Raw genomic sequence first — 57,671 nt, 5'->3', positions numbered from 1 at the left:
ATTTTTTTCCTTGCATGGTCTGTTGCAGCCAGGCGCCAAGTTCACTGCGCTCAGCCTCCGTCATATTCGTCAGGTTCCCGATCGGCATGGCCTTCAATTCAATGGCCTGCTTGTAGATTTGCGCCGCGTGCTGGCGGATTTGGGTTTCATTATCGAGCATCATGCCGGCCGGCGCCGTGGCAAAACCAGCTTGCGTGGGCTGGGCCGAATGGCAGGTGGCGCAGCGCTGGGCGATGATGGCATGCACGCTCTTGAACTGCGCGACAGGATCCACCGCCGGCGCGGCCGCCACGGCCACCGGTGCTTTCGGCGCGATGGCGATAGCCACGGCCAGCAGCAGTGCCACGCCGATGGCCGGATAGCGCCACTCGACTCTTCCCTTGTGGCGCAGGTTGAAGAAGTGGCGGATGAAGACGCCGGCCGCCATGATCAGTGCCAGCACCAGCCACGCGTGGTCGTTGCGGTAAGTCATCGCGTAATGGTTGCTGATCATGATGAACAGCACCGGTAACGTAAAATAATTGTTATGCACGCTGCGCTGCTTGGCCTTCAAGCCGTGCTTGGGATCGGGCAGCTTGCCGGCCGCCATGGCCTCGACCATCTTGCGCTGGCCGGGAATGATCAGCATCAGCACATTGGCCACCATGATGGTGCCAATCATGGCGCCCACGTGGATGTAGGCAGCGCGCCCGCTGAGCAAATGCGTGAGCACGTAGGCGGCGCCGACGATCAGCGCGAACACCGTCACGCCGAACCACAATTCATACTGCGCCAATTTTGACCTGCACAGCAGGTCGTACACGGTCCAGCCGATGACGAGGGTGGCGATGCCGATGCCGACGGCCTGCCCGCTGGAGATATCGGCCACGGCCTTGTCGATCATCATGGCCTGCGCATTGAAGTAATACGCGATGGTCAGCAGCGCAAAACCGGACAGCCACGTCGAATACGCTTCCCACTTGAACCAGTGCAGTTCCTTCGGCAATTCGGCGGGCGCCACCAGGTATTTTTGCGGGTTGTAGAAACCGCCGCCATGCACGGCCCACAGTTCTCCCGACACGCCCTTCTTCGCCAGCTCGGAGCCGGGCGCGGGCGGGCGGATCGAGTTGTCGAGCCAGACAAAATAAAAGGAAGCACCGATCCAGGCGATGCCCGTGATGACGTGCAGCCAGCGGACGATCAGGTTCAGCCACTCAAGGCCGTACGGGATCAGGTAGGCAAATACTTCCATAAATTTCCTCTAGTCAGACCGAACCAATATTCGTGCCAATCTACACAAGATAAACGGATTTACCGCCCATCACATGAAAAATATCGTATATTTGACATATTCAAATCGATATACAACAAAGCCGCCGCCACATGTCCAGCCTGCCGCAACACCTCGACCTGCACCTGATCCGCATCCTCTACCTGCTACTGGTGGAAAAGAATGTCTCGCGCGTGGCACTCAAACTCAATCAGCCGCAGCCTTCGATTTCCGCCTCGCTGCGCAAGCTGCGCGAACTGACGGGCGACCCGCTGCTCGTGCGCGGCGCGCGCGGCATGGTGCCGACCCAGCATGGCGAAAGCCTGCTCAATCCGGCCAAGCGCATCCTCGACCAGACGGAAAGCCTGTTCGTCAAGAAGACGCCGTTCGTGGCGCAGGAAGAGGCGCGCACCTTCCATATCGCCGCGCCCGACTACCTGGATAGCCAGTTCCTGCCCAATGTGGTGGCCCTGCTGCGCCGCGGTTCACCGAAAAGCCGCGTCGTGCTGCATAGCCTGGGGCCGGGCATCGACCATATCCGCCAACTCTCCGATGGGGGCCTGGACCTGGTGATCGCCAACTGGGACGAGCCGCCCGCCCACCTGCACATTTCGAAGCTGTTCGAAGACCCGATCATCTGCGCCATGCATGCGGAAAACGCCTATGCGCGCCGCACGGCCAGCGACGCCATGACCCTCGACGACTATCTGAGCCTGCCCCACGTGGCGCCGTCGCAGATGATGCCCGGCTACCACGGCGTGATCGACTCCTTCCTCGAACGGCAAAATCTGCAGCGCAACGTGGTGGTGGAATCGGCGTACTTCGGCCTGATCCCCTACATGCTGACGCAGACGGACCTGGTACTCACCACGGGCCGGCAATTCATGCGTTTCTATGAAAAGACCCTGCCGCTGAAAACGTATACCGTGCCTCTGAAATTCCCGCCCATGCGCTTTTACCAGTTGTGGCACCAGCGCGTGCACCAGGCGCCCGAGCACAAATGGCTGCGCGACCAGGTCAGCGCGGCCGCCAAGGCGCTGGTGCAGCGATAGCCGCTATCAGCACGCGCATATAATGGAGACAGGAACGGGGCGCTATCATCACCGCTTGCATGATCGGAAAACCATGACCACCCTTTCAGACCTGAACGCCGGCAGCCCGGCAGACTTTATCGCACGGCTGCATGGCATCTATGAACACTCGCCCTGGATCGCCCAGCGTGCGGCACCGGCCCGGCCGTTTGCCAGCCTGACGGCACTCAAGACGGTGCTGCAGCGCGTGCTGGCGCAAGCTTCGCCCGAAGAGCAGCTGGGGCTGATACGCGCTCACCCGGAGCTGGCCGGCAAGGCTGCCATCGCAGGACAGCTGACGGCGGAATCGACGCGCGAGCAGGCCAAGTCCGGTCTGAACCTGTGCAGCGCCGAGGAGTTTTCCACCCTGCAGCGCCTGAATAGCGACTACAACGCCAAGTTCGGTTTTCCCTTCATCCTGGCCGTCAAGGGCCCGACGGGCGAAGGCTTGACGCGCCAGGACATCATCGCCACGTTTGCGCGGCGCCTGAAGAACCGGCGCGCCGATGAACTGGCCGAATCGCTGCGGCAGATCAAGCGCATCGCCGAACTGCGCCTGAACGAGCTGTTCGACGTGCGCCTGGACTTCGGCCCGGCCATCATGCAGCAGGCGGAAACCTTGGCCGGCTGGAGCGACAGCGATTACAACCTGACCTGCGCCTATCTGACGCCGGCGCACCAGAAGACGGCCGCGCAGCTGGCCGACTGGATGCGGGATGCCGGCATGCAGGTGCACATCGACGCCGTCGGCAATGTCGTCGGCCGCTATCTGTCCGACGCGCCAGGCGCGAAAACCCTGATGACGGGATCCCATTACGATACGGTGCGCAACGGCGGCAAGTACGATGGCCGGCTGGGCATCGTGCTGCCGATCGCCGTCGTGCGCCACCTGCATGAGCGGGGCGAAAAGCTGCCGTTTCACTTCGAGATTGTCGGCTTCGCCGAGGAAGAAGGCGTGCGCTTCAAGAGCACGTTTTTGGGCAGCACGGCTGTCACGGGCAAGTTCGACGTCTCGCTGCTGGAGCAACTCGATGCGGATGGCGTGAGCATGCGCGACGCGCTGGCCGCCGCCGGCCACGAGGCGAGCGCCATCGGCGCCATCGCGCGCGATCCGGCCGACTTGCTCGGCTATGTGGAAGTGCATATCGAGCAGGGTCCCGTGCTGCTTGAACGCGACCTGCCGCTGGGAATCGTCACGGCGATTGCCGGCAGCTCGCGCTACCTGGTCAATCTTGGCGGCGTGGCCAGCCACGCGGGCACCACGCCCATGACCATGCGCAAGGATGCGGCCAGCGCGGCCGCCGAAATCATCCTGCTGGTGGAACAGCGCTGCAACCAGGGCGAGGCGCTGGTGGGTACCGTGGGCCAGCTGCACGTGCCCAACGGTTCCGTCAACGTGATCGCCGGCGCCTGCACCCTGTCGCTCGATATCCGCGCAGCCAGCGACACCGTGCGCCAGGCGGCCGTCGACGATATCCTTGATGGCATCGCCGCTATCTGCGCACGGCGCCAGATCGACTATCATCTGGAACTGCTGCTGTCGGCGCGTGCGGCGCCGTGCGCGCCATGGCTGATGGCGCAGCTGGCGCAAGCCGTGGAATCGGTCGGCATCGAACCGTATGCGCTGTTGTCGGGCGCCGGCCACGACGCCATGGCCATGGCCGCCATCACCGACGTAGCCATGCTGTTTACCCGCTGCGGCAATGGCGGCATCAGCCACAACCCGCTGGAAACCATGACGGCAGACGACGCCGACATCGCGGCGCGTGCGCTGCTGGCGTTTTTGCGCAGCTTCCAGCCGAAGCCCTGAGCTTACACAGCCACGGCCCGCTCCAGCATCGCGTGCAGCAGCACGTTGCAGCCCGCTTCCAGGTGCTCGGGCTTGGCGTCTTCGATTTCATTGTGGCTGATGCCGTCCTTGCACGGCACGAAGATCATGCCCGCCGGCGCCAGACGGGCCGCGTAGATGGCGTCGTGGCCGGCGCCGGAGACCACGTCCATCACCGAGTAGCCCAGCTTTTCAGTTGCGTTGCGCACGGCACCCACACAATCGGGGTGGAACGGGCATGGCGGGTAGTAGGACACTCTTTCCAGTGAAATGCCCAAGCCTGACTTCGCGCGCGTGGCGTCAATAAAAGCCGTGATCTCGCCATGCATGGTGTTGAGCAGTTCGTCGTTCACGTTGCGCAGGTCGATGCTGAATGTGACTTCGCCGGGGATCACGTTGCGGCTGTTCGGGAAGACCTGCACCATGCCCACCGTGCCGCGTCCATATGGCGGGTAGCGGTTGGCAATCGCCACCACCTCCTGCATGATGCTGGTGGCCACCTGCAGCGCATCCTTGCGCAATCCCATGGGCGTGGGACCCGCATGCGCTTCCATGCCCGTGACCACGCAGTCATACCACGACAGGCCCATCACGGCAGGCACCACGCCGATGACTTTATCGGCATCTTCCAGCACGGGGCCCTGTTCGATATGCGTTTCAAAATAGGCGCCGATGGGATGGTCGCCCGGCACCTGCTCGCCCTTGTATCCGATGCGCGCCAGCTCCTCGCCCACGGTTTTTCCTTCCGTGTCTTTCGCCGCATACGCCGTCTCCAGCGAGAAGGCGCCGCAGAACACGCCGGAACCCATCATCACGGGCACGAAGCGCGAGCCTTCCTCATTGGTCCAGAAGGCCACCTCGATGGGCGCCAGCGTCTTGATCTGTAAATCGTTCAAGGTACGCACCACTTCCAGGCCGGCCAGCACGCCGTAATTGCCATCGAACTTGCCGCCCGTGGGCTGCGTGTCGATATGGCTGCCCGTCATCACGGGCGGCAGGCTATTGTCCGTGCCGTCGCGGCGCATGAAGACGTTGCCGATCTGGTCGATCGTGATGCTCATGCCCGCTTCGCGGCCCCAGCCTACCACCAGGTCGCGGCCTTCTTTGTCGAGGTCCGTCAGGGCCAAGCGCTTGACGCCGCCCTTCGCTGTCGCGCCGATCTGCGCCAGTTCCATCAGGGCCGCCCACAGGCGCTCACCATTGATACGCAATGCATCCATCGTCAACTCCTTATGCGGTGGTGGCGGAAAACGCGGGCCGTTCGACATAGCGCCCTGCCCCTTCGACGGCCATCAGCTCGCCCTTGTGGAACACCACCTTGCCAGCGGCAATCGTGGTGCTGGGGATGCCGCGCACGGTGCGCCCTTCGAAGACGTTGAAGCCTCCCTTGGCGAACTGCGTGGCGGCGGAAATGGTGCGCGTGCCCTGCGGATCCCATAGCACGATGTCGGCATCGCTGCCCGCGGCGATGACGCCCTTGCGCGGATACATATTGAAGATTTGCGCCGCATTGGTGGAACTCACCTTGACGAATTCGGAAGGCGTCAGCATGCCGGAATTGACGCCAGCGTCCCACACCACGGCCATGCGTTCCTCGACGCCGCCGCAACCGTTCGGGATGCGCGTGAAGTCGTCCTTGCCGGCCGCCTTCTGCTCGGTGCAAAAGGTACAGTGGTCGGTGGCTGTCGTGTGCAGGTTGCCGCTTTGCAGGCCGTGCCACAAAGCTGCCTGATGGTGCTTGCCGCGAAACGGAGGGCTCATGACGTGGCCCGCCACGTAGTCGAAATCGTCGCTCTGGTAGACGCTGTCGTCGATCACCAGATGGCCCGCCAGCGCTTCGCCATACACGCGCTGACCGTTGGCGCGCGCCCGCGTGATGGCGTCGAGCGATTCCGCGCACGAGACATGCACGATGTAGACAGGCGTATTGAGGACGTTGGCAATGGCGATGGCGCGGTTGGCCGCCTCCGCTTCCACGGCCGGTGGGCGAGACAGCGGGTGCGCCTGCGGTCCGGTAATCCCCTTCTTCAGCAAGGCTTGCTGCAATTGAAAAACCAGCTCGCCGTTTTCCGCGTGCACGGTGGGCAGCGCGCCCAGCTCCAGGGAACGGGTAAAGCTTTTTACCAGTGTTTCATCGTCGGCCATGATGGCGTTTTTGTAGGCCATGAAGTGCTTGAAGCTGTTCACGCCATGCTCGCGCACGAGGATGCCCATTTCTTCATGCACCTGCTCGCTCCACCAGGTGATCGCCACGTGAAAGGTGTAGTCGCCGGCCGCCTTGGCCGACCACGCACGCCACTGGTGATACGCCTCGATCAGCGACTGCTTCGGTGCCGGAATGACGAAGTCCATGATGGTGGTGGTGCCGCCCGCCAGTCCCGCCGCCGTGCCCGTGAAAAAATCGTCGGACGTCACGGTGCCCATGAAGGGCAGATTCATGTGCGTGTGCGTGTCTATCCCGCCCGGCATCACGTACAGGCCGCCCGCGTCGATCACCGTGGCGCCAGCCGGAACCGGCAGGTTCTCGCCGACGGCGGCGATGATGTCGCCCTCGATCAGCACATCGGCGCGAAACGCGCGGTCGGCGTTGACGACGGTACCGCCACGTATCAGTGTAGTCATCTTGTCTCCTTGATTGATTACGACTGCGGCGCCTGCTGCACGTGCGCCACGGCCTTGCCCTTCATCATGACGCCGTACACGACGGCGGCGATGGCCACGCCCACGAACCAGGCGTAGGTGTAGATGGTTTTAAAGCCTTCGGCCACGCCGGGAAACGCCGCGGGAAAGGCCGCATTCAAAAAGCCGGGGATGTTCGGCAGCACGGCGATGACAAAGGCGATCAGGGCCGCCATGTTCCAGCCATTGCCATACGAGTAGACGCCGTCGTCGCGGTACAGCTGTTTGACGTCGAGCTGCGTCTTGCGCACAAAATAATAGTCGACGATGAGGATGCCGGCGATGGGTCCCAGCAGGGCCGAGTAGCCGATCAGCCACGTGAAGATATAGCCCTGCGTCGATTCGAGCACCTTCCACGGCATCATGACGATGGCGATGAAAGCCGTGATGTAGCCGCCCATCTTGTACGAAATCTGCTTCGGCGCCAGCGAGGAAAAGTCATACGCGGGGCCCACCAGGTTGGCGGCCAGGTTGACGCTGACCGTGTCGATCAGGAGGATGATCAGGGCGATCAGCACGGCGGCGCCCGTCATGCGGCTGGCCAGATCGACGGGATCCCATATGGCCTTGCCGTACATGACGACGGAGCCTGCCGTGACGATCACGGCCAGCATGGCCAGGAGGCCCATCGGCACCGGCAAGCCGATCGACTGGCCGATCACCTGGTCGCGCTGCGTCTTGGCGAAGCGCGTGAAGTCGGGGATATTCAATGCCAGGGTGGCCCAGAAACCCACCATGGCCGTCAGCGATGGCCAGAAGACGCTCCAGAACTGACCCGCTTTTTTACCGCCGGGGATGAATTGCGATGGCTGGTCCAGCAGGCTGGCCACGCCGCCGGCCTTGCTGTGCACCCAGTACAGCAGCACGAAGCAGATCAGGATTTTCAGCGGCGCCGTGTAGGTTTCGAGCTTGCGGATCGACTCCATGCCATGCAGGATGTAATAGAACTGGATGGCCCAGAAAGCCAAAAAGCACAGCAACTGGCTGCCGTTGATGCCCAGGCCCGCGATCTTCTCGCCGCCCAGTTCATGGCCCACCAGCACGCCCATCAGGGTATAGATCATCTGCCCGCCGAACCAGGTCTGAATGCCGTACCAGCCGCAGGCGACGATGGCGCGCATCAGTGCCGGCAGGCGCGCGCCCATGGTGCCGAACGAGGCGCGCGCCAGCACGGCATATGGAATGCCGTACTTGGTGCCCGCATGGCCGATCAGCAGCATCGGCAAGAGCACGATGGCGTTGGCGAGAAATACCGTGAGCACGGCCTGGTAACCGGACATGCCGCTGTCGATCAGGCTGGCCGACAGGGTGTAGGCGGGAATGCACATCACCATGCCCACCCACAGCGCGGCGAAGTGATACCAGCGCCAGGTGCGCTGCGCCGTCGTGGTGGGCGCCAGGTCTTCATTCCAGAGTTGCGTATTGCCTGAATAGTCGTGGTTCACAGGTATGCTCCATCGGTTGGGAGGGGATCGGTTTTATAGAAACGGCTCGACTTTTAAGTCAATCTAGCTTACCGCAAAGGCCAGCCGCTGTTTACAAATAAAACGCACGCAATAACCGTGCCCTATGCCGTCTCCGCCAATGCCCGTGGATTCCTGGGGTCCTGCGTCCAGTTCATGTATGGCTTGCCTGTCGTCTGCGGCACCATCGTGATGCAGCCCTGCACCGGACAGGTGATTTCGCACAGATTGCAGCCCACGCATTCCTCCTTGATCACCTCATATGTGCGCGTGCCGGCGGCGTCGATCAGCTGCGCAATCGACTGGTGCGAGGTGTCTTCGCAAGCCACGTAGCACTTGCCGCATTTGATGCAGTCGTCCTGGTTGATCTGCGCAATCACCTGGTAATTCATGTCCAGGTATTTCCAGTCCGTCGTGTTGGCCACGGCCTTGCCGGAAAAATCGCTGATGCGTTCATAGCCCTTCTCGTCCATCCAGCGCGACAGGCCATCCTTCATCTCGTCGACGATGCGAAAACCATGCAGCATGGCGGCCGTGCAGACCTGCACGCAGCCCGCGCCCAAGGCGAGGAATTCGGCCGCGTCGCGCCAGTTGCCGATGCCGCCGATGCCGGAGATGGGCAAGCCCCGCGTCTGCGGATCGCGGGCGATTTCCGCCACCATGTTCAGCGCGATCGGTTTGACGGCAGAACCGCAATAGCCGCCATGCGTGCTGGCGCCGCCGACGATGGGCAAGGCCACCATGCGGTCCAGGTCCAGCGAGGTGATGGAATTGATGGTGTTGATCAGCGAGACGGCGTCCGCGCCACCCGCCTTGGCCGCGCGCGCCGGCATGCGCACGTCCGTGATGTTGGGCGTGAGCTTGACGATGACGGGCAAGCGGCTGTGCTTCTTGCACCAGGCGGTCACCATCTGCACATACTCGGGCACCTGGCCCACGGCCGCGCCCATGCCCCGCTCGGGCATGCCGTGCGGGCAGCCGAAATTGAGCTCGATGCCGTCCGCTCCCGTCGCCTCGACCTTGGGCAGGATGTCGGCCCAGTAGTGCTCTTCGCAGGGCAGCATCAGGGAGACGATCATGGCGCGGTCGGGCCAATCCTTTTTCACCTGCGTGATCTCGCGCAGATTGATCTCAAGCGAGCGGTCGGTAATCAGTTCAATGTTGTTGAAGCCCACCACTTCGCGGTTCTTGCCATACAGGGCGGAGTAGCGCGACGAGACGTTGACGGCGGCCGGGTCTTCACCCAGGGTTTTCCACACGACGCCGCCCCAACCCGCTTCGAAGGCGCGCACCACGTTGTAGGCCTTGTCGGTCGGCGGTGCGGACGCCAGCCAGAAGGGATTCGGCGCCTTGATGCCGCAAAATTCGATGCTGAGATCAGCCATTATGCAGCCTCCACTTTATTGAACAAATCGGAATGGATCGCCAGTGCGGCCAGCTTGCCATGCTGGACGGCTTGCACCGTCAGGTCCTGCCCCGGCGCCACGCAGTCGCCGCCCGCATAGATCCCCGGCAGCACCGTGCGAAAGAGCGCATCGACGGCGATCTTGTCGCCTTCGCGCTGCAGCAGCGACGCCATCGGATCATGCAGCACATCGGTGTCGAGGCTCTGGCCAATGGCCTTGAAGATGGCGTCGGCCGCCACGTCGAACGTTTCACCCGTCCCCGCCAAACGCGTGCCCTGCATGCGCGTCTTCTCGAAACGCATGCCGGCGACCTTGCCGTCAGTATCGAGCAGCACCTGCTGCGGCTGGGCCCACGTCAGCATGCGCACCTGGTTGGCCTTGGCGATTTCCTGTTCATGGTGGGTGGCCGTCATGGCGTCGAAGCCGCGCCGGTAGACGAGGGTGACTTCCTCGGCGCCGAGCCTTTGAATCTGCACCGCCATGTCGATGGCCGTATTGCCGGCGCCAATCACGATGGCGCGTTTCGGCACGGGCAGCGCGGCCAAGTCGTCCGCCTGGCGCAGCGCGGCGATGTAATCGACGGCGGCCAGCAAGCCAGGAGCATCTTCGCCCGTCAGTCCAAGCTTGCGGCTGGCGCCCAGGCCCAGTCCCAGGAACACGGCGTCGTACTGCGCATGCAAGTCGCGCAACTGCAGGCTCTCGCCCAGCGCCTGGCGACATCGGATCTCTATGCCGCCGATGTCGAGCAGGAAGTCGATTTCCTTCTGTGCGAAATCGTCCGTCAGCTTGTACTTGGCGATGCCGTATTCATTCAGGCCACCTGCCTTGCCTTCCTTTTCAAAGATCACCACGTCGTGGCCCAGCATGGCCAGGCGATGCGCGCACGACAGGCCGGCGGGACCCGCGCCGACGATGGCAATCGTCTTGCCTGTGCTTGCAGCCCGCTGGAACGGATGGCGGGTGAAGTGCATGTGGTCGACGGCATAACGCTGCAAGAGGCCAATCTTGACGGGCTGGCCTTCCGCGTCGTGGTTGCGCACACAGACGTCTTCGCAGAGGATTTCCGTCGGGCAGACTCTGGCGCAGCTGCCGCCCAGGATATTCTGTTTCAGGATGCCGGCGGCGGCGCCGTTGATGTTCTTGTCGTGGATGTTGCGGATGAAGCTGGCCACGTCGATTTCCGACGGACAGATGCGGCTGCACGGCGCGTCGTAGCAGTACAGGCAGCGGGCGCTTTCGATGGCCGCCTGGCGCGCCGTGAGCGGCGGCGCCAGGTCCGTGAAATGGCCCGCCAATTCCTCGTTGGGCAGGGCGGGATGGGGCAAATAGTTCAAAGACTCGATCATCGCGTATTCCTCTTGTTCTGTGCGGCCGGCTTGTGATTTGAAACCCTTACTTCATCTGGGGAAAAGCAAATTCCACACCAGCGCTTGCCGTGTTCGGCCAGCGCTGCATCACGGCCTTGTGGCGCGTGTAGAACCGCACGCCTTCGGGACCATACGCGTGGTGGTCGCCGAACATGCTGCGCTTCCAGCCTCCGAAACTGTTGAAGGCCATCGGCACGGGCAAGGGGATGTTGACGCCCACCATGCCGACCTGGATCTGGCGCACGAATTCGCGCGCCACGCCGCCATCGCGCGTGTAGATGGCTACGCCGTTGCCATACTCGTTGGCGTTGATCAGTTCCACCGCATGCACCACGTCAGGACACCGGAGCACGCACAGCACGGGGCCGAAAATCTCTTCCTTGTAGATGCTCATGTCGCGCGTGACGTGGTCGAACAAGGTGCCGCCGACAAAGAAGCCGTTCTCGCGTCCCGCCACCACGTGGTTGCGGCCATCGACCACCAACGTCGCGCCCTGCTCCACGCCGGAGGCGATGAGTTTTTCGATGCGCTGCTTGGCGGCCAGCGACACGACCGGTCCCATTTCCGCACCATCTTCCATGCCGTCGCGCACTTTCAGTGCGGCCGTGCGCGTTGCCAGTGCGTCGATCAATTTGTCGCCCGCGTCGCCCACAGCCACCACAACGGAGATGGCCATGCAGCGCTCTCCTGCCGAACCGTAGGCCGCGCCTATCAGCGCATCGACCGTCATGTCCATGTCCGCGTCGGGCATTACCACCATGTGGTTCTTCGCGCCGCCCAGCGCTTGCACGCGCTTGCCGCTGGCGCCGCCGCGCGCATAGATGTATTCCGCGATTGGCGTCGAGCCGACAAAGCTGATCGCCTGCACGACGGGGTGGTCGAGCAAGGCGTCGACCGTGACCTTGTCGCCTTGTACCACGTTGAATACGCCGTCGGGCAAGCCCGCTTCTTTCAGCAGTTTCGCGTGCAGCAGGGAGGCCGATGGATCACGCTCGGACGGCTTTAATACAAAGGTATTGCCGCAGGCAATCGCGACGGGGAACATCCACATCGGCACCATCACGGGGAAATTGAATGGCGTGATGCCGGCCACCACACCGAGCGCCTGACGCATGGACCAGGCGTCGATGCCGCGCGAAATCTGGTCCGTGAATTCACCCTTCAGCAGTTGCGGAATACCGACGGCAAACTCCACCATCTCAATGCCGCGCGCCACCTCGCCCTGGGCATCGGCAAAGGTCTTGCCATGCTCGCGCGTGAGCATGGCGGCAAAGTCGTCCGTGTGCTGCTGGCATAGCTGCAGGTAGCGGAACAGGACACGGGCACGCGTCAGGGGCGGCGTGGCCGACCAGGAGGGAAAGGCGGCGGCGGCCGCCTGCACGGCCGCGTCCACGTCTTCCACGGTGCCCAGCGCCACCCGGGCCACGGGCTCGCCCAGGGCGGGGTTGTAGACGTCGCCGTAGCGGCCGCTCCGGGTATCGACCTTGGCGCCGTTGATAAAGTGGGTAATCGTATCGAGATCGTTCATGGTGTTCCTTAGTCGAGATTTTTTAATACCTTGGCCAGCTTGCCAAACAGCTCGTCGACATGCTGTTTTTCCAGCACCAGCGGCGGCGACAGGGCGATGATGTCGCCCGTCGTGCGTATCAGCACGCCGTCGGCGAAGGCTTGCTTGAAGGCGTTGAAGGCACGCGTGCCCGGTTTGCCGACGATGGGATCGAGTTCAATACCGGCGATCAGGCCGATGCTGCGCAGGTCGATCACGTGCGGCAACCCCTTGAGCGAATGCACGGCGTCGCTCCAATACGCCTGCATCGTTTTAGCGTGACCGAGAATGTCCTGTTCCTCGAACACTTGCAGGGTCGCCAGCGAAGCGGCGCACGCGAGCGGGTGGCCGGAATACGTGTAGCCGTGGAACAGTTCAATGCCGGGCGGCGCATCCATGAAAGCGTCGTGGATATACTTTTTGCTGAACACGGCGCCCATCGGCACCATGCCGTTAGTCAGGCCCTTGGCCGTCGTCATCATATCCGGCTCGACGTCGAAATAGTCGGCTGCAAATGGCGTCGTCATGCGGCCGAAACCCGTGATGACTTCATCGAAGATGAGCAGGATGCCGTGCTTGGTGCACAGCTCGCGCAAGCGTTTCAGATAGCCTTTCGGCGGTATCAGCACGCCCGTGGAACCGGCCACCGGTTCGACGATGACGGCGGCAATCGTCGAGGCGTCGTGCAGGGCGACGATGCGTTCCAGTTCATCGGCCAGGTGGGTGCCGTATTCGGGCTCACCCACCGTGTAGGCGTTCTTGTCCAGGTTGTGCGTGTGCGGCAGGTGGTCCACGCCGGGCAGCAGGGGGCCGAAGGTCTTGCGGTTGCCGCCGATGCCGCCCACGGAAATGCCGCCGAACCCCACGCCGTGGTAGCCGCGTTCGCGGCCGATCAGGCGTGTGCGCGCGCCCTCGCCGCGCGCCCGATGGTAGGCCAGCGCGATCTTCAACGCCGTGTCGACGGCTTCGGAACCGGAATTGGTGTAGAAGACGTGGCCAAATTTATGCCCCGTGTAGTCCATCAGTTTTTCCGCCAGCTCGAAGGCGGCCGGATGGCCCATCTGGAAGGTGGGAGCGAAATCGAGCTGGCCCACCATCTCGCGGATGGCGCCGACGATTTTCGGCTGCGCATGACCGCACGGCACGCACCACAGGCCGGCCGTACCATCGAGGATGGCATTGCCATCGACGTCCTTGTAATACATGCCTTCGGCCGACACCAGCAAGCGCGGGTTGGCCTTGAAATCACGGTTGTTCGTAAACGGCATCCAGAATGCCGACATCGATTCCGGCCTTGTTTCGTTCATGACCTTCTCCTTGGGATGGGGGCTGGCGCGGGGCCAGGATCGTTTTTGACGAAGCGTAAAATAATTTACCAGTTGGCAAAAAGCTGATGTAATAATAGACAGGCCACCTCCAATGGCACAGATACACAAACGGCAAAGTACCCCAACCGTACAGGTCGAAAAACCACTACAGTTTTGTGCAAGGCAGCATAAGGAGCCACCGGTGACGCAGAACGTAAAGCAAGACGAGGGCGAAGGTAACGCCAGTGGCTGGCCCGTGCTGGACATCGACCGCCAGAAAAAGGGCGGCCTCGTCGAGCAGATCGTCATCGCCATCAGCGTCATGGTGGGCAGCCGCGCCCTGCGCATCGGCACGCGCATGCCGTCCGTGCGCCAGTTCGCCCGCTGCAATGGCGTGTCGACGTTTACCGTCGTCGAATCGTACGATCGCCTGGTCAACCTCGGCTTGCTGTCGTCGCGCCGCGGCTCCGGCTATTTTGTCGCGCGCCACGATATCGCCGCCTCGCCGCAGGCCGCCGTACACGCGAGTCCCACCGCCATCGATGCCCTCACGCCGGACCTGTATTCGGGCGTGTCCGACGCCCTGCCCGTGGGCGCCGGGTGGCTGCCGCCCGAGATGTATGGCGAAGCGACCGTGCTCGATGCCGTGCGTCAGGCCATGCGCATTCCCGCCAGCCGGCTGCGCGGCTATGGCCATCCTCTCGGCTTTCCCTCGCTGCGCCAGCACCTGGCCGCCAGCCTGTCGGAAGAGCTGTTCCAGGTGGAGCCGGACCAGGTCTTGCTGACGCACGGCGCCACGCATGCTTTCGATCTGATCCTGCGCAGCCTGACCAAGCCGGGCGACACGGTGCTGGTGGAAGACCCCGGCTACAGCAATTTGCAGTCGCTGATCCGCCACCACGGCTGCATCCCCGTGGGCATTGCGCGCGGCGAGGCGGGCCTCGACCTCGATGCGCTGGCCAGCGAGGCCGCGCGCACGCAACCCAAGCTGATGTTCGTCAACACGGTGCTGCAAAATCCGCTTGGCACATCCTTGAGCCAGGCGCAGACGCACCGCCTGCTGGCACTGGCCGAGCAATTCGATTTCTGGCTGGTGGAAGACGATATCTATCGCGAACTGGCGGCGCGCGGCGATGCATCGCTGGCGGCCATGGACGGCTTGCGCCGCGTGATCCGCGTCGGCAGTTTTTCCAAGACCCTGTCTCCCGTGCTGCGCGTGGGGTCGATTTGCGCCTCGCCGTCGCTGGTGGCTGAACTGGTGCGCGTGAAAATGCTGGCGGGACTGACGACGTCGGAAATCAACGAGCGCGCCGTCTACCACGCCATCTCCGCGCGGCCCTACAAGCGCATGGTCGAACGGCTGGTGGCGCAGCTCGACGCGGCCCGCGAACGCAGCATCGATTGCCTGGCGCAGGCAGGCATGGCGCCCGTGGCACGTCCGCGTGGCGGCATGTTCGTCAGCGCCGGCTGGCCCGACGTGCAGACGCCGGAGTGGAATGGCAAGATCATCGCCGACATGGCCTTGAAGGCGGGCATCCTGCTGTCGCCGAACGAATTTTTCATGCTGCGCGCGCCCGAGACGGTGTGGTTCCGCTTCAACGTGGCCTACACCGATACCCCCGTGCTGCAGGCATTCCTGCAATCGATACGCCCACGCTAAAGAATCCGCCATGGCCAGCGACAAATCCCCTGCCCTTCCCGTGAAAAATGCCGGCGGCCGGCGCCTGCAGAACCGCGATCGCCTGGAGGCGGACATTCTCGAGCAAGCCGTGCGCGCATTCGCGGAAAGCGGCTATGAGGGCGCGTCGATCGCCACCATCGCCGAGCGGGCCGGCCTGTCGAAGCAGAACCTGATGTACTACTTCCCGTCCAAGCAGTTGCTGTACCAGCGCGTGCTCGACGATGTGCTCGACGACTGGCTGGCGCGCATGGACATGCTGGCCAATGAACACGACGAGCCGCGCGACGTGCTGCGCGCGTATATCGGCGCCAAACTGCGTTTTTCGCGCGAACAGCCGTGGGCCTCGCGCGTGTATGCGCTGGAAGTGATCAATGGCGCGCCCCTGTACGGCGCGCAGATACGAGAAAGAGTCGTGCCCTTGCTGCGCAAGGATATCGCCGTCTTCGAAGCCTGGATCGCCGCCGGCAGGATCGCGCCCGTCAACGCCACGCACCTGATGTTCGCCATCTGGGCCATGACGCAATCGTATGCGGATTTTTCGGCGCAGATGGCCCTGGTGCTGGAGCGCAAGCAGCTCACGCGCAAGGATTACGAGGACGCCGAAATCCTGCTCACGCACATGGTACAGGCGGCTATTGCCCTGCCCGGCGCGTGATGAAATTTCCAATGAACAATCTGGCAGTGATAGCATGGCGCGCTGGAGCGTTTGCATTGGCGGCGCGATACCCACAGGATAAGGAACAGGCATGAAACAATGGTCATCGGCGCGCACGGCGTCATTGCTGGGCAAAGCTGCCTGCGCGGCGCTGCTGGCAGTGGCGTGCGCGGCACAGGCGCAGACAGTCGGCATGATAGCGAATCAGCCGCTGAGCGAAACCTGGCTCAACGCGGGCTTTTATTCGTATCACTTTCAGCGCGACAAAAACTTGAACGACAGCAATCCGGGCCTGGGCGCCGAATACCGCTTTTCCACGGTCGCCTCGGTCACGGCTGGCCGCTTCTACAATAGCGACCGCGCCTACTCGAACTACCTGGGCGTGTACTACCAGCCCATCAAGGTGGGCCCGCTGCGCGTCGGCGCCGTCGTTGGCGGCTTCAGCGGCTATCCGAAGATGCGCGACGGCGGCTGGTTCCCGGCTCTGGTGCCCACCATCAGCTATGAGTACCAGCGCGTGGGCGTGAATATCGCCATCGTGCCGTCCTACAAGGACCGCCTGTATGGCGCCCTCAGTTTCCAGCTGAAACTCAAGGTCTTCGAATAGCCGTTTGTCACTGCCTGTCGCCGTTCGGTCCGCCATTCCTGCCATTCGTCGCATACGTGATGTCTGGCAGCAAGGTTTTGCCTATAGTGGATTCATCGCCAGCTTGCATACGCAGCGGCACCCACACGACAGGAGAACGGCATGAAAGACCTCAATTCGGCACCGGGCAGCACTTCCTTCAGCGCTTTCTGGAACGAACTGTGCGCATACACGCGCCAGGGCCTGGCCGCCCTGCGCGCCATGTCCTGGCCCATGCTGCTGGCGTGCTGCCTGGGCCTGGCGTTCCTGATCACCATCTTGCCGCTGGCCATCATGCTGTTTGCCCTCGTCATGCTGCTCAGATGGGCAAGCAACAGCGACGACATGGGCACGGATACGGACACGAAGGCAGCGAATTCCTCGCAGTCGCCGCAATAAAAATTTGCGTCGCGGCAAGAGTGCAAGGATTGTTCTATGGCACTATGGACGGGAGCGGCACTGACGGGCATCAAACCCATCCCGATGGATGGGTTTGATACGGAACGCTGCGCAGTATCCATGATCGAAGCTACTCCCCCACAGCCATAGGAGTTTTCTGATGACCACGACAGCAAAAGCTACAGCAGCGACAACCATTCCCTGCCTGCGCTACCGCGACGCGCCCGCCGCCATCGAATGGCTGTGCAAGGCACTCGGCTTTGAAAAACAATTGATCGTGCCTGACGGCAACGGCGGCGTCGCCCATGCGCAATTGAGCTTTGGCAATGGCATGGTCATGGTGGCGCCAGCCCTCGACAGCGACTATGGTCGCCTGATGAAACTGCCCGGCGACGTCGGCGGCGCGAACACGCAGAACTGCTACCTGGTCGTCAATGACGCCGACGCCGTCTACCGCAGCGCGCGCGAAGCCGGCGCCGAAATCGTGCTCGACATCAAGGACGAAGATTACGGCGGACGGGGCTTTACCTGCCGCGACCCGGAAGGCCATATCTGGAGCCTGGGCACCTACGATCCATGGTAAAACGGAGAACAATGATTATCAGTACCCTCGCCGCCGCCAGCCTTGCGCTGATCGGCGGTTTCCTGTCCGCTCCCGTCCTCGTCGACGAGCACCTCAATCGTGTCCACCCGCCGTCCGGCAAGGCGTCGTCGGCAGCCACCGTGGCCCTGCACCAGAGCCTGTGGATCGCGGACCTGCACGCCGACAGCCTGCTGTGGCAACGCAATCTGAACCGCGACAGCCAGCGCGGGCATGTCGACTTCCCCCGCCTGCAGCGGGCCAACGTGGCGCTGCAAGCCTTTTCCGTCGTCACCAAGACGCCGCGCAAGATGAATATCGAGCGCAATGGCAGCGACACGGACAACATCACGGCCCTGGTGGTGGCACAAGGCTTGCCGCCCGCCACCTGGAACAGCCTGCTGGCGCGCGCTACCTACCAGGCCGACGAGCTGCGTCAGCAAGCAGCCAGGAGCGATGGCAAGGTGCGCGTGATCGGCAGCCGCGCCCAGCTGCGCAGCTTCATCGCCGCGCGCGAAAAAAATCCGAACCTGCTGGCCGGCTGGCTGACACTGGAAGGCGCGCATGCGCTCGAAGGCAAGCTGGACAACCTCGATACCCTGTATCAGGCCGGCTACCGCATGGCCGCGCCCACGCATTTCTTCGACACGGAACTGTCCGGCTCCCAGCACGGCCTGAAAAAAGGCGGCCTGACGCCGCTGGGCAAGCAATGGCTGCGCGCCATGGAACAGCGCAAGATGATCGTCGACCTGGCGCATGCCTCGCCGGCCACCATCGACGACGTGTTAACCCTGGCGAAACGCCCCGTGATGGTGTCGCACACGGGCGTGCGCGGCACCTGCGCCAATGGGCGCAACCTGAGCGATGCGCAATTGAAACGCATCGCCGCCCAGGGTGGCCTGGTGGGTATCGGTTTCTGGAATACGGCCGTCTGCGGCAAGGACGTGGCGTCCATCGCGCGCGCCATCAAGTACACGGTAAAACTGATCGGCGCGGAACACGTGGCATATGGCTCGGACTTCGACGGCGCCGTCACCACGGCCATCGATGCGACGGGCTTGCCTCGATTGACGCAAGCCCTGCTCGACGCGGGACTGTCGGAAGCGCAGATCCGCCGCGTGGCGGGCGAAAACGTGCGCGACTTCTTGCTGAAAAATCTGCCGGACGATGACGCCTAGCCCAGTGCGCTGATCAAGGCCTGGTCCGCCACCTGGCGCGGGCGGATGCGTATCAGCTTGCGGTACAGCGGCGGCATCGACTCGCACAGCACCAGCAGCGCGTCTTCTCCCATGGAGCGGCGCACGTACTGGAATTGCGCGGGATTATTCTCTGGCAGCGCCCCTTCCATGGTGGAGCCGTAGGCGCCCAGGGTCATGAAACTGGCGGCACTGTCGTCCGGGCCGATGGCCAGCACGAAGGTGCCGTGCTTGGGGTGGCCCAGGTAACTTTTGATCTCCTCCTGCAGCGCCGGCGCCGCATTCGCCATCAATTCAAAGCGCAGCTGCGCGTACTGGCGCGTGCACTCCATGAACGGCGTGCGGATGGCCGATTGCGACAATTTCCCCGGCATGCACAGCAGCAGGTTGCCGAAGGAATCGAGCAAGGCGGCCGCGTCGCCCTGGCCGCCATCGCGCACATCCTGCTCCATGGCCGCCTGCAGGAATGGCGCCAGGCCCGCATCGGGCGCATGCGGCTTGCAGCGGTAAGTCAACGCATCGGGATAGCGGCGGCGCAGGGCGCGCACCACGGCATGCTCGGACGGCAAGGTGACGGGATCGCGCAAGTGCACGTCGTCGCCGGCGTTCAGCAGCTGCATCACCTGCGCCGATGTCGACTCGAACACGAGCGAACACAGTGCCTGCGTCGCCTCATGGATGCTCTTGCCGATGAAAAAAGATTTGGGTGCGGCGCCGGAAGGCAGGCGCGCATACTCGGTGGCGCCGCGTACGGCCGGATAGCAAAAGCTACGGCCGGCCTGCGCCTGCAGCGGCGCAGGCAAGGCGGTAAAACTGGCGCTGCCATCGTAATTGATGCCCGCCTTGACGTCCGGCGCGGCCACCACCACGTTGAAACCGGCTGCCAGAATCGCCCCCGTGCACATGCAGCAGGGGTCGAGCGAGGTGACGATGGTCAGTTCGCCCGGCGGCGGCAAGGACGTGCCCTTGGCGCGCTCGGCGAAATACCAGTCCACCAGTTGGCGTTCGCCATGCGCGGTGGGGTCGAACACCAGGCCCTGGCGCACGACGTTGTTGTGCATCGATTGCAGCACGTTGCCGGCGCCATCGAGCAGCACGCCGCCCACGCCGAAGGTTCCCTGCGTCTTGGCTGCCATGGCTTCGGCCGCGGCAATCGCCACGGCGGCCTGGATGTCGATCGTCTTGTTCAAGCGAATCCTGTTACTTCATGTCCAGGTCGGAATTGCCGAAGCCGTGCGGCAGCAGCCAGCCGGCCGTCACTTCCATGATGTCGTTTTTCAGGTTCGTCAGGATGACCGGCAGGTCGGCTCCCCCCATCTCGAAGATCACCTGGCGGCAGGCGCCGCACGGAGATATTGGTTCGGCCGTGTCGCCCGTGACGGCCAGCTTGGCAAAGTCGCCCGGCTTGCAACCATGCGCGATGGCGCTGAAAAACGCCGTGCGCTCGGCGCAGTTGCACAGGCCATAGGCGGCATTTTCCACGTTACAGCCACGGAAGACGCGGCCATCCTTGCACAGCAGCGCCGCGCCCACCTTGAAACGCGAATAGGGCGCGTAGGCCAGTTCACGGCCGGCATTGGCTTCGGCGATCAGTTCTTGGTTGTTCATTTTTTCTGTATTACCTTTGAATTCATTACAGCCGGGGTCAGACCCTCAACACCGCTGACACATGGCTCAGCGCCATCACAAACGGGGGTCTGACCCCAGGTTTACTTTACGGACGAATGGTACGGTAAATCACCGGATTGGCCGCCAGCGCCACCGCGCTGATGGCATACGCTTGCTGGATTTCCCTGACGGCTTGCTGCGCCGCCGCTTCCGTGCGCGCGTGCACCATGCCCAGCGGCTGGCCAATGGCCACTTGCTCGCCCAGGCCCACGAGGTCCGTCAGGCCGACAGCGAAATCGATGCTGTCGGTCGGACGGCGGCGGCCACCGCCCAGGGCCACCACGGCCAGGCCGATGGCGCGGCAATCGCGCACGTTGGCAAAACCGGCTGACAGCGCGGGCGCCGGCATGATGAATGGCGCCTGTTCCAGGTGCTTGTCCGGATGTTCGACCAGGTCGGCCGGGCCGCCCAGGGCGGACACCATGCGCGAAAAGCGCTCGGCCGCTTCACCCGAGTCGAGGGCCGCCATCAATTTCAGGCGCGCCTCCTCTTCGGTGGCAGCCAGGCCGCCCAGCACCAGCATCTCGGCGCACAGCGCCAAGGTGACTTCATGCAGGCGCGCGGGACGCGAACGGCCCGTCAGGTAATCCATGGCGCCGCGTACTTCCAGTGCATTGCCCGCATACGGCGCCAGCGATTCGTTCATGTCCGTCAAAATCGCCGACGTCTGCATGCCCGCGCCATTGCCGACGGCGACGATGCTCTCGGCCAGTTCCACCGACTTGTCGTAGGTCGGCATGAAGGCGCCCGTGCCCACTTTCACATCCATCACCAGCGCATCCAGGCCGGCCGACAGTTTCTTCGACAGGATGGAGCCGGTGATCATGGCCACCGATTCCACCGTGGCGGTGACGTCGCGGATGCTGTAGAAACGCTTGTCGGCCGGCGCCAGCTGCGCCGTCTGGCCGATGATGGCCACGCCGATCTCCTGCACCACCTTGCGGAACAGTGCATTGTCCGGCACCGTGCAGTAGCCGGGAATGGCGTCGAACTTATCCAGGGTGCCGCCCGTGTGGCCCAGGCCGCGGCCCGAGATCATCGGCACGTAGCCGCCGCACGCGGCGACCATGGGGCCCAGCAGCAGGGAGACGACATCGCCCACGCCGCCCGTCGAATGCTTGTCGACGATGGGACCGGGCAGGTTCAGCGAACGCCAGTCCAGCACCTGGCCGGAATCGCGCATGGCCAGGGTGAACGCCACGCGTTCGTCCATGTTCATGTCGTTGAAATAGACAGCCATGCCCAGCGCCGCGATCTGGCCTTCGCTGACGCTGCCGTCAGTGATGCCACGTACGAAAAACTGGATTTCCTCGGCGCTCAGCACGCCCTTGTCGCGCTTCTTGCGAATGATTTCCTGGGTTAACAACATGGAATAACTCCAATCATGAGATCTGGGGTCAGTCCCTGCGGATCTGACCCCAGCTTTGTAACGCTAGTTACTTATCAGACGCCGTAAGGAATCCACACGTTTTTCACTTGCGACGCATGCGCCAGCACGGCGCGGCCACCGCTTTGCGCGGCGCTGTACCAGTCGCGGCCCTTGGCGCCGCCGACCCAGGTGCGCTTCAGGGTGCCGGCCGACAGGCGCTCGACTTCGGCACAACCTTCAGCGGAACCGTCATGGCGCCAGACGGCGTCGATGTCGGCGTGCGTGGCCAGGGTGCGCGCCAGTTCATCGGCGTTGCCGCTGATGATGTTGACGACGCCGCCTGGCAAGTCGGACGTGTCGAAGACCTGGTACAGGTCCAGCGCGGAGAGCGGATGCGCTTCCGACGGCACCACCACCACGCGGTTGCCCAGCGCGATGGCCGGCGCCACCAGCGAAATGAAGCCGAGCAATGGCGCTTCATTCGGGCAGACGATGCCGATCACGCCGACCGCTTCGTTCAGCGCCACGGTGATGCCCTTGGTTGGCGGCTGGTGCGCCAGGCCGTCGTATTTGTCGGCCCAGGCGGCGTAGTAGAACAGGCGTTCGATCGATGCCTGCACTTCCTTCTCGGGATTTTTACTGCCCGTCATGGCGGCGATGCGGGCGGCGAATTCGTCGGCGCGGGCTGCCAGATTTTCGGCGATGTAGTACAGCACTTGCGCGCGGTTGTGCGCCGTGGCGCCGGTCCAGCCGGACGCTTTATGGGCCGCTTCGACGGCGTTGCGAATATCCTTGCGGCTACCCACGCCCACCTCGGCCAGCAAGGCGCCATTCGCGCCAAATACGGGCGCGCTGTAGGCGCTGTCAGGGCGCGCCTGCTTGCCGCCGATGTACATCTTGGCCGTGCGGTCGATGGCAAACGGATCGGCTGCCGCCGGCTTCACATTGCCCTTGGCTTTCGCTTCCACCACGGGCAAGGCCGGGCGCGCATCTTCGGCCAGGGCCGTCATGTATTCCAGCATGCCTTCGCGACCGCCTTCACGGCCGAAACCCGATTCGCGGTAGCCGCCGAAGCCGCACGCGGCGTCGAACTGGTTGGCGCTGTTGATCCACACCACGCCAGCCTTGATGGCGGGAGCGATATCGAGGGCCAGGCTGATCGACTCGGTCCACACGCTGGCGGCCAGGCCGTATACCGTGTTGTTCGCCAGCTGCACCGCTTCTGGTGGCGTGCGGAAGCTCATGGCCACCAGCACGGGGCCGAAGATTTCAGCCTGTGCCACGGCGGCCGAAGTCGACGCGCCCGTGATCAGGGTCGGCGGGAACCACGAACCGTCGGCCGGCAATTCGCACGCCGGCTGCCAGACGTCGCAGCCTTCGGCACGCGCCGAATCGACCAGCGCGGCGATGCGCTGGCGCTGCACGGGGTCGACCAGCGCGCCCACGTCCATCGATTTGTCCAGCGGCGAGCCGAGGCGCAGGTTTTCCATGCGGGCGCGTACCTTGTTCAGGAAGCGCTCCTGGATCGATTCCTGCACCAGCAGGCGCGAACCGGCGCAGCATACTTGGCCCTGGTTGAACCAGATCGAATCGACCAGGCCTTCCACGGCGCCATCAAGGTCCGCGTCTTCGAAGACGATGAACGGCGACTTGCCGCCCAATTCGAGGGACAGCTTCTTGCCGCTGCCGGCCGTCGCTTCGCGAATGAGGCGGCCCACTTCCGTGGAACCCGTAAACGCGATCTTGTCGACGCCAGGATGGTTGACGATGGCCGAGCCCACTCTGCCGTCGCCGGTGACGATATTGACCACGCCAGCCGGTACGCCCGCCTGCACGCACAGTTCGGCGAACAACATGGCGGTCAGCGACGTGAATTCAGCTGGCTTGAAGACGACCGTGTTGCCGGCCGCCAGGGCCGGGGCGATTTTCCACGACAGCATCAGCAGGGGGAAATTCCACGGCACGATCTGGCCCACCACGCCCACGGCGCGGTAGTCGGCGAATTCTTCCGACTGCAGCTGCGCCCAGCCGGCGTGATGATAGAAGTGGCGCGCGGCCAGCGGCAGGTCGATATCGCGCGTTTCGCGGATGGTCTTGCCGTTGTCCAGGGTTTCGAGCACGGCGAACAGGCGCGAATGTTTTTGCAGCAGACGGGCCAGCGCGTACATGACTTTGGCGCGGCCGTGGCCGCCCATGCCCTGCCAGACGGGCAGCGCGCGGCGCGCCGCTTCGACGGCGCGTTCCACATCAAGGTCGGTCGCTTGCGTCAGTTCCGCCAGTTGCGTGCCATCGGCCGGATTAGTCGAGGCGAACAGTTCCGCCGGCGCGCTCCAGGTATTGTCGATGAACAAACCGAATGTGCGCTGGTGGCCGTCGAGCCACGCCTGCGCTTCTTTTTGACTTTCGGGAGCAGGGCCGTAGTCCATAGTATTGAGAATCTCGTTAATTGTTGGCATGACGATTGTTCTTTAAGGTTGTGCGTGACGATGATTGGCCGAGTAGCTGCCGGTGACGTAGTGCTCGAGCTGGCGCTCGATGTCGGTCAGCAGGCTGGAAGCGCCGATGCGGAACAGGTGCGGCTGCAGCCATTCGTTGCCCAGTTCTTCCTTCATCAGGGTCAGGTATTGCAGCGCGCTCTTGGCCGAGCTGACGCCGCCGGCCGGCTTGAAGCCCACCTGGAAGCCCGTCTGCTCGTGGTATTCGCGGATCGTGCGCACCATCGTCAGGGCCACGGGAATGGTGGCGTTCACGCCCTCCTTGCCGGTGGAAGTCTTGATGAAATCGGCACCGGCCATCATGCAGACCCACGATGCCTTGGCCACGTTTTCCATCGTCAGCAAGTCGCCCGTGGCGAGAATCGCCTTCACGTGCGCTTCGCCGCACGCCTTGCGGTAGGCCAGCATTTCGTCGTACAGCACTTGCCAGTTGCCGTTCAGGACGTGCTGGCGCGTGATGACGATATCGATTTCCGAGGCGCCGGCGGCGACCGACAATTCGATCTCACGCAGCTTCGTTTCCATGCTCGTCAGGCCGGCCGGGAAACCCGTCGACACGGCGGCGATGGGCAAGCGGCCCTGGATGACCTTCACGGCCGGCTGAATCATCTCGTGGTACACGCATACGGCGCCGGTGCTCAATTGCGTCAGGCCCAAGGCGTCCATCAGGTCGGCGCGCAGCGGGCGCATGGCCTTCATGCACAGGCGTTCCACGCGGCCCGGCGTATCGTCGCCGCCCAGGGTGGTCAGGTCGATCATCTGGATGGCTTTCACCAGCCAGGCGGCCTGGTATTCCTTTTTCACGGTGCGGCGGTTCGCCAGGCTGGCCGCGCGGCGGTCTGTTGCGGCGCGGTTGACGCGGATCTGGTTGATCCAGCCCAGGTCGAGGCCGACGGCCTCGTTACGCTTGAATTCGGGGTGCATGAGTGTCATAACAAGCTGGTTCCATTAGCAAGTGGTGGTACGCCAAGGTGCTTGGCGAGGGTTTGGCCAATATCGGAGAAGGTCTCGGAAATACCCAGCGCGCGCGGAGCGACGCCGGGGCCGAAGAAGATCATCGGTATATGTTCGCGGGTGTGGTCGGAGCCGTGCCAGGTGGGGTCGCAGCCATGGTCTGCCGTGATCACGACCAGGTCGCCTTCCTTGAGCTTGGCCATGAATTCCGGCAGGCGACCATCCATTTCGCGCAGCGCGTCGGCATAGCCCTCGACGTTGCGGCGGTGGCCGAAAGCCTGGTCGAAATCGACGAAATTCACAAAAGTGAGCGACTTGTCCTGCACTTCATCGGCCGTCTTCAACAGCGCTTCGAACAGCGCCATGTTGTCGACGCCCTTGACGACGCGCGAGATGCCCTGGGTAGCGAAAATGTCGCTGATCTTGCCCAGACCGACGACTTCGCCACCCGCATCCTTGACGTGATCGAGCAGGGTCTTGCTTGGCGGCGCGACGGCGTAATCGTGGCGGTTCGACGTGCGCGTGTAGTTGCCATTGCTGCCCGTGAACGGGCGGGCGATGACGCGGCCGATGTTGTACGGCTCGACCAGCTTGAAGGCCATTTCGCACACCTGGTACAGGCGCTCGAGGCCGAACGACTCTTCGTGCGCGGCGATCTGCATCACCGAGTCGCCCGAGGTATAGATAATCAACTTGCCGGTGGCGACGTGTTCATCGCCATGCTTGTTGATGATGTCCGTGCCCGAGGCATGGCAGTCTCCGAGGAAGCCGGGCACGCCCGACAGGGCTTTCAGCTTGTCGGTCAGGTCGGCGGGGAACGATGGCGTGGTGCGGGGGAAGTAGCCCCAGTCAAATTCGACGGGCACGCCGGCGATTTCCCAGTGGCCGCTCTGCGTGTCCTTGCCGGTGGAGCGCTCGCGCGCCGCACCGTAGGCGCCGGTGAAACCGTCGCGCTGGTCGAAGCCCGTGGCCCATTCGCCGCTGGCCAGGTGCGCCGCGGCGCCCAGTCCCAGGCGTTCCATGTTCGGGAGTTTCAAGGTCTTGCCGCTTTTGGCGACAGTGCTGGCAATGTGGCCAAAGGTATTGGCACCTGCGTCGCCATACTTGGCGGCGTCTGGCGTCGCGCCAAGGCCGAAGGAATCAAGCAGGAGGATAAATGCGCGTGACATGATAAGGCTCGCTTTATGGATTGATGCAAAGATGATGCGGACAGTGTAGGCCGGATTTTTCCGGCCTGCCGCGCGGCAGCGCCGGTGGCCGGCGCGCCGCTACTGCTTAAAAAAAGTGCTTAGGCTTGCGGCGTAGCCGATACGGTCGCCAGGAAAGCCAGGATCAGCTTGACCAGGTCTTTCGCGCCGATGGCCGCGTATTTCAGGGTTTGTTCGTGCGACAGGGCGAAAGGCGACATGCCTTCGGCCAGGTTGGTAATGACCGATACGCCCACCACTTTCAGGTCGCAATGGCGGGCCGAGACCACTTCCGGCACCACCGACATGCCGACCGTGTCGGCGCCCAGGCGGGCCATCATGCGGATTTCGGCGGCCGTCTCGAAGTTCGGGCCAGGGTAGGCGACGAACACGCCTTCGTGCAGGGTGATGCCGTTCGCGGCAGCCGTGTCCTTGACCAGATTGCGCAGGTCCGCATCGTAGGCATTGGCCATGCTGAAGAAGCGCGGACCGAAGCGGTCGTCGTTCGGGCCGACCATCGGCGTGCCTGGCAGCAGGTTGATGTGGTCGCTGATGGCCACCAGGCTGCCGGCGTCCACTTCAGGGCGCAGGGAGCCAGCGGCGTTGGTGACGAACAGCATTTCGCAGCCCAGCAATTTCAGGGTGCGGATGGCGCTCGTCATGACGCCCATGCCATAGCCTTCGTAGAAGTGGCCACGGCCCTTCATGCAGACGACGGCGACGCCCGACAGGGTGCCGATCACCAGTTCGCCGGCATGGCCGTGCACGGTGCTGATCGGGAAGCCTGGCAATTCGTCAAAGCTGATGCTGACGGCGTCCGTCATCTGCTCGGCCAACACGCCCAGGCCGGAGCCGAGGATCATCGCCACGCGCGGCTTGAAATTTTCAGGAGCGCGGGCACGGATGATTTCGGCGGCGTGGAAAGGGGTGTTATTCGACATGGTTATCCTCTGATTGACTAATGATGATGGGTTGCAGCCTGCGCGACGGTGTACAAAAAGTATCGCCCAGGTATCGGGTATGTATGGTGTTACAGGTATATCGAAATGCGTATTGCCACTATTTGCCGCCACTATGCATCAAACGGAATATGTATGGCAAATACCATTTTTCTTGCCCATTTATACAATTCAAATATAAATGGCCGATATTATAGTCGAGGCAAGCCCAGGCCCGCCATGCCCGGGAAATCCGTGCATACAAGCTCCATACGAGCACTTTCCGCGCACGCCAGACACGCACTTCACACACGCTTGACACCAACAAGACAAATGTTTACAGTCACAGACAAATGTTTAACCATCAGCGAAAACCTTGTGACCGATACCAATAAAAAAGACCAGCTGTACACGCTGATCCGCAACAACCCCTTCATCTCGCAGCAAGACCTGGCGAGCGAGCTGGGCTTGTCGCGCTCGGCCGTCGCCGGCCACATTGCCGGATTGATACGCGAGCGGCGCCTGCTGGGACGCGCCTACGTGCTGCCCGACAGCCGCCCCGTGCTGTGCATAGGCGCTGCCAACCTCGACCGCAAGATGCGCACCCTGGCGACCTTGCAGATGGGCACATCGAATCCCGTGCGTTCGGAAGAAGTGTTTGGCGGTGTGGGCCGCAACATCGCGGAAAACCTGGCACGCCTGGCTATCCCCGTGGCCCTGCTGACGGCGCTGGGCGACGATGCGGCCGGCCACGCCCTGCAGACGCACGCGGAAGACGCGGGCATCGACATGCGCGGCAGCTTACATCTGAGCAACACCAGCAGCGGCACTTACACTGCCGTGCTCGACGAACATGGTGAAATGCTGCTGGCGATGGCCAACATGCAACTGTACGAACAACTGACCCCCGCCTTTTTGCACAGCCGCCAGCCACAGCGCGCGGCTGCCGCCCTTACCGTCTGCGACCTGAACCTGGGCCACGACAGCGTGCAGGCTCTGCTGGCCGATGCGCGCCAGGACGCGGCCCACGCGACGCCGCTCGTCATCGTCGCCGTCTCGCAGCCGAAGATGGCGCACCTGCCGCAAGACTTGACGGGCTTGCATTTGCTGATACTGAACCGGGGCGAACTGGAAACGCGCGTGGCGCGGGCCTTGCCCACGGCCTTCGAGGTGCGCGCCGCCTGCCGCGAAGTGCAGCGCCAGGGCGCGCGCCAGGTGATCGTCACCTGCGGCGGCGAAGGCGTGTACTTCACGGATGGCGACAGCCCGGACGCGCCTGTCGTGCACCTGGCCGCGCGCGAAGTGGACGCCGTCGACGTGACGGGCGCCGGCGACGCGTTTTCCGCCGCCGTCTGCTGGTCGCTGTACCACGACAGCAGCGATTTGAAACTGGCGTGCCGGCGCGGCCTGAAGCTGGCCGCCATGACCCTGGAATCGGCTGCCACCGTCTCCCCCCATATTTCCGCCGGCGCGCTCGACAACATTGACGACGCCGACCTGGCGCCGCCTCCCCCTACCCTCTTTCAACAGGACTGAACCATGACCCAATTACAGAATTTCCTCTTGTTCTCGCAAGAAGTGCTCGACGCACGCGCCGCCGGCAAGGCCATCGTGGCGCTGGAATCGACCATCATTTCGCACGGCATGCCGTATCCGCAAAACGTGGAAATGGCGCGCGAAGTGGAACAGATCATCCGTGACGGCGGCGCCGTGCCAGCCACCATCGCCATCATCGGCGGCAAGATCTGCGTGGGCCTGTCGCCCGAACAACTGGAATTGCTGGGTACCTCGCCCGACGCCATGAAGGTCAGCCGCCGCGACTTGCCGTTCGTCCTGTCACAAGGCAAGCTGGGCGCCACCACCGTGGCCGCCACCATGATTTGCGCGGAACTGGCAGGTATTTCCGTGTTTGTTACGGGTGGCATCGGCGGCGTGCACCGCGGCGCGGAAACCAGCTTCGACATTTCCGCCGACTTGCAGGAACTGGCGCAAACCTCGGTGGCCGTCGTCTGCGCGGGCGTGAAATCCATCCTCGACATCGGCCTGACCCTGGAATACCTGGAAACTCACGGCGTGCCCGTCATCAGCGTGGGCCAGGAAGGTTTCCCGGCCTTCTTCACGCGCGAAAGCGGCTTCAAGGCCGATTTCCGCCTCGATACGGCCACAGAACAGGCTGCCTTCATCGGCACCAAGTGGCAACTGGGCTTGAAGGGCGGCGTGATCGTCAGCAACCCCGTGCCGGCCGCGCAAGCCATGCCCAAGGAAGAAATCGATGCGATCACCGCGCAGGCGCTGCAGGAAGCGGACGCGGGCGGCGTGAAGGGCAAGCAAGTCACGCCATTCCTGTTGTCACGCATCAAGCAACTGACGGATGGCCGCAGCCTGGCGACGAATATCGCGCTGGTCAAGCACAATGCCCAAGTCGGCACGGCGCTGGCCATTGCCATGCAGGCAGTCGTGGCACGATAATAGAACTGCTGTAAAGAAAGCGCGCGCGCCTTCACGGGTCCGCGCGCCGTTCCATCGCCAAGCACCACGCAACGCCAAGGAAAGCATGTCCATCGATCTGAAACAGTTAAAGTATTTTCTTGCCGTTGCCGAGGAGAAAAGCTTCAGCCGCGCCGCCGAGCGCCTGCATATCTCGCAGCCGCCCTTGAGCCAGCAGATCATGAAACTGGAAAGCGAACTGGGCGTACGCCTGTTTGCGCGCACCACGCGCACGTTCGAGCTGACCGTGGCGGGCAAGGCGCTGATGAACGAGGCGGCTGACCTGCTGGCCAAGATGCGCATGACCATCGACACCATCCGCCAGATCGACCGCGGCGAAGTGGGCCGCTTGCGCGTGGGCATCGTCGGCTCGGCCATGTGGGGTCCCATCCCCAGCCTGCTGGAAGAATTCCAGACCAAATTTCCCCGCGTCAGCTGGACCATCCATGAATTCGGTCCCACGGTGCAATACGAAGCCTTGCGCGCCAAGCAAATCGATGTCGGTTTCTGGCGCGAACCCAAGCTCAACGACGACGACTTGCGTCACGACAATCTGCGCCAGGAACTGTGCTTCCGCGAAAACGTCTGCGTGGCCGTCAATGAACACCATCCGCTGGCGAAAAACACGTCCATCGAGCTGATCGACATCGCCCACGAGCCCATGCTGACTCTGAACCTCGACAAATCCGCGTTCCCACGCTACCTGGTGCAATGCTGCATCAACGCCGGTTTCGAACCCGTGATTTTCCAGGAAGCGAGCGAGCCGCAAACCCTGCTGGCCATGGTCGGCGCGGGCCTGGGCGTGACCCTGGTGCCGGAAACGACGAGCCGTATCGGCTGGCCCGGCGTCGTGTTTCTGCCGATCAAGACCAATCCACCGTCGGCCAACCTGTACATCAGCTACACCACGCTGGACGACGCGCCCGTCGTGCGCGCCTTCTTAAATATTTTGAATCCCCCGGCCGCCTGATCTGCTACGCCACCTATTTATATGCCCCACATATAAATACATAAACAAAAACGTATTTGTCATACATATCTGGCATGATGCATAGTGATTCGGACGCCCATCGCGGCGCCGGTTCCGTGCTTGCCCTGCCCGTCATCTGACGGCGCATCCCAGCCCGCTCCGGCAGCCCCATTCGATGTTGTACCTATAAAAGAGACGGGGCCGACTGTTGCATGAGCATCACACTGACGGCATGAAAGCAGACGAGGTCAGCAATGATCTTGTGCAATACAGTGCAATGTTGATAAGGAATTATTACCTCGTGCATCAAAAACAGGCTAAATCGGCCCCAAATTATATGTTTCACCTATAAAAAATATACAATATCGATCTTCCAGGAGCCAATTCATGAAACTTACACAATTTAGTTTGACGATCGCAGCCGTATTTTTGACTGCTCAAGCGTCCGCGGCTACCCCAAAACTGGGTGTCGTGTATGACGCGGGCGGCAAGTTCGACAAGTCGTTCAACCAATCCGCTTTCGAAGGCGCCTCGCGCTTCAAAAAAGACACGGGCATTTCCTTCATCGAAGTGCAGGCATCGAGCGATACGCAGGCTGAACAAGTCATGCGTGGCCTGGCCCGCAAGAAACTCGACATGATCGCGGCCATCGGCTTTGCGCAAACGCAAGCCGTGCAAAAGGTCGCCAAGGAATTCCCGAACGTGAAATTCGTGCTGATCGACGGCCAGGCCGCCGGCAGCAATGTCAATTCCGTCGTCTTCAAGGAAGAAGAAGGCTCCTACCTGGTGGGCGTGGCTGCAGCCATGGCCAGCAAGAGCAAGAAAGTCGGCTTCATCGGCGGCATCGATATTCCATTGATCCGCAACTTCGCCTGCGGCTACGCGCAAGGCGCGAAGGCCGTCAATCCGAAGACGGAAATCACGCAAAACATGGTCGGCACCACGTCCGGCGCCTGGAATGACCCGGCCAAGGGTGGCGAACTGGCCCGCTCGCAATTCGAGCGCGGCGTCGATGTCGTCTTCGCCGTCGCTGGCGGCAGCGGCATGGGCACCCTGCAAATGGCCAAGGAAAAAGGCAAGCTGGCCATCGGCGTCGATTCGAACCAGAATCATCTGTATCCAGGCAGCATCCTGACCTCGATGGTCAAGCGCGTCGACAACACGGTCTACGACAGCTTCATGCAAGTCAAGAACGGCACCTGGAAGGGCGGCGTCAGCTATAAAGGCTTGAAAGAAGGCGGCGTGGATTGGGCGCTCGATGCGAACAACCGCAAGCTGATTACGCCGGAAATCGAAAAGCGCGTGTTGGGTGCGCGTAAGGACATTATCGATGGCAAGATCAAAGTGATCGATTACCGCGTCGGCAGCAGCTGCCCGGTTTAATTTTTCTCCGTATCTTTTAGCGCGCCGCCGGGGCCAGTCTCCGCGCGGCGCGTTTCCATGAAACTATCCAGTTATGAACCTATGCAGCCAGCAGTAGAATTTCGCAGCATTTCCAAGCAGTTTGGACATGTGAAGGCGAACGCCGACGTCAGTTTCTCCATCGCCAAGGGCAGTATCCATGGCTTGGTGGGGGAAAACGGCGCCGGCAAATCGACCTTGATGAGCATCCTGTACGGGTATTACCGTGCCGACGGCGGAGAAATCTTGCTCGACGGAAAAGTACAGCCTATCCGCAACAGCCAGGAAGCGATCAACCTCGGCATCGGCATGGTGCACCAGCACTTCATGCTGGTCGAGAACTTCACCGTCCTCGACAATATCATGCTGGGCACGGAAGGCGGTTTTCGCCTGGCCAGCCACCGCACGGAAGCGGAAGCGAAATTGCGCGAGATTTGCGCGCGCTACCGCCTCGACGTCGACCCGCTGGCAAAGATCGAAGACCTCTCCGTCGGCGCACAGCAGCGGGTGGAAATCCTCAAGCAGATTTACCGCAGCGCCAATATCCTGATCCTCGACGAGCCGACGGCCGTGCTGACGGCCCAGGAAACGGCGTCGCTGTTTGAAATCCTGCGCCTGTTCAAGGAGCAAGGCAAGACCATCATCCTGATCACGCACAAGCTGCAAGAGATCCTGGAAATCACCGACAACGTCACCGTCATGCGCGGCGGCACGGTGGTGGGCGCCGTGGCGACGGCCGGCACCTCGAAAGAGGAACTGGCCAACATGATGGTCGGCCGCCCCATCCAGAGCCACTTGCCGCGTGCACCGTACAATCCGGGCGCCACGGTGCTGGAAGTGGACGGTCTGCAACTGGCCGACGAGCAACAGATCAAACTGCTGGCCGACATCGGTTTCAACTTGCGCGCCGGCGAAATCGTCGCCATCGCGGGGGTCTCGGGCAATGGCCAGAGCGAACTGCTGGAAATCCTCTCGGGCATGCGCCTGCCGACGTCCGGCAAGCTGCGCTTCCTCGACAAGGACTTGCCGTTTGCCAAGCGCCACGACGCCGACGGCTTGCCGCTGGCCTTCCGCGAGCTGGGCATCGCCCACATTCCAGAAGACCGCTTGCGCGATGGCGTGGTAAAGAATTTCTCCGTCATGCAAAACACCATCCTCGGTTACCAGGATCACCTGAAAAACCGCTGGGGCCTGTTCAACTTCAAGGCCATCGGCGCGCGCTGCGCGGAACTGCTGAAAACCTTCGATGTGCGCCCGGCCAATCCGGACTTGCGCATCGGTTTGTTGTCCGGCGGCAACCAGCAAAAGGTGGTGATCGCGCGCGAAGTGCTGGCCAAGCCGAAACTGATGCTGGTGGGCCAGCCCACGCGCGGCGTCGACATCGGCACCATCGAAAGCATCCATACGCAATTGCTGGCCCTGCGCGACGCAGGCGTGGCGATCCTGCTGGTGTCCGTCGAACTGGAAGAAGTGCGGGCGCTGGCCGACCGCATTCTCGTCATGTGCGGCGGACGCATCACCGGCGAACTGAAAATTGAAGAATTCGATACCACCCGCATCGGTCTGTTGATGGGCGGAATGCATAAATCATGAATAACGACTTGCCACGCTGGGCGACAGCCTTTGTCATGCCCATGTTAAACCTGCTGTCGGCCTTGCTGGTCGCAGCCCTGGTGATTTATATGCTGGGCGAAGACCCGGCCGAATCGCTGTCGATCCTCGTCCACAGCGCCATCCTCAATCCGGAAGGCTTGAGCTACACCCTGTTTTACGCCAGCACCTTCATCTTCACGGGCCTGTCGGTCTCCGTGGCGATGCAGGCCGGGCTGTTCAATATCGGTTCCGAAGGCCAGATGTATATTGGCGGCCTGGGCTTGACGGTGGCCATGCTGGCCTTCGACCAGACCCTGCCCGCCTGGCTATTGATTCCAGCGGCCATGATAGGCGCGGCCCTGTTCGGCGCGCTGTGGGGTTTCCTGCCCGGCTACCTGCAAGCCAAGCGCGGCAGCCATATCGTCGTCACCACCATCATGTTCAACTTCATCGCCGCCAGCCTGATGAACTTCGTGATCGTGAAGTACCTGATTCCGCCGGGCGAACAGAACACGGCCAGCCGCGTGTTTGCGGAAAGCGGCGAAATGCCGCGCCTCTCCACCTGGTTCCCATCCTTGGGCGACACGCCGCTGAACATCAGTTTTATCCTGGCGATCGCCGCGCTGGTGATTTACGGCGTGATGGTCTGGCGCTCGTCGTGGGGCTTCAAGCTGCGGGCCACGGGCCTGAACAAGCACGCGGCCCACTATGCGGGCGTGTCGATCAGCAAGATGATCATCATCGTCATGCTGATCTCGGGCGCGCTGGCGGGCCTCGGTTCCGTCAATTCCATCATGGGTTCGACGCATTATCTGTCGCTCAACTTTGTGGGCGGCGCCGGCTTCATCGGCATCGCCATTGCCCTGATGGGTCGCCAGCATCCGGTCGGCATCTTCCTGTCGGCCGTGCTGTTCGGCGCGCTGATCCAGGGTGGCTTCGACTTGTCGCTGGAAAAACCGAATATCCCGACGGAAACTTTCATTTTCATCCAGGGCTTGATCATCCTGTTCTGCGGCGCCATGGAAAACTTCTACGCACCGGCCATTTCCGCCCTGCTCAAGCGCACCAAAGGCTAACACCATGACACTCGACGACTTTCAATTCGCCAGCATCCTGGTATCGACCGTGCGCAATGCGCCCGTCCTGATCTTTGCCGCCATGGCCGGCCTGTTTGCCGAACGCAGCGGCATGATCGACATCGGCCTGGAAGGCAAGATCCTGGCCAGCGCCTTCGCTTCCGCCGCCGTGGCCTACACGACGCAAAACCCGTATTACGGCATGGCTGCCGGCATGCTCGTCTGCGTCGCCCTGGCCCTGCTGCAGGCCTACGTCAGCATCACGCAAAAGGGCAACCAGCTGGTGGCCGGCATGGCGATCAATATCGCCATGAGCGGACTGACGTTTGTGCTGGCGCAATTTTTCTTCCAGCAAGGCGGCCGCACGCCCGACCTCGGTTCGGCGCGCCTGTTCGACGTGGTCTTGCCGGGCACGCAGTACGTGGAGCATATCCCCTTCATCGGCTGGGTCTACGCCCACCTGATCGGTGGCCATTCCATCCTCGTCTACGTGGCGTTCCTGCTGATCCCGCTCGTGCACTGGCTGCTGTACCACACGCGCTTCGGCCTGCGCCTGCGCGCCTGTGGCGAAAACCCGCATGCGGCGGACTCGGCCGGCGTGAGCGTGGAAACGACGCGCTACCTGGCCATGCTGGTGGCCGGCATCCTGTGCTCGTTCTCGGGTGCATATCTTGCCATCGTGCAAAGCGGCTTCTTCCTGCGCGACATGTCGGCCGGCGCCGGCTACCTGGCCCTGACGGCCATGGTGTTCGGCAACTGGCGCCCCGTCTACACCTTCCTCGGCTGTCTGATGTTCGGCTTCTTCGCCGCCATCCAGATTCAAATTGAAGGCGTGGACTTGCCCGTCGTGGGCCGCATCCCCGGCTCCTTGATCCAGATGGTGCCGTACGTGGTCACCGTGATCGTGCTGGCAGGCTTGATGGCGAAATCCATCGCGCCAAAAGCTATCGGCATTCCGTTCGTCAAATCGCGCTAAGTTTCAGCGAGCGCTGACAAAAAGCGAAGCCCGCGGGCTTCGCTTTTTTTACGCCGAAAGAATTGCGTCCAGCGAGAAAAACACGGGCAGCCCCAGGCTGCGCGCCACTTCCACCATCTGGTCGGCGCCCTGCGACGCGCCGCCGAGGCGCAGCACGGCATCGCAATGGCTCAATAAACGCGTCGCATGCGCGTGAAATAATTCCTCATACACTACATCGCCAACCCCGGTGGAGCCGGCCAGCGCCAGCATGGGCAAGGCCAACCATTCACCGAGCACGGGCATGTGTCCTCTGGCATACAGGGGCAGGCAGACGGCTTGCATGGCTGCCACATTCGCCGCCATCAGGGCGGGATCGTCGCCCGTGCCGGAACGGTAGGGGCCGGCAACGAGGATCTGCATGCCCTGTTTGCGCGGCATCAAGTGCGATTGCGCATGCTGCAGCAGCATGATGGTCTTGCCATCGCAGATGCGGCCATCGGCCACCATCTGCAGCGCTTGCGCCAGGGGCAGTTCCAGCACTTCGATATCCTCCCCCTCGTGCGCCAGGCCGCCGCCATCGCCGATGCGGCTGGCGGGGTCGTATTCGGCAACAAAGAAATGCAAGCGCTCCGTCACTGAGCCGGGGCTCATGAAAGCCTGGAATATCTTTTGCACCTGCCCCACCCGGTAACCGGTTTCCTCTTCCACCTCGGCGCGGATGCGCTGCTCCGCGCTGGCCTCTTCCAGCAAACCGGCCGCCGCTTCGATCAGGAAACCATCATGGCCTGCGCGGTAGGTGGGAAAGCGGAACTGGCGGATCAGGATCACCGTGCGTTGGACTTTGTTGTAGAGCAGGATGGTGGCGCCATCGCCGCGGTCATAGGTTTCCCGCGTCTGCGTCTGCCATGCGCCATCGTGGCGCAGATAGTCGAACGTGGTCTTTTGCAGCAGATACCAGTCGTGCGACAGGGTCTGCACGCCCTGGATACGGACCCGTTCCTGCTTGCTGTTTTCTTCGCGCATAGTGTCTCCTTGTGCTTGCACGGATCGACTTTATCATGCAAACTCGTGCAATATCAAGAAAATACAAGAAAAACCATGCTCACACATCAACGCAAACAATACCTGCTGGACTTGCTCCAGCGCGAAGGCCAGATCGTCGCCAAGGCCATCAGCGATAGTCTGGGCTTGTCGGAAGACACGATACGGCGCGACCTGCGCGAACTGGCGAAAGAGGGTTTATTGGAGCGCGTGCATGGCGGCGCCCTGCCCTTGCTGCCGCGCTCGCCCGCGCTGGCGCCGTTTGCGGGGCGCGAACAGATTTCGCCCGAAGCCAAGCCCGCCATCGGCCGCGCGGCGGGCGCCATGATACAAACGGGACAAGTGGTGTTCCTCGATGGCGGCACGACCGCTGTGCAAGTGGCGCGCCAGCTGCCGCGCGACTTGCGCGCCACCATCGTCACGCACAGTCCGTCGATTGCCGTCGAACTGGTGAATCACCCATCGATCGAGGTGCTGATGCTGGGCGGGCGCCTGTACAAGCACTCGATCGTGGGCGTCGGCGCCGCGACCGTGGAAGCCATCGGCCGCATCCGCGCCGACCTGTATTTCATGGGTGTGTCCAGCCTGCATCCGCAAGCGGGCATCACCACCGGGGATTATGAAGAAGCGTGCGTGAAACGCGCCCTGAGCGAGGCGTCGAGCCGCACCGTCGTGCTGGCCTCGCCGGAAAAGTTCAATACGGCTTCGCCGTTTCAAATCGCGCCCTTGAGCCAGGTCAACGACATCATCGTGCACCGCGACGTGGACGACGCCCTGCTCGCCCCCTACCGCGAGATGGGAATTAGCATCACCCTGGCATGAAAAAAGCGGCCCGCAGGCCGCTTTCGAATAACATTTTTACTGTGGCCAGATCGCCTGCAGCACGGCTGCCAGGTGATAGCCGCCCGCGATCAGCTGCTGCTTCGCCAGCGCCGAGCTGGGCACGGGATAATTGTCCGGCACGTTCAAATTCCACACGTTGTAGACCTCGCCCTTGCGACTCGTCTGCTGCGTGGCCGGGCCGGCCACCACGTCCGTGAAGGCAATTTTTGACGCCGCCAGCGAGGCATCGGCCCACTGATACGGCCAGGTAGCAGGGTCGCCGCTGTTGCCGCTCACTTGTGGCGTGCTGGCGATCACGGTGCGGGCGAACTGCTGTGGCGTGCGCGTGCTCAGGCGGCGCATGGCGTAATCGACTACGGTCGTATCCCAATACGAATGCAGGGGCTTGGTGGGCGATCTCGGATAGCTGCTGGCAGGCTTGGCCACGCCATCCTCGGCCGGCAGCGGCGCGGGAATCACGGCGTCTGACAGCGCCGTCATCTTCGCATCGTCGAGCAGCAAATCATTGCCGCCGCGTGCATTGAAAATGGTGACGTCGTCAATCTGCGCCTGCGTGGCGGGCACGAAGAACTGACCATCCTTGCCGACAAACGCATTGCCCACATGCAATGGCTGGTGGATATCGCCCACCAGGTGCGTGATCAAAATCAACGCTTCGCGCTGGCTGAAGCCGTGCGGATTGCTGGCCGCATCAGCCTTGCCTTGCAGCACCAGGATCGCCTGCTTGAGCGTTTGCACGATATCGTCATCGGCCGTGCCCACGCCATGGTCATGGTAGTGCGCGTTCTGGAATGGCACGTTCGTGTAGTGGTATTCGCCATGCTTGGGATTGGCCGCTACATAGGTCAGCATTTCCGGTGTTTGCGGGCCGCAATACGTGCCCTTCACGCAATCGGGCCAGTTGGCGATCTTTTCCAGGCTTTCGCCCGGCAGCAGCAATTTGGCCACTTGCGCCTGGGCCGCACTGTCCTTGAGCAATTGATCGGCGATGGCGCCCACGGCGCGGTGGCCGTCGTTGCCCCAGGCCAGCACATTGCAGGAGGTGAAAGCGGCGCCCAGCGCCAGCACGCTCAGCAGTTTTTTCATGTTCACTATTACTCCTTGCCTTGCGGCGTGGCCTTGGCCGGCTTCGGATACTGCTTGTTGATGTCGATCGGCTGCGCATACGCCGAGCTCCACGTCTGCTCATGCAGCGCGGCAATGCGCTGCGCCATCTGTTCGTTGCGCAGCACCACTTCCAGGTTGCGCGAGAGGTCGAAATAACCGCCCGCCCAGTTGCTCGTGCCGACCCAGGCCAGCTTGCCGTCGATGGTCATGGTCTTGCTGTGGATCACGCGCGCGAACGGGATGAAACCGGTCGACGCCGCGGGAATCGTCACGATACGGATTTCCACGTTCGGCACCAGGGCCAGGCTTTTCAGGTAGGCGATGGCCGGCGCTTCCGTGTTCCAGCTTGACACCATCAGCTTGATTTTCACGCCACGCTGGGCGGCGGCGCGCACGGCATTGTCGATCACGGCGTAGTACGGCCGCGTGCGGTTGGGGCCGTAGGACAGCGGCGCGTAGTCGAGCAACTGGATGCGCACTTCGTTTTTCGCTTCCGCCAGCAAGGCCGGCAAGCCCGTTTCCGAGTCGCCCACGCCAGCCGGGTTGTAGGCATTCGGGCTGGCCAGCAGGAAAGCGTTTTGCGCGTAATTGGCCAGCACCACCTTGCTGTTAAGTACGGTGGCGCGGCTGCCTTTCGACGTCAATGCCTGGGCTTGCCAATCCTGTTCGAAGATGGCTTGCACCTGGCTCACCATGGCGGGCTCCGTGATTCTCAAGCCCGTCTCATGGATGTGCTCGAACGAGCGCCAGTCGAAATTCTGGCTGCCGATGTAGGCCACCTGGCCATCGACGGCCAGGTATTTGGCGTGCACGATGCCGTTGCCCGTGACTTTATTGAAATCGATCAGGCGCAAGTCCAGGTTGGGAATCGCTTTGATCTGCGCGATGGTGGCCGCTTCCGACAAGCCCACGCCCTTCTGGTCCAGCAGGAAGCGGATCTTCACGCCGCGCTGGCCGGCGGCCGTCAGGCTGGCCAGCACTTTTTCAAAAGCCGTGCCCGGCTTGCTGACGGCATAGAACTGCGCGATGACGATCTCTTTTTTTGCCCCGTCGAACAGCTCGGTCCACACGGCAACAGGCTCGCGCAGGTCGGGATTCGTCAGGGTGGTTTCCACGGGCGAGGTGTGCACCAGCTCAAAGCCGGGAATGGTGAAATCCGCGTGGGCCGTGCCCGCGAACAGGGTAGTGACGAGCAGGGAAACAGATAAACGACGCATGGTTATTCCTTGTAAAGATTATTTGACGCGTACGATGCGGCCGGCCGCCGTGGCGCTGCCGGCCGGCTTGCCGGCACGGGCACGATCAATCAGGTAATTGCTGAAGGCGTCGATGTCGCGCACGCCCGTGTCGAGTCGGCGCGTGCTGGCCGCCAGCACGGTGAAGCGGTCGCCGCCGCCGGCCAGGAAACTGTTGGCGGCGACTCTGTATTGTTGATTGTCATCAAGAGGAATGCCATTGAGCATGATGCTACCTGGCAGTACGCGCTGCCCCTGCGGCTTCGTGCTGTCCCAGCGATAAGTAAAACCGTCGGACACTTGCAGCAGATTGCCCTCGCCGGCCTCTGCGCCTGGCCATTGCTGTTCGAGCAAGGTACGGATTTGCGCACCGGAAAGACTCACAACGATCAGCGTATTGCCGAATGGGACAACTGCCTGGTTCTGGCCCACGTTCGTCATCAGGTCGGCGCCCGCTTCCAGGTCCTTGCGGATGCCGCCATTGTTCATCAAACCGATTTGCGCACCGGCAGCGCGCGCGCCGAACAGGGTGCTGTCGGCCACCAGGTCGCCCAACGGCGAAGCGCCGCCACCCTTGGTGCTGCGGCCCACGTTCGGCACGGCGATGGCGGCCACGGGACGCGACAATTCCGCAGCACTGCGCTGCTTGACCGATTCCAGGTAGGCTGCCACGGCCGGGTCCGGCTCATACATGCCTGGCAGCATGACGACGTTTTGCGCGCTGGCATCGACGACGGCATTTTTGACGGGATCGACCTTGAGCTTGATGCGCGTCAACATGTGTCCGCCCATCTGTGCTTGCGTCACCAGGCGGCCATCGATACGGCACAGATAACCCTGGTGCGAATGGCCGCTGATGACCAATTTAATCGCCGGGTCGAGGCGCTTCACCACGTCGACCACTTCGCCTTTCAACTGGCTGCAATCGGGCTGGTCGACGGCTTCCTTCGTCTCGCCGCCCTGGTGCAGCAGCACGACAAACACGCCCACGCCCTGCGCGCGCAGTTGCGGCAGGGTGGCGTTGATGGCGTCCGCCTCATCGCCGAACTGCAGGCCGGCAATACCGGCGGCCGTCACGACGGACGGCGTATCTTTCAGCACGGCGCCGATCAGGCCCACCTTGACGCCATGCGCCTCTTCGATGCGGTAGGCCGGCAGCAAGGGCTTGCCCGTTTGCGTATCGATGACATTGGCCGCCATATAGGTGTAGCTGGCGCCCTTGAAGTCGGGCGTGATTTTGCACGCCTTGTCGGTGCGCGACGATTCACAGCCGCCGCGCTGCTGGCGCAGCAATTCCGCCTTGCCCTGGTCAAATTCATGGTTGCCGACGGAACTGGCCTTCATGCCCAGCATGTTCATGGCGACGATGCTCGGTTCGTCCGCCCACAGCGCCGACATGGCGGGACTGGCGCCGACCAGGTCGCCATTGCCGACAAAGATCAGCTGCGCGTCTTCGCGCCGCCAGGCCGTCAATGCGCCGGACAAGGTATCGATGCCGCCGGCCTGCACCGTCTTGCGCTCGGCATCGGCAACGCTCGTGTAGCTAAATTTGCTGCGGTCGAGGTTACCATGAAAATCATTCAAGGCAACCAGGTTCACTTCAATCGGGCCGTTCGGCGCAAGCTGTGGCGCGGACGCTAAATTGCTGCAGCCGGACAGGATGAGAATCAGGGCCGCGCTGGCGACCTGGGTGCGTAAGAAGTGAGCCATGGAATCGATATGTCAAAAAAGAGAAAGGGTAAACCATCTTGTCTATAAAAAAACGGCTGGTGTCGCCACCAGCCGTTTTTTAGTTTGCCAAGCTACGGGGCAAGGACGAGATTAGAACTCGTACTTGATCGTCGCTTGCAGTGCCCATTGCGATTCGCCCTTGGCTTGGCGCGTTTCCAGGCTTTCCACCACAGGACGGGTGTTGTACACATACTTGCCGTTTTCCATACCAACGTAGTCGACGAAGCTGCGCACCTGACCACCAGCCGATTGGAAGGCCACTTCATTGATACGGCCCCATTTACGGTTGATCATGTTACCGACGTTCAGGATGTCGAAGGTGAAGATACCCTTGTTACCTTTAAAGAAGCCTGGCACTTCCTGGCTCAGACGCACGTCGAAGCTGTTGGTCCATGGTGCAAAGCTTTCGTTACGGCCAATCACGCCGCCCTTGGCCTTACGCAGGTCGCCATTCGCGTTGACGACGCTCCAGAACGCCGCTTCGTTGGCGGCACGTGCCGCTGGCGTGGCACCGGCGAACACCACTTCACCCGAACCTGGGGCTTTAGGAATGTACATCAAGTCATTGCCGGCCAGGCCGTCACCGTTCAAGTCATTGTTGATGGTCCAGCTGTATGGCTTGCCGCTACGGCCTTCATAGAACAGACCGAAGGTGGTCTTGTACTCGCCGAAGAAGCGTTTTTGCCAGTTGACGTTCGCCGTGAAGCGGTCCTTGACCATGTAGTTCGAGTTCGACGCGACGTTTTCGTTCGGGTTGAAGACGGCACGGCCGCCCCAGTTCGAGCTCGAGGTCGACGACGTCAGCGGCGACACTTCAGTGGCATCGCTGTAGGTGTACGACGAACCCCACGACAGGCCTTCGCGCAGCGGGCTACGCAGCGACAAGGTCAGCACGTTCGATGCACCCTTGTCGGTGTTCGTGGCCATCAGAACTTGACCAAACGCAGCATTGCTGCCTGCCTTGGTCAAGGCGCTGCAAGATGCACCGCCAATCAAGCTGCCCGAAGCGTTCCAGCACGACGCTTTGTACGCGTTCGCGCCATAGTACAGCGGACGGCCGTCGCTACCGGTTGCCGTTGGCGCACCCAGGTTCAGCTCCTGGTAGTAGATCGAGTTCTTGGTTTGCAGACGCAGGTACTCAGCACCTACGATCAGCCCCATCCATGGCAATTCATGTTCGAATGCCAGATTGGCTTTCCACACCGAAGGTTGCGCCAGATCGGAACTCAGCAAGTCTACTTTCATTGCAGGGATCACCGGACCCAGATTGGTAGGCTGCTTGGTTGGATCAGGATTGAAGAAGCCAGGCGTATCCAGGCAGGTACCAGCCGAAGACGAGCAGGTGTAGTTTTGCGTGGCCATGCCGGTGTTCTGGTATGGATTGCCCAGCCAGACACTGGCTGCCGCGCCCTGGAACAAGCCGAAGCCGCCGCGCACTTGCGTCGGACGTGCCGAGTCAAACTTGTAATTGAAGCCGACGCGCGGCTGATACAGATTTTCACCGTCGATGGTACGCGTATTATCCACACCGAAACCGCCGGTTTGACGACCGAACTGGCTGGTACGTGCGACCGTTGGCAGCGCCGCGGTCGGATTGTAGATGGGCTTTTCGCCGATACGGGTACCGTCAATGCGCAAGCCGGCGCTAATGGTCAGCTGCTTGCTGACGTCCCAGGTATCTTGCACGAACAGGCCGATGTTTTTCAGCGAGAACGTTGCAGTGGCGTCAGCCAACGTGCGGCCAGGCTGCGGAACCTGATAGCTATACGAGCTTGGTCGGCCCAGGCGGAAGTTTTCCAGTACGGCAGCTTGGATCTGCGCTGCGGTCGTGGCCTTGTTGCCGCAATCGATAGTACCGAACGAGTACGTGACCTTGGCGCTGCTGTTGATACAGCCAAAGGTGTAGTTACCGTTAACGTTTTGCAAGAATGCATTATAGACATCGTTCTTACTGTAATCCGTACCGAACTTGACTTCGTGATCGCCCAGCGCCCAGGTACCGGCAGCGTAGAAATCTTTGGTCTTGGTGCCCAGCACGTTCATCTGACGGCTTTGTTCCGTACCAAAGTTCAGGAAGCGGTTACCGGTCGCCAGGCTGGCTGGCGCACCATCCGGCAGCGCGCCAGAGAACTGCAAACCCATGGCTGGCAGGTAAGCATTATTTTTAGGCACGCTGTCATATTTACGCGACGATACCTTGACTTCGGTCGAGAACGTTGGGGTCCATTCGGCCGTCCATTGGCCAACCAGCGTTTCCAGGTTCTTTTCCTGGTTGTACCAGTAAGAGCTCAGCGACAGGCCCGTCGGCGAGAAGCCGGTGTAGATCGGTTCAGCTTGCTCGGTCTTGGCATAACGCAACATGATGCGTTGGGTATCGGTCAAGTTCCAGTCCAGTTTCAGCAGCTTTTCCTTGGCCGTGAATGCCGAGCCACCAGGAATCGCCAAGCTGCCGATATCCATACCGTACTTGTCCTTGGCGATGGCGATAGCGCCATCGATGGCCGATTGGGTAATCGCGACGTTAGTCTGCGCACTACCGACAGGACCGAAGGCCGGGGCGCCGCGCGAACTCTTGGTTTCTTCGTAGTTGGCAAACAGGAACAGTTTGTCTTCGATCAGTGGGCCGCCCAGGGTGATACCCTTGGTGGTGTCTTTCGATTTTGGCGGGGCGTAGTATTGGCCGGTGGTATCGTTGTAGCGGTCGCCAGCGGTGCTGTCATTGCGGAACACGTAGTAAACGCTGCCCTTGACCTTGTTGGTACCGGATTTGGTCACGGCGTTGATGTTGGCGCCGGTATAGCCTTTTTGCGTCACGTCATAGTTGGCCACGTTCACTTGCACCGACTGGATCGCTTCGATCGAGATCGGTTGCTTGCCAGTGGCGGTACCGGAAGCTTCCAGGCCGAAGGTGTCGTTCACGGCCACGCCGTCAATCGTCATCGAGTTGTAGCGCGAGTTCTGGCCAGCGACGGAAATTTCGCCGCGTTCCTTGTCAGTCTGCGACAGGCGCGGGTCGGCGCGGGCGTAATCTTGCAAGCTGCGCGAGATCGATGCCTGGGTTGCCAGTTCGGTCGGGCTGATATTGGTGCCGGCGCCCATGTTGTTGCGGTTAAAAACCTGGTTGCGGATGGCGTTCGTGCTGACATTCACCACTTGCATCTGCGCGCCCAGAGTCGCATCGACACTGGCCGTTTCCGCCAGCTGGATGAAGACGCCTTCGCGTTTTTCCACTTCGCCATTCTTGGTGATGGTGATCGTGTAAGGACCGCCTGCGCGCAAGCCACGTGCAACATAGCGGCCTTCGGCATCGGTGGTTACATTGCTGACCGAGCCAGATTCAACGTGAACGATATTGACCTGTGCGCCAGCTGCAGGCTTGCCGTCATTGGACGAAATACGTCCGCTGATGGCCGAGGTCGTGTTCTGTGCGATCGATGGTATCGTCGCCAGTGCAATAGACAGACTGAACGCGATTTGCGTTAGCCGAAGCCGTTTGTGATTGATCATCTTTAACCCCAGAAAAGACTATTATTTTTTGAAAATCCTGGATTGCCCCACCATCCGGCTGCGCCGCACAGCAACACAAACACAAGATCTCCTCTTTACGATGCTGCAACTGTTACGCCGGCTGGACTGGCTGCGGTCCTGACAAGACCATCACAAAACGCCGCTCCACACATCACAACCATTCATATTCAGACAATAACGGCGGAAAAAACTGCGACCGATCCGTACGACCCAGGGCGCTAGCACCTGTGTCATTCACCCGACATGCTTACCCGGCTAACATGGCAAGTCGCGAGTGTAATTGTTAAATATTTCAAGACTGTGACACGGCGGCAAAATGCAGAGGAATGTCGTCATTTAGTTGCGCGACTATTTGTTTCACTCTGCATCTCACCTGTATTTACTGCAAATACCCATCTTCATACGCTATCAGCCATACGAATTGTGACTTTTTAATATCACACTCATCCCACTATGCATCATCAAAAAATGGATGACAAATACGTTTTTTTTTACATATTTATATATTTTAAGTATAAATAGCATGGGGTAACTAGCTGGATTGATATCGTGCTGACAGCGTCCGGGCTTATGGCGCGAGATTATAAATGAGCAATATGTACTTGAAATTGATTCATCCAGGAAATTAGATAAAGTCGTGCATCTGCCGTCATTTGTGTCGCATGGCCGCCACAAAATTAACAAAAGAACATTGATGTGAGTTGAGGGGACAAATGAAAAACGGCCGGAAGATCCGGCCGCTCAAAGAGTATCAGTTGCTAACGTCGTGCAACTTACGGTTTCATACTCTTGCCTGCCTTGTCGGCGGCGGCAATTTGCGCTTCAAAGCGGGTGAAACGGGCATCGAGCGCCTTCAGCAGACGTTGCTTGTCCGCATCAGCCAGGAAGGAATACCGCAGGCTGTTGTACGACAGTTTTTTGATTTCCGCATAATCTGTCTTGTACTGGCTGGCAAACAGCACGTATTCATTCGACAGCGTATTGCGCGAGACGCCCGCGTCATCGGTGGAAATCACGAACGGCACGCCATACTTGCGGTACAGGGTGATCGGATGGGCCTGGCCCTTGATGCCGAGAATGTAATCATTGCTGGTCAGGTTCACTTCCACGGGTATGCCCCGCTCGCGCATCTTTTGCATGGTCGCCAGCGCATTGTGCTCGTACGCGATATCCATGCCGTGGCCGATACGGTCGGCGCCCGCCACATCGACGGCTTCGGCGATATGGAACGCCATGCCTTCCGGCGGCACCATGCCCAGCGCCAGCTCGCCGGCGTGCAGGGCGATCTTGACGTTTGGATACTTAGCCTTGAGGAACTTGAACATTTCCATGTGCAGGCTGTAGTCGCGCATGGACACGTTCACGCTTTCCTGGCCCACGATGTTCACGCCCACCAGCAGCGGATTCAGGCTCGCCGCCTTGAACGCGGCCACCATGGACGAGAACACTTGCGATGGCGACAGGAAGCGCAGCACATACGCCTGGTAGCGCATGGTGAAGTTTGCATCGTCGATGCCGGCGCTGCTGGCGTTGACGTTGTCGTTATAGGCGGTGATGCTTTTCTGGAAGCTGGCATCCTGCTCCAGGCTGCCAGTCCAGTTGGCCAGCACGGCTTGCAATGCTGCCGGCTGCAAGCCCGGCGCCAGCACTTGCTGGTCGAACTGCGTGTTTTGCACGAATGGCGACAGCTCGAAAATCGTCTCGATGTAACTGAGGTTTTCCGCGATGGCGCGCTGCTTCAGGGTTTTCAGGCCATCGGCCGTGTTCGTCGAGGCGACGGGGCCAAAGTAGCCAAAGGTATCAAAGAAGGTACGGTCCGGCGGCGTCTGGATGCCGCCGTGGTTGTAGAAATCCTTGGTCGACCAGCGCTGCAGCAATTCCGCATACAGGCCAGCATCGGCAAACACTTCCGTGGATGACAGGCAACCACGCTGCGCGGCCGGCTTGGCGCGCTCAGCCGCCACGACGTCCTTGTTGCTTTCGATGCGGTACGTGGTCTTGTTGACGCAATAGTTTTCCTTGTCGACCCACTCAAGAAATTGCTCGGCGTAAATGGCGCCCGAGTAGTGATGATGCAGATCACCGCCCTTGGGCATCATGGAAAAGAACAGGCTCAACTCGGCTGTCTTCGGCTGGGTGCCCGAGACCAGGGCGGCAAAATGGCGCGCGGTGGCCGCTTCGTTGGAAGTCGGGGTGGCCTTGGCAGCCTGCGCCGTTCCGGTCAATGCCAGCGCGGCGCCAAGCGCCAGGCCAGTGAGTTTCTTGTGCATTCGCGTTCTCGCTCAGGATAATTCGTATGGAACAACGGGTAGGTCAGCCCTGCCCCCGCACATGCACGCATTGCCCGCCTGAATAGGTGGCGGCCACGGCGCGGTCGTCGCCCAGCAGCGCAAAGGCAAACAGCAATTCCTCCAGGCTTTGACAGCCGGCCGTTCGGCGCTCGAGCAGCGGCGTCGATTGCTTGTCGAGCACAATAAAATCCGCTTCCGTACCTGCCGTGAAATTGCCCAGGGTGCCTTCCAGCTGCATGGCCCGTGCAGCACCCAGGGTCGCCAGGTAAAACATGCGCAAGGCGGGCAGATAGCTGCCTTTCAAGCGTGCTACTTTATAGGCTTCGTTCATGGTTTGCAACATCGAGAACGAGGTGCCGCCGCCCACGTCAGTCGCCAGCGACAGCAGCACTTTCGCCGCATCGGCCCGCTCGAAATCGAACAGGCCGCTGCCGAGGAACAGGTTTGACGTAGGACAAATGGCGGCCGCCGAAGACGTTTCCGCCATGCGCGCGCGGTCGCGCTCGTCGAGCCAGATGCAGTGGCCAAACATGGCGCGCGGGCGCAGCATGTCGTACTGGTCATACACATCGAGGTAGCTGCGCGCCTGCGGATGCAGTTCGCGCACCCAGCGGCATTCATCCTCGTTTTCCGATACATGCGTCTGCAAATAGGTATCCGGGTAGGCGCGCGCCAGCTCGCCCGCCAGGTGCATCTGTTCATTCGTCGATGTCGGCACGAAACGAGGCGTGATCGCGTACAGCGAGCGGCCGTGCTTGTGCCAGCGCTGGATCAGCTCCTCGCTTTCGCGCGCGCCGGACTCGGCTGTATCGCGTAGGAACTCTGGGCAATTGCGGTCCATCATGACCTTGCCCGCCACCATGCGCAAGCCGCGCGCCTCGCTGGCGCTGAAGAAGGCATCGACCGATTGCGGATGCACGCTGCCATACACCATGGCCGTGGTGGTGCCGCAGCGTAGCAGTTCATCGAGGAAAAACTCGGCCACGTTGCGCGCATGCTCGGGATTCTCAAACGCGCGCTCGGTGGGGAAGGTGTACGTTTCCAGCCACGGTAGCAGGCCCGGCGCGGGCGAAGCGATCATTTCCGTCTGCGGGAAATGCAGATGCGTATCGATGAAACCGGGCACGATCAGCTTGCCCCGGTAATCGACGATCTGCGTGCCGGGCGGCAAAGTCGCCAGCAGTGAAGCGTAATCGCCGGCTGCCACGACCTTGCCATCGGCCACGATCAGCAAGCCATCCGCATGCCAGGCGTGCGCGTCCTCGCTAAAGGCGGGATCGGCGTGGAAGTGCAGCAAGCTGGCTCGGTAAGCTTGCAATGTGGCAGGAACAATCGGCATGACTTCTTTCTATAACGGGTGAATGGCGGCGCGTGCTGGGCGCCGCGGTGGCGCGCTGGCGGAGGCCAGCCGCAGCGGTGTGGCCAGGGCGGCGGCAGCCGCTTCCTCCCACACCATCAGTAATTGACAGGCAACGGACGCGGCGATCACGGCCGGCGCCTTGTTGCGGATGCCAGGCATGCCGATCGGGCACACCATGGCGGCAATGCGCTCGTCCGGCACGCCGCGCGCCTGCAGGCGGTGCTCGAACTGCTTGCGTTTCGTGTGCGAACCGATCAAGCCGAACCAGCCTGCATCCTCGCGCTCCATGATGGCTTGCGTCAAACGTTGATCCAGCGCATGGCTATGCGTCATGACAAGAAAACTGCCGCCCGACGGCGCCATGGCGACAAATTCCTCGGGCGTATCGGTGGCGGCGATGCGCACATTATCGGGTAGTTGCGCAGGAAACATGTCTTCGCGCTCATCGACCCAGGTGATATTGCAGGGCAAGTGGGCCAGCGCGCGCACGATGGCTGCACCCACATGACCGGCGCCAAACAAGGTCAGGTGCGCGCGCGGCGCCAGGCAAGGGTCAACCAGCCAGCGCCGGCCCTTGCCATCCTGAGCGACATGGGTACTACGTTCGCGTGAAAACGTGTCGGGTGCCTGGGCTGGCATGCCGGCGATCAACGTGCCCGCCGCATCGAACAGCGCCGACGCGGCGTCGCCGTCGAGTGCCGTGACTTTCCAGCTATCGTGCTGGCGTCGTTCGTGCAAGGCGACCAGCAATGCATTCAGACTGGCATCGATATACTCGAACGCCAGGTGGACGACGCCACCGCAGCATTGCCCCAGGCTGGGGCCCAGCGCAAAACGCTCGAGCCGCGCATGCGTGTCTCCTGTCGCCAGCATGGTCTTGGCGATTTCCACGGCGCGCAATTCCAGGTGGCCGCCACCGATGGTATCCACCTGGCCTTCAAGGGTGACGCGCATCTTCGCCCCTGCCTCGCGCGGTCCGGAACCTTCCACCAGGGCCACCGTCACCAGCACGGATGCCTGCGTGTCATTCTCGATTGCTGTCAGCCAGTCGCTCATCCTCTGCTCCTATGCGCTAGCGCAAACCGCTTGCACGGCCATGACCGCCTTGAGGATTTCCTCGCTGGTGGCTGGCGCATTCAACGGTGGCTGCACGGCGTGATGGCCGACGCTGGAAATGGCGTCGCGAATGGCAAAGAACACGGAAAACGGCAGCAGCAATGGTGGCTCGCCCACGGCTTTCGAACGGTGGATGCTGTCTTCCACGTTGCGGTTCTGGAACAGTTTCACACGAAAATCTTCTGGGCAGTCGGAAATGCCGGGAATTTTATACGTCGATGGCGCGTGCGTCATCAGCTTGCCCGCCGCATTCCACCACAGCTGCTCCGTCGTCAGCCAACCCATGCCCTGGATAAATGCGCCTTCCACTTGACCCAGATCAATCGCGGGATTGAGCGACTGGCCCGCATCGTACAAGGCATCGGCGCGCAGCAATTTCCATTCACCGGTCAGGGTATCGACCACCACTTCGGCCACGGCCGCGCCATACGCGTAATACGAAAACGGATGACCCGTCATCGTCTTCGCATCCCACGACAAGCCGGGCGTGGCATAAAAACCGTCCGACCACAGTTGCACACGAGCCAGATACGCCTTCTGCACCAGTTCGGCAAACGCAACGACGTGACCATTCACGTGGAGATGGTTATCGAAGAAGCGCACGCAAGCTGCCTCGCCGCCATACAGTTTGACCGCGTAATCAGCCAGGCGTTCACGGATCTGGCGCGCCGCATCCTGCGCCGCCTTGCCGTTCAGGTCGGCACCGGTGGAGGCCGCCGTGGCCGACGTGTTCGCCACCTTGCTGGTGTCGGTGGCCGTGGCCCGCACGCGATCCAGGTCCAGCCCCAGCTCGTGCGCCACCACCTGCATGACCTTGGTATTGATGCCCTGCCCCATTTCCGTGCCGCCATGGTTGACCAGTACGGAGCCATCCACATACACGTGCACGAGCGCGCCCGCCTGGTTCAGATGCGTGACGTTGAAGGCGATGCCGAATTTCAAGGGCGTGAATGCCAGACCCTTCTTCAACACGGGACTGGCCTCGTTGAAGGCGTCGATGGCGCGGCGGCGCGCGCGGTAATCGCTGCTCTCTTCCAGTTCAGCAACTAGCTCATGAATGACGTTGTCGACGATGGTCTGCCCGTACGGCGTGACGTTACGCCCTTCCGCATCGTTGCGCCCATAGAAATTGAGCAGGCGGATATCGAGCGCATCGCGTTGCAAGTGGCGGGAGATTTCATCGATCACGTACTCGATGGCAATGGCGCCTTGCGGCCCGCCAAAGCCGCGGAAAGCCGTGTTCGACTGGGTATTCGTCTTGCCGCAGGCGGCGCGGATATCCACGTCCGACAAATAATAGGTGTTGTCGAAGTGGCAGACGGCGCGCGTGGCGACCGGGCCGGACAAGTCGGCCGAATAGCCGGCGCGCGTGGTCATGTCGACCTTGGCGGCAAGGATACGGCCATCGTCGTCGTAGCCCACTTCGTATTCATAGTAAAAACAGTGGCGCTTGCCCGTCACCAGCATATCGTCGTCGCGGTCGGCGCGCAATTTGACAGGGCGCTTCAATTTCGCCGCCGCTATCGATGCGGCCGCCGCCCACAGGGCCGACTGCGATTCCTTGCCGCCAAAACCGCCGCCCATGCGACGGCATTCGACGGTAACGTTGTGTGAATGCACGCCCAGCGCATGCGCCACCACGTGCTGCATCTCGCTCGGATGCTGGGTCGAACACAATACCAGCATGCCCTGCGCTTCCTTCGGGATGGCGTAGGAAATCTGTCCTTCCAGATAAAACTGTTCCTGCCCGCCTACATACAGCTGCCCCTTGACCACGTGCGGCGCACCCTCGAACGCGGCCTGGTAGCTGCCGCGCGTCAGCTGCATGGGTGGCAGCACATACGATTGCGCGGCCTTGGCCGCTTGCGGCGTCATGATCGCAGGCAATTCATCGTACGACACCTGCGCCAGGCGGGCGGCGCGGCGCGCATGGTCATGCGTATCGGCCACTACGATGAAGATGGGCTGGCCCACGTATTGCACCAGTTCCGCAGCCAGGATGGGATCGTCATGGATGATGGGGCCGCAATCGTTGGTGCCGGGAATGTCCTGCGCCGTGTAGACGGCAATGACACCCTGCGCACTGCGCACTGCCGACAAATCCATGGCCGTGATGCGTGCGTGGGGTTTTTGCGACAGGCCCAGCGCTGCGTGCAAGGTACCCTGCAATTCGGCGATATCGTCCGTGTACGTGGCTTGCCCCAGCACATGCAATTGCGCCGATTCATGCGGGCTGGGCTTGCCCACGGCGGCCCAGGCGGCCGCTTGCAATTCAGGCGTGACAGGATGGTTCATGCTGGTCCTTTCAGGCGCGGCAAGCGTAGGCGTTGACGGCAGTGCGCTGCAAAGGCGCACCAGGGCGTGTTTCCAGCCAGAAGCGGCGCAACAGGTTTTGCGCCGTCGTCATGCGGTAAGTATTCGACGCGCGCATGTCGGATAGCGGTGCATAATCGTCAGCCAGCAAGCGCATGGCGATGAGCAGATTGTCTTCCGTCCACGCCTGTCCTAGCAAAAACGCTTCCGCTTGCGCGGCCCGTTGCGGCGTGGCGGCCATGCCGCCAAAGGCGATGCGCGCATCGATAATGCGCTCGCCGTCGAGCTGGAAGGCAAACGCGGCGCATACGGCCGAAATATCCTGGTCGAAGCGCTTGGCCAGTTTATACGTGCGGAAATGCACATCGGCACGCGGTAAGGGCACGTGCACGGCTTCGACAAATTCGCCAGGCTGCAAATCTTTCTTTTGGTAAGCCAGATAGAAGTTTTCCAGCGGCATGATGCGCTGGCCTGCAGGTCCACGCAGCACGATCTCGCTGCCCAGCGCAATCAGCCACGGCATGGAGTCGCCGATGGGCGAGCCGTTGGCCACATTGCCACCCAGGGTGCCGGCGTTGCGAATTGGCAAGGAGGCAAAGCGCTGCCACAGTTCCGACAATTCTTCTGAGTAATGTCCGCACAGCGCCGCATAGGCGTCGTTCAGGCTGGCGCCGGCACCAATCTGCAGCTTGCCATCAACGATGGCGATGGTTTTCAGGGCCGTCACGTTACCAAGATAAATAATGTCGCCCAGGTCGCGCAATTGCTTGGTCACCCACAAGCCCACATCGGTGGAGCCTGCCAGCAGACACGCTTGCGGCTTTTCCACGCGCAACGCCACCAGTTCGGCGATGCTGCGCGGCGCGTGGAAGTACTGGCCGCCATGTTCATAGGTGCTCAGGCTGCCGCGCTGCAGCGCCTGCAGTTGCACTCGCAACGCATCGCGATCGAATGCAACATGCGGCAGTTCGCCCATGCGCCTGGCTGCATCAATGATGGGCCGGTAGCCGGTGCAGCGGCACAGATTGCCTGACAGGCTGTCGTCGATTTCGCAGCGCGTGGGCGTTTCGCCGTTTTTTTTCAGATACATGCCCCACAAGGACATGACAAAACCGGGTGTGCAAAAACCGCACTGGGATCCGTGGCACTCGACCATCGCCTGCTGCACCGGATGCAAGGCGCCGTCGGGTTGCTGCAAGTCTTCCACGGAAAACAGGGCCTTGCCATCGAGGGTGGGCGTGAGCTGGATGCAGGCGTTGACGGCCTTCATCTCGACCTGGCCATTCACCAGGCTGCCGATGACCACCGTGCAGGCGCCGCAATCGCCCTCGGCGCAGCCCTCCTTGGTGCCCGTGCAATGCAAATCCTCGCGCAGGTGCTGCAACACAGTCTGCGTAGGGGCGGCGTTGCGTACTTCCTGTACGGCACCACGGTAGTAAAAGCGGATCGGTTCTGACATGCTGGCCTCGGTATAGTCCCAGTATAGGAGATTAACACCGGCATATGGGACAACTATATGCAAAGACTGATTTTACTTATCATCCAATATCAATACCCTTCAAACAGCATAGGGATGGCTCGCATGCCAGTGCTCGGCGATATCGATGCGGCGCGTGATCCACACTTGCTCATGGCCCTGCACATAGTCGAGGAAGCGCGCCAGTGCGGCCGCACGGCCAGGGCGTCCCACCAGGCGGCAATGCAAGCCCACCGACAACATCTTGGGCTGATTCAAGCCGTTCGGATCGCCTTCCGCGTACAGCACATCGAAGGCATCCTTCAAGTAATCAAAAAACTGCGTGCCCGAATTAAAGCCTTGCATGGCGGCAAAGCGCATGTCGTTCGTGTCCAGGGTGTAGGGCACGATCAGCTGCGGCTGCACTGCCGGCATGCCGGCAGCATCCGTGTACGCCACCTTGTCCCAGAATGGCAAGTCGTCGCCGTAATAATCGGCGTCGTAGCGGAAACCGCCATGCTCGACCACCAGTTTGCGCGTATTCGGAGAATCGCGCCCCGTATACCAGCCTTGCGGGGCGGCACCCGTCAATTCGCGGATGATCTGCACGGCTTCGCGCATGTGTTCGCGTTCCGTTGCTTCATCCATGTTTTGATAGGAAATCCAGCGCAAACCGTGGCAAGCGATTTCATGCCCCAGTTGCTGGAACGCAGCCACTGCCTCCGGATTGCGTTTCAAAGCCATCGAGACGCCAAACACCGTCAATGGCAGGCGCCGCTCCTCGAACATGCGCAGCAAGCGCCACAATCCGGCACGCGAGCCGTATTCATAAATCGACTCCATGCTCAGGTGGCGTGCGGGAAAAGCTGCCGCCCCGATCATTTCCGATAAAAACGTTTCCGAAGCAGGATCGCCATGCAGCACGCTGTTTTCCGCCCCCTCCTCGTAATTAAGGACGAATTGCAGCGCGATGCGGGCCTTGCCCGGCCATTGTGGATGGGGTGGCGTGCGGCCATAGCCGATCAAGTCGCGTGGATAATCTTCGTAATTGTTCATGCGGAGGCGCGCCTATAGGAGGACAATGTTGGCTATATGCCCAATCATATAGCCAGGCGCAGTCACCGGTATATGATTTGCACGATAAGCACATTCACTCACCCTATATACAGGATAGCAAATGGGAAAACTCAGCACGCATGTACTCGATATCGCCCACGGCAGGCCGGGAGCCGGCGTCAAAGTGGCCTTGTTTTCAGTTGCGCCGGAAGGAAAAGTGCTATTGAAGATGGATATGACCAATAGCGATGGCCGCTGCAGCACGCCATTACTGGAAGGCGAGAGCATGAAGGCGGGCCAGTATGAGCTGGTGTTCAATGCAGGCGACTATTTCGCTGCCCAGGGGGTGGAACTGCCTTCGCCCCGTTTCATCGACCTGGTCACCCTGGCCTTCGGCATTGCGCATACCGATGAGAATTACCACGTGCCGCTGGTGGTGTCTCCATGGTCGTATTCGACTTATCGCGGGAGTTAAGCGACGTTAGGCCAAAAATGCAGCGCACAGCGCTGCTTTTTTACGCCTGTCTGCCTGACAAGACAAACCAGCAGACGAAAAAAAACCCGACCATTGCTGATCGGGTTTTTCTCTACTGCGAATAACAAGCCTGACGATAACCTACTTTCACACTGGTTGCAGCACTATCATCGGCGCAAAGTTGTTTCACGGTCCTGTTCGGGATGGGAAGGGGTGGGACCAACTTGCTATGGTCATCAGGCATAACTTGTACTGGCATTTGTCCTCTGTGGAGCGACAAAGCCTGAATCTGGAAGAAGCAAAGATTGGGGTAATGACTGGTAGTATCAACACACACGCAACGTTGTACCGTCTTATCCTCTGTACCTGCTAAGGTTATAGGGACAAGCCGTACGGGCAATTAGTACTGGTTAGCTTAATGCATTACTGCACTTCCACACCCAGCCTATCAACGTCCTGGTCTCGAACGACCCTTCAAAGAGCTCAAGGCTCTGGGAAATCTCATCTCAAGGCAAGTTTCCCGCTTAGATGCTTTCAGCGGTTATCTCTTCCGAACTTAGCTACCCGGCAATGCCACTGGCGTGACAACCGGTACACCAGAGGTTCGTCCACTCCGGTCCTCTCGTACTAGGAGCAGCCCCCTTCAAATTTCCAACGCCCACGGCAGATAGGGACCAAACTGTCTCACGACGTTTTAAACCCAGCTCACGTACCACTTTAAATGGCGAACAGCCATACCCTTGGGACCGGCTACAGCCCCAGGATGTGATGAGCCGACATCGAGGTGCCAAACTCCCCCGTCGATATGAACTCTTGGGAGGAATCAGCCTGTTATCCCCAGAGTACCTTTTATCCGTTGAGCGATGGCCCTTCCATACAGAACCACCGGATCACTATGTCCTACTTTCGTACCTGCTCGACTTGTCAGTCTCGCAGTTAAGCACGCTTATGCCATTGCACTATCAACACGATGTCCGACCGTATCTAGCGTACCTTCGAACTCCTCCGTTACACTTTAGGAGGAGACCGCCCCAGTCAAACTGCCTACCATGCACTGTCCCCGATCCGGATAACGGACCAAGGTTAGAACCTCAAACAAACCAGGGTGGTATTTCAAGGTTGGCTCCACGAGAACTAGCGTCCCCGCTTCAAAGCCTCCCACCTATCCTACACAGATTGGTTCAAAGTCCAATGCAAAGCTACAGTAAAGGTTCATGGGGTCTTTCCGTCTAGCCGCGGGTAGATTGCATCATCACAAACATTTCAACTTCGCTGAGTCTCGGGAGGAGACAGTGTGGCCATCGTTACGCCATTCGTGCAGGTCGGAACTTACCCGACAAGGAATTTCGCTACCTTAGGACCGTTATAGTTACGGCCGCCGTTTACTGGGACTTCAATCAAGAGCTTGCACCCCATCATTTAATCTTCCAGCACCGGGCAGGCGTCACACCCTATACGTCCACTTTCGTGTTTGCAGAGTGCTGTGTTTTTATTAAACAGTCGCAGCCACCAGTTTATTGCAACCCTTTCACCCTCATGGAGTAAACCAATCAAGTTACCGGGGCGTACCTTTTCCCGAAGTTACGGTACCAATTTGCCGAGTTCCTTCTCCCGAGTTCTCTCAAGCGCCTTAGAATACTCATCTCGCCCACCTGTGTCGGTTTGCGGTACGGTCTCGTATGACTGAAGCTTAGAGGCTTTTCTTGGAACCACTTCCGATTGCTTCGTGAACAAGTTCACTCGTCTCAACCCCTTGAATTCCGCACCCGGATTTGCCTAAGTGCCTTCTATGAGCCAAAAACCAACTATTCCAACAGTTGGACAACCTTCCGCGATCCGTCCCCCCATCGCATCATACGACGGTGCAGGAATATTAACCTGCTTCCCATCAGCTACGCATCTCTGCCTCGCCTTAGGGGCCGACTCACCCTGCTCCGATGAACGTTGAACAGGAAACCTTGGGCTTACGGCG

The 57,671-nt window shown here is 61.3% G+C and carries 43 protein-coding genes, 2 rRNA genes and 1 pseudogene (3 of these 46 cut by a window edge); 17 read left to right on the top strand and 29 right to left on the bottom strand.

Annotated elements, in window-relative coordinates:
• Positions 1 to 2: a 2-nt sliver of a M20/M25/M40 family metallo-hydrolase gene (locus AC3IQ7_RS06180; RefSeq protein ID WP_489208624.1), read on the bottom strand. 1,234 nt of this gene lie to the left of the window's left edge; only 2 of the gene's 1,236 nt are visible here; the start codon is cut by the window's left edge — 2 of its three bases fall inside, at positions 1 to 2; its stop codon lies off the left edge, out of view.
• Positions 1 to 1,231, bottom strand: the 5' portion of a protein-coding gene (locus AC3IQ7_RS06175; protein ID WP_489208623.1) for a urate hydroxylase PuuD. It extends 2 nt beyond the left edge of the window; 1,231 of the gene's 1,233 nt are visible here — the first part of the coding sequence; its start codon is at positions 1,229 to 1,231; only part of the stop codon is in view: it crosses the left edge, with 1 base visible at position 1. Before AC3IQ7_RS06175 ends, AC3IQ7_RS06180 begins: the two co-directional genes overlap by 4 nt.
• 131 nt (positions 1,232 to 1,362) lie before the next feature.
• On the opposite strand from AC3IQ7_RS06175, the gene AC3IQ7_RS06170 reads away from it, so the two are divergent.
• Together AC3IQ7_RS06170 and AC3IQ7_RS06165 are read left to right on the top strand one after the other, a co-directional pair.
• Complete coding sequence (locus AC3IQ7_RS06170) at positions 1,363 to 2,301, top strand: LysR family transcriptional regulator (RefSeq protein WP_034754583.1); 939 nt, start codon at positions 1,363 to 1,365, stop codon at positions 2,299 to 2,301.
• 73 nt (positions 2,302 to 2,374) lie between these two features.
• Positions 2,375 to 4,129 carry an allantoate amidohydrolase gene (locus AC3IQ7_RS06165; RefSeq protein WP_489208622.1) on the top strand — a complete coding sequence of 585 codons (1,755 nt, stop codon included), beginning with the start codon at positions 2,375 to 2,377 and terminating at the stop codon, positions 4,127 to 4,129.
• 2 nt (positions 4,130 to 4,131) lie between these two features.
• On the opposite strand, the gene AC3IQ7_RS06160 is transcribed toward AC3IQ7_RS06165, so the two are convergent.
• The 7 genes from AC3IQ7_RS06160 to aptA all read right to left on the bottom strand — a co-directional run bounded on the left by AC3IQ7_RS06160 (position 4,132) and on the right by aptA (position 13,915).
• Positions 4,132 to 5,367 (bottom strand): Zn-dependent hydrolase, encoded by a 1,236-nt coding sequence (locus tag AC3IQ7_RS06160; RefSeq protein WP_489208621.1) that lies wholly within the window; start codon positions 5,365 to 5,367, stop codon positions 4,132 to 4,134.
• Positions 5,368 to 5,377: 10 nt separating this feature from the next.
• On the bottom strand, positions 5,378 to 6,769 hold the full coding sequence (gene hydA / locus AC3IQ7_RS06155) for a dihydropyrimidinase (protein ID WP_099379330.1): 1,392 nt from the start codon (positions 6,767 to 6,769) through the stop codon (positions 5,378 to 5,380).
• A gap of 17 nt (positions 6,770 to 6,786) precedes the next feature.
• A complete protein-coding gene (locus tag AC3IQ7_RS06150) occupies positions 6,787 to 8,271 on the bottom strand; it encodes an NCS1 family nucleobase:cation symporter-1 (protein ID WP_099379329.1) in 1,485 nt (494 codons plus the stop codon).
• A 122-nt stretch (positions 8,272 to 8,393) separates the two neighbouring features.
• Entirely contained in the window at positions 8,394 to 9,674 is a 1,281-nt protein-coding gene (preA, locus tag AC3IQ7_RS06145; RefSeq protein ID WP_199534451.1) for an NAD-dependent dihydropyrimidine dehydrogenase subunit PreA, read from the bottom strand.
• On the bottom strand, positions 9,674 to 11,041 hold the full coding sequence (locus AC3IQ7_RS06140; RefSeq protein WP_489208620.1) for an NAD(P)-dependent oxidoreductase: 1,368 nt from the start codon (positions 11,039 to 11,041) through the stop codon (positions 9,674 to 9,676). Before AC3IQ7_RS06140 ends, preA begins: the two co-directional genes overlap by 1 nt.
• A gap of 46 nt (positions 11,042 to 11,087) precedes the next feature.
• Complete coding sequence (locus tag AC3IQ7_RS06135) at positions 11,088 to 12,590, bottom strand: CoA-acylating methylmalonate-semialdehyde dehydrogenase (protein WP_099379326.1); 1,503 nt, start codon at positions 12,588 to 12,590, stop codon at positions 11,088 to 11,090.
• 8 nt (positions 12,591 to 12,598) lie between these two features.
• The gene (gene aptA / locus AC3IQ7_RS06130; RefSeq protein WP_489208619.1) at positions 12,599 to 13,915 is read right to left on the bottom strand and encodes an omega-aminotransferase AptA; all 1,317 of its coding nucleotides are present in this window, start codon (positions 13,913 to 13,915) and stop codon (positions 12,599 to 12,601) included.
• A 202-nt stretch (positions 13,916 to 14,117) separates the two neighbouring features.
• Between aptA and AC3IQ7_RS06125 the strand changes: the two genes are divergently transcribed.
• The 6 genes from AC3IQ7_RS06125 to AC3IQ7_RS06100 all read left to right on the top strand — a co-directional run bounded on the left by AC3IQ7_RS06125 (position 14,118) and on the right by AC3IQ7_RS06100 (position 19,033).
• Positions 14,118 to 15,575, top strand: a complete 1,458-nt coding sequence (locus tag AC3IQ7_RS06125) for an aminotransferase-like domain-containing protein (RefSeq protein ID WP_489208618.1) — start codon at positions 14,118 to 14,120, stop codon at positions 15,573 to 15,575.
• A 10-nt stretch (positions 15,576 to 15,585) separates the two neighbouring features.
• Entirely contained in the window at positions 15,586 to 16,251 is a 666-nt protein-coding gene (locus AC3IQ7_RS06120) for a TetR/AcrR family transcriptional regulator (protein ID WP_489208617.1), read from the top strand.
• Positions 16,252 to 16,342: 91 nt separating this feature from the next.
• Complete coding sequence (locus AC3IQ7_RS06115; RefSeq protein WP_489208616.1) at positions 16,343 to 16,858, top strand: hypothetical protein; 516 nt, start codon at positions 16,343 to 16,345, stop codon at positions 16,856 to 16,858.
• A gap of 141 nt (positions 16,859 to 16,999) precedes the next feature.
• Complete coding sequence (locus AC3IQ7_RS06110) at positions 17,000 to 17,275, top strand: hypothetical protein (RefSeq protein WP_099379321.1); 276 nt, start codon at positions 17,000 to 17,002, stop codon at positions 17,273 to 17,275.
• A gap of 160 nt (positions 17,276 to 17,435) precedes the next feature.
• Positions 17,436 to 17,858, top strand: coding sequence for a VOC family protein (locus AC3IQ7_RS06105; RefSeq protein WP_489208615.1), 423 nt, complete (start codon positions 17,436 to 17,438; stop codon positions 17,856 to 17,858).
• A gap of 11 nt (positions 17,859 to 17,869) precedes the next feature.
• Positions 17,870 to 19,033, top strand: coding sequence for a dipeptidase (locus tag AC3IQ7_RS06100; protein WP_489208614.1), 1,164 nt, complete (start codon positions 17,870 to 17,872; stop codon positions 19,031 to 19,033).
• On the opposite strand, the gene AC3IQ7_RS06095 is transcribed toward AC3IQ7_RS06100, so the two are convergent.
• The 7 genes from AC3IQ7_RS06095 to xapA all read right to left on the bottom strand — a co-directional run bounded on the left by AC3IQ7_RS06095 (position 19,030) and on the right by xapA (position 27,665).
• Positions 19,030 to 20,241: a nucleoside deaminase gene (locus AC3IQ7_RS06095; RefSeq protein WP_489208613.1), complete on the bottom strand. Its 1,212-nt coding sequence runs from the start codon at positions 20,239 to 20,241 to the stop codon at positions 19,030 to 19,032. The genes AC3IQ7_RS06100 and AC3IQ7_RS06095 overlap by 4 nt on opposite strands.
• Positions 20,242 to 20,251: 10 nt before the next feature.
• A complete protein-coding gene (locus AC3IQ7_RS06090; protein WP_099379413.1) occupies positions 20,252 to 20,659 on the bottom strand; it encodes a cytidine deaminase in 408 nt (135 codons plus the stop codon).
• A 106-nt stretch (positions 20,660 to 20,765) separates the two neighbouring features.
• Positions 20,766 to 22,088 (bottom strand): thymidine phosphorylase, encoded by a 1,323-nt coding sequence (gene deoA / locus AC3IQ7_RS06085; protein ID WP_489208612.1) that lies wholly within the window; start codon positions 22,086 to 22,088, stop codon positions 20,766 to 20,768.
• Positions 22,089 to 22,162: 74 nt separating this feature from the next.
• Complete coding sequence (locus AC3IQ7_RS06080; protein ID WP_489208611.1) at positions 22,163 to 24,544, bottom strand: aldehyde dehydrogenase family protein; 2,382 nt, start codon at positions 24,542 to 24,544, stop codon at positions 22,163 to 22,165.
• A gap of 12 nt (positions 24,545 to 24,556) precedes the next feature.
• Complete coding sequence (deoC, locus tag AC3IQ7_RS06075) at positions 24,557 to 25,516, bottom strand: deoxyribose-phosphate aldolase (protein ID WP_034785577.1); 960 nt, start codon at positions 25,514 to 25,516, stop codon at positions 24,557 to 24,559.
• Positions 25,513 to 26,706: a phosphopentomutase gene (locus tag AC3IQ7_RS06070; RefSeq protein WP_489208610.1), complete on the bottom strand. Its 1,194-nt coding sequence runs from the start codon at positions 26,704 to 26,706 to the stop codon at positions 25,513 to 25,515. The genes deoC and AC3IQ7_RS06070 overlap by 4 nt, the downstream gene beginning before the upstream one ends.
• A 119-nt stretch (positions 26,707 to 26,825) precedes the next feature.
• Positions 26,826 to 27,665, bottom strand: coding sequence for a xanthosine phosphorylase (xapA, locus tag AC3IQ7_RS06065; RefSeq protein WP_099760536.1), 840 nt, complete (start codon positions 27,663 to 27,665; stop codon positions 26,826 to 26,828).
• A 375-nt stretch (positions 27,666 to 28,040) separates the two neighbouring features.
• Here xapA and AC3IQ7_RS06060 point away from each other — a divergent pair, with 375 nt between their 5' ends.
• The 7 genes from AC3IQ7_RS06060 to AC3IQ7_RS06030 all read left to right on the top strand — a co-directional run bounded on the left by AC3IQ7_RS06060 (position 28,041) and on the right by AC3IQ7_RS06030 (position 36,165).
• Positions 28,041 to 29,198 carry a carbohydrate kinase gene (locus AC3IQ7_RS06060; protein ID WP_099379412.1) on the top strand — a complete coding sequence of 386 codons (1,158 nt, stop codon included), beginning with the start codon at positions 28,041 to 28,043 and terminating at the stop codon, positions 29,196 to 29,198.
• Between the two features lie 3 nt (positions 29,199 to 29,201).
• Entirely contained in the window at positions 29,202 to 30,131 is a 930-nt protein-coding gene (locus AC3IQ7_RS06055) for a pseudouridine-5'-phosphate glycosidase (RefSeq protein WP_489208609.1), read from the top strand.
• A gap of 85 nt (positions 30,132 to 30,216) precedes the next feature.
• Positions 30,217 to 31,119, top strand: coding sequence for a LysR family transcriptional regulator (locus AC3IQ7_RS06050; protein ID WP_077400023.1), 903 nt, complete (start codon positions 30,217 to 30,219; stop codon positions 31,117 to 31,119).
• A 387-nt stretch (positions 31,120 to 31,506) separates the two neighbouring features.
• Complete coding sequence (locus tag AC3IQ7_RS06045; RefSeq protein ID WP_035824980.1) at positions 31,507 to 32,502, top strand: BMP family lipoprotein; 996 nt, start codon at positions 31,507 to 31,509, stop codon at positions 32,500 to 32,502.
• An 81-nt stretch (positions 32,503 to 32,583) separates the two neighbouring features.
• A complete protein-coding gene (locus tag AC3IQ7_RS06040) occupies positions 32,584 to 34,113 on the top strand; it encodes an ABC transporter ATP-binding protein (RefSeq protein ID WP_322427352.1) in 1,530 nt (509 codons plus the stop codon).
• Positions 34,110 to 35,189 carry an ABC transporter permease gene (locus AC3IQ7_RS06035; protein ID WP_035824975.1) on the top strand — a complete coding sequence of 360 codons (1,080 nt, stop codon included), beginning with the start codon at positions 34,110 to 34,112 and terminating at the stop codon, positions 35,187 to 35,189. Before AC3IQ7_RS06040 ends, AC3IQ7_RS06035 begins: the two co-directional genes overlap by 4 nt.
• Positions 35,190 to 35,193: 4 nt before the next feature.
• Complete coding sequence (locus AC3IQ7_RS06030; RefSeq protein WP_099379312.1) at positions 35,194 to 36,165, top strand: ABC transporter permease; 972 nt, start codon at positions 35,194 to 35,196, stop codon at positions 36,163 to 36,165.
• A 420-nt stretch (positions 36,166 to 36,585) separates the two neighbouring features.
• Here the strand turns inward: AC3IQ7_RS06030 and AC3IQ7_RS06025 are convergent.
• A pseudogene (locus tag AC3IQ7_RS06025) lies at positions 36,586 to 37,170 on the bottom strand (NUDIX domain-containing protein); the annotation flags it as partial.
• Between the two features lie 75 nt (positions 37,171 to 37,245).
• On the opposite strand from AC3IQ7_RS06025, the gene AC3IQ7_RS06020 reads away from it, so the two are divergent.
• Positions 37,246 to 38,010, top strand: coding sequence for a DeoR/GlpR family DNA-binding transcription regulator (locus AC3IQ7_RS06020; protein WP_489208608.1), 765 nt, complete (start codon positions 37,246 to 37,248; stop codon positions 38,008 to 38,010).
• A gap of 36 nt (positions 38,011 to 38,046) precedes the next feature.
• On the opposite strand, the gene AC3IQ7_RS06015 is transcribed toward AC3IQ7_RS06020, so the two are convergent.
• The 10 genes from AC3IQ7_RS06015 to puuE all read right to left on the bottom strand — a co-directional run bounded on the left by AC3IQ7_RS06015 (position 38,047) and on the right by puuE (position 55,224).
• Entirely contained in the window at positions 38,047 to 39,117 is a 1,071-nt protein-coding gene (locus AC3IQ7_RS06015; RefSeq protein WP_489208607.1) for a S1/P1 nuclease, read from the bottom strand.
• A gap of 8 nt (positions 39,118 to 39,125) precedes the next feature.
• Positions 39,126 to 40,355 (bottom strand): phospholipase D-like domain-containing protein, encoded by a 1,230-nt coding sequence (locus AC3IQ7_RS06010; RefSeq protein ID WP_489208606.1) that lies wholly within the window; start codon positions 40,353 to 40,355, stop codon positions 39,126 to 39,128.
• Between the two features lie 18 nt (positions 40,356 to 40,373).
• A complete protein-coding gene (locus AC3IQ7_RS06005) occupies positions 40,374 to 42,083 on the bottom strand; it encodes a bifunctional metallophosphatase/5'-nucleotidase (RefSeq protein ID WP_489208605.1) in 1,710 nt (569 codons plus the stop codon).
• Between the two features lie 111 nt (positions 42,084 to 42,194).
• Complete coding sequence (locus AC3IQ7_RS06000) at positions 42,195 to 45,611, bottom strand: TonB-dependent receptor (RefSeq protein ID WP_322427347.1); 3,417 nt, start codon at positions 45,609 to 45,611, stop codon at positions 42,195 to 42,197.
• Between the two features lie 794 nt (positions 45,612 to 46,405).
• A complete protein-coding gene (locus AC3IQ7_RS05995) occupies positions 46,406 to 47,902 on the bottom strand; it encodes an adenosine deaminase family protein (protein ID WP_489208604.1) in 1,497 nt (498 codons plus the stop codon).
• 43 nt (positions 47,903 to 47,945) lie between these two features.
• On the bottom strand, positions 47,946 to 49,262 hold the full coding sequence (guaD, locus tag AC3IQ7_RS05990; RefSeq protein ID WP_489208603.1) for a guanine deaminase: 1,317 nt from the start codon (positions 49,260 to 49,262) through the stop codon (positions 47,946 to 47,948).
• 9 nt (positions 49,263 to 49,271) lie between these two features.
• Entirely contained in the window at positions 49,272 to 50,339 is a 1,068-nt protein-coding gene (xdhC, locus tag AC3IQ7_RS05985) for a xanthine dehydrogenase accessory protein XdhC (RefSeq protein ID WP_489208602.1), read from the bottom strand.
• A gap of 9 nt (positions 50,340 to 50,348) precedes the next feature.
• The gene (gene xdhB / locus AC3IQ7_RS05980) at positions 50,349 to 52,694 is read right to left on the bottom strand and encodes a xanthine dehydrogenase molybdopterin binding subunit (protein ID WP_489208601.1); all 2,346 of its coding nucleotides are present in this window, start codon (positions 52,692 to 52,694) and stop codon (positions 50,349 to 50,351) included.
• 10 nt (positions 52,695 to 52,704) lie between these two features.
• Positions 52,705 to 54,171: a xanthine dehydrogenase small subunit gene (gene xdhA, locus AC3IQ7_RS05975; protein WP_489208600.1), complete on the bottom strand. Its 1,467-nt coding sequence runs from the start codon at positions 54,169 to 54,171 to the stop codon at positions 52,705 to 52,707.
• A 99-nt stretch (positions 54,172 to 54,270) separates the two neighbouring features.
• Positions 54,271 to 55,224: an allantoinase PuuE gene (gene puuE / locus AC3IQ7_RS05970; RefSeq protein ID WP_489208599.1), complete on the bottom strand. Its 954-nt coding sequence runs from the start codon at positions 55,222 to 55,224 to the stop codon at positions 54,271 to 54,273.
• Positions 55,225 to 55,345: 121 nt separating this feature from the next.
• Here puuE and uraH point away from each other — a divergent pair, with 121 nt between their 5' ends.
• On the top strand, positions 55,346 to 55,699 hold the full coding sequence (gene uraH / locus AC3IQ7_RS05965) for a hydroxyisourate hydrolase (RefSeq protein ID WP_070303439.1): 354 nt from the start codon (positions 55,346 to 55,348) through the stop codon (positions 55,697 to 55,699).
• A 128-nt stretch (positions 55,700 to 55,827) separates the two neighbouring features.
• Here uraH and rrf read toward each other — a convergent pair.
• Positions 55,828 to 55,940: ribosomal RNA gene (gene rrf, locus AC3IQ7_RS05960) — 5S ribosomal RNA — on the bottom strand.
• Positions 55,941 to 56,078: 138 nt separating this feature from the next.
• Positions 56,079 to 57,671 (bottom strand): 23S ribosomal RNA (locus AC3IQ7_RS05955) (it continues 1,283 nt past the right edge of the window).

It is taken from the genome of Janthinobacterium sp. GL_088 (assembly GCF_057837845.1).
Note: the sequence above shows the minus strand (reverse complement) of the source record. Positions and strands in the feature narration are given on the sequence as shown.

Bases quoted from the DNA above. Each gene is read 5' to 3' on its own strand.
- AC3IQ7_RS06120 (WP_489208617.1), top strand. From the start codon at position 15,586: ATGGCCAGCGACAAATCCCCTGCCCTTCCCGTGAAAAATGCCGGCGGC.
- AC3IQ7_RS06045 (WP_035824980.1), top strand. From the start codon at position 31,507: ATGAAACTTACACAATTTAGTTTGACGATCGCAGCCGTATTTTTGACT.
- AC3IQ7_RS06055 (WP_489208609.1), top strand. From the start codon at position 29,202: ATGACCCAATTACAGAATTTCCTCTTGTTCTCGCAAGAAGTGCTCGAC.
- deoA (WP_489208612.1), bottom strand. From the start codon at position 22,088: ATGTTGTTAACCCAGGAAATCATTCGCAAGAAGCGCGACAAGGGCGTG.
- AC3IQ7_RS06100 (WP_489208614.1), top strand. From the start codon at position 17,870: ATGATTATCAGTACCCTCGCCGCCGCCAGCCTTGCGCTGATCGGCGGT.
- AC3IQ7_RS06160 (WP_489208621.1), bottom strand. From the start codon at position 5,367: ATGGATGCATTGCGTATCAATGGTGAGCGCCTGTGGGCGGCCCTGATG.
- aptA (WP_489208619.1), bottom strand. From the start codon at position 13,915: ATGAACGAAACAAGGCCGGAATCGATGTCGGCATTCTGGATGCCGTTT.
- preA (WP_199534451.1), bottom strand. From the start codon at position 9,674: ATGGCTGATCTCAGCATCGAATTTTGCGGCATCAAGGCGCCGAATCCC.
- AC3IQ7_RS06000 (WP_322427347.1), bottom strand. From the start codon at position 45,611: ATGATCAATCACAAACGGCTTCGGCTAACGCAAATCGCGTTCAGTCTG.
- AC3IQ7_RS06115 (WP_489208616.1), top strand. From the start codon at position 16,343: ATGAAACAATGGTCATCGGCGCGCACGGCGTCATTGCTGGGCAAAGCT.
- xdhC (WP_489208602.1), bottom strand. From the start codon at position 50,339: ATGAGCGACTGGCTGACAGCAATCGAGAATGACACGCAGGCATCCGTG.
- AC3IQ7_RS06050 (WP_077400023.1), top strand. From the start codon at position 30,217: ATGTCCATCGATCTGAAACAGTTAAAGTATTTTCTTGCCGTTGCCGAG.
- AC3IQ7_RS06170 (WP_034754583.1), top strand. From the start codon at position 1,363: ATGTCCAGCCTGCCGCAACACCTCGACCTGCACCTGATCCGCATCCTC.
- hydA (WP_099379330.1), bottom strand. From the start codon at position 6,769: ATGACTACACTGATACGTGGCGGTACCGTCGTCAACGCCGACCGCGCG.
- AC3IQ7_RS06030 (WP_099379312.1), top strand. From the start codon at position 35,194: ATGACACTCGACGACTTTCAATTCGCCAGCATCCTGGTATCGACCGTG.
- AC3IQ7_RS06165 (WP_489208622.1), top strand. From the start codon at position 2,375: ATGACCACCCTTTCAGACCTGAACGCCGGCAGCCCGGCAGACTTTATC.
- AC3IQ7_RS06090 (WP_099379413.1), bottom strand. From the start codon at position 20,659: ATGAACAACCAAGAACTGATCGCCGAAGCCAATGCCGGCCGTGAACTG.
- AC3IQ7_RS06135 (WP_099379326.1), bottom strand. From the start codon at position 12,590: ATGAACGATCTCGATACGATTACCCACTTTATCAACGGCGCCAAGGTC.
- AC3IQ7_RS06020 (WP_489208608.1), top strand. From the start codon at position 37,246: ATGCTCACACATCAACGCAAACAATACCTGCTGGACTTGCTCCAGCGC.
- AC3IQ7_RS06005 (WP_489208605.1), bottom strand. From the start codon at position 42,083: ATGGCTCACTTCTTACGCACCCAGGTCGCCAGCGCGGCCCTGATTCTC.
- AC3IQ7_RS06140 (WP_489208620.1), bottom strand. From the start codon at position 11,041: ATGATCGAGTCTTTGAACTATTTGCCCCATCCCGCCCTGCCCAACGAG.
- guaD (WP_489208603.1), bottom strand. From the start codon at position 49,262: ATGCCGATTGTTCCTGCCACATTGCAAGCTTACCGAGCCAGCTTGCTG.
- AC3IQ7_RS06070 (WP_489208610.1), bottom strand. From the start codon at position 26,706: ATGTCACGCGCATTTATCCTCCTGCTTGATTCCTTCGGCCTTGGCGCG.
- xdhB (WP_489208601.1), bottom strand. From the start codon at position 52,694: ATGAACCATCCTGTCACGCCTGAATTGCAAGCGGCCGCCTGGGCCGCC.
- AC3IQ7_RS05995 (WP_489208604.1), bottom strand. From the start codon at position 47,902: ATGCACAAGAAACTCACTGGCCTGGCGCTTGGCGCCGCGCTGGCATTG.
- AC3IQ7_RS06040 (WP_322427352.1), top strand. From the start codon at position 32,584: ATGCAGCCAGCAGTAGAATTTCGCAGCATTTCCAAGCAGTTTGGACAT.
- AC3IQ7_RS06015 (WP_489208607.1), bottom strand. From the start codon at position 39,117: ATGAAAAAACTGCTGAGCGTGCTGGCGCTGGGCGCCGCTTTCACCTCC.
- AC3IQ7_RS06035 (WP_035824975.1), top strand. From the start codon at position 34,110: ATGAATAACGACTTGCCACGCTGGGCGACAGCCTTTGTCATGCCCATG.
- AC3IQ7_RS06105 (WP_489208615.1), top strand. From the start codon at position 17,436: ATGACCACGACAGCAAAAGCTACAGCAGCGACAACCATTCCCTGCCTG.
- deoC (WP_034785577.1), bottom strand. From the start codon at position 25,516: ATGACACTCATGCACCCCGAATTCAAGCGTAACGAGGCCGTCGGCCTC.
- AC3IQ7_RS06010 (WP_489208606.1), bottom strand. From the start codon at position 40,355: ATGCGTCGTTTATCTGTTTCCCTGCTCGTCACTACCCTGTTCGCGGGC.
- puuE (WP_489208599.1), bottom strand. From the start codon at position 55,224: ATGAACAATTACGAAGATTATCCACGCGACTTGATCGGCTATGGCCGC.
- AC3IQ7_RS06080 (WP_489208611.1), bottom strand. From the start codon at position 24,544: ATGCCAACAATTAACGAGATTCTCAATACTATGGACTACGGCCCTGCT.
- AC3IQ7_RS06110 (WP_099379321.1), top strand. From the start codon at position 17,000: ATGAAAGACCTCAATTCGGCACCGGGCAGCACTTCCTTCAGCGCTTTC.
- uraH (WP_070303439.1), top strand. From the start codon at position 55,346: ATGGGAAAACTCAGCACGCATGTACTCGATATCGCCCACGGCAGGCCG.
- xdhA (WP_489208600.1), bottom strand. From the start codon at position 54,171: ATGTCAGAACCGATCCGCTTTTACTACCGTGGTGCCGTACAGGAAGTA.
- xapA (WP_099760536.1), bottom strand. From the start codon at position 27,665: ATGTCGAATAACACCCCTTTCCACGCCGCCGAAATCATCCGTGCCCGC.